Annotated in this window: 37 protein-coding genes and 2 pseudogenes; 21 read left to right on the top strand and 18 right to left on the bottom strand. The window is 62.2% G+C overall.

Annotated features, from left to right (window positions below; translation table 11 throughout):
• The 4 genes from OU26_RS07515 to rph form a co-directional block, all read right to left on the bottom strand.
• Nucleotides 1-1,272: aminoacyltransferase (locus OU26_RS07515; RefSeq protein WP_241435492.1), on the bottom strand; the 1,272-nt coding region annotated here is incomplete at its 3' end.
• A 131-nt stretch (nt 1,273-1,403) separates the two neighbouring features.
• The gene (locus OU26_RS07520) at nt 1,404-2,678 is read right to left on the bottom strand and encodes an aminoacyltransferase (RefSeq protein WP_033499031.1); all 1,275 of its coding nucleotides are present in this window, start codon (nt 2,676-2,678) and stop codon (nt 1,404-1,406) included.
• A 152-nt stretch (nt 2,679-2,830) separates the two neighbouring features.
• Nucleotides 2,831-3,505 carry a non-canonical purine NTP pyrophosphatase gene (locus OU26_RS07525; RefSeq protein ID WP_033499032.1) on the bottom strand — a complete coding sequence of 225 codons (675 nt, stop codon included), beginning with the start codon at nt 3,503-3,505 and terminating at the stop codon, nt 2,831-2,833.
• Between the two features lie 111 nt (nt 3,506-3,616).
• A complete protein-coding gene (rph, locus tag OU26_RS07530; protein ID WP_026647271.1) occupies nt 3,617-4,381 on the bottom strand; it encodes a ribonuclease PH in 765 nt (254 codons plus the stop codon).
• Nucleotides 4,382-4,578: 197 nt separating this feature from the next.
• On the opposite strand from rph, the gene OU26_RS07535 reads away from it, so the two are divergent.
• Entirely contained in the window at nt 4,579-5,907 is a 1,329-nt protein-coding gene (locus OU26_RS07535) for a nicotinate phosphoribosyltransferase (protein WP_272944586.1), read from the top strand.
• A gap of 127 nt (nt 5,908-6,034) precedes the next feature.
• Here OU26_RS07535 and OU26_RS07540 read toward each other — a convergent pair whose 3' ends face one another.
• Nucleotides 6,035-6,352, bottom strand: coding sequence for a DUF3039 domain-containing protein (locus OU26_RS07540; protein WP_026646974.1), 318 nt, complete (start codon nt 6,350-6,352; stop codon nt 6,035-6,037).
• 144 nt (nt 6,353-6,496) lie between these two features.
• Between OU26_RS07540 and coaD the strand changes: the two genes are divergently transcribed.
• The 7 genes from coaD to ilvN all read left to right on the top strand — a co-directional run bounded on the left by coaD (nt 6,497) and on the right by ilvN (nt 12,680).
• Entirely contained in the window at nt 6,497-6,991 is a 495-nt protein-coding gene (coaD, locus tag OU26_RS07545; protein ID WP_026646975.1) for a pantetheine-phosphate adenylyltransferase, read from the top strand.
• Nucleotides 6,992-7,828 carry a cell division protein gene (locus OU26_RS07550; protein ID WP_026646976.1) on the top strand — a complete coding sequence of 279 codons (837 nt, stop codon included), beginning with the start codon at nt 6,992-6,994 and terminating at the stop codon, nt 7,826-7,828. It begins immediately after the preceding gene.
• A 48-nt stretch (nt 7,829-7,876) separates the two neighbouring features.
• Entirely contained in the window at nt 7,877-8,491 is a 615-nt protein-coding gene (locus OU26_RS07555) for a YceD family protein (protein WP_026646977.1), read from the top strand.
• Nucleotides 8,492-8,618: 127 nt separating this feature from the next.
• On the top strand, nt 8,619-8,813 hold the full coding sequence (rpmF, locus tag OU26_RS07560; RefSeq protein WP_026646978.1) for a 50S ribosomal protein L32: 195 nt from the start codon (nt 8,619-8,621) through the stop codon (nt 8,811-8,813).
• Between the two features lie 395 nt (nt 8,814-9,208).
• The gene (gene rnc / locus OU26_RS07565; protein ID WP_051592990.1) at nt 9,209-9,994 is read left to right on the top strand and encodes a ribonuclease III; all 786 of its coding nucleotides are present in this window, start codon (nt 9,209-9,211) and stop codon (nt 9,992-9,994) included.
• 238 nt (nt 9,995-10,232) lie between these two features.
• Entirely contained in the window at nt 10,233-12,095 is a 1,863-nt protein-coding gene (locus tag OU26_RS07570) for an acetolactate synthase large subunit (protein ID WP_152571349.1), read from the top strand.
• Between the two features lie 30 nt (nt 12,096-12,125).
• A complete protein-coding gene (gene ilvN / locus OU26_RS07575) occupies nt 12,126-12,680 on the top strand; it encodes an acetolactate synthase small subunit (protein ID WP_026646980.1) in 555 nt (184 codons plus the stop codon).
• Nucleotides 12,681-12,801: 121 nt separating this feature from the next.
• Here the strand turns inward: ilvN and OU26_RS07580 are convergent, their stop codons facing one another.
• From OU26_RS07580 to OU26_RS07595, 4 genes and pseudogenes are all read right to left on the bottom strand, one after another.
• Nucleotides 12,802-14,967: an ABC-F family ATP-binding cassette domain-containing protein gene (locus tag OU26_RS07580; protein ID WP_026646981.1), complete on the bottom strand. Its 2,166-nt coding sequence runs from the start codon at nt 14,965-14,967 to the stop codon at nt 12,802-12,804.
• Nucleotides 14,968-15,360: 393 nt separating this feature from the next.
• The gene (locus OU26_RS07585; protein WP_202805790.1) at nt 15,361-16,692 is read right to left on the bottom strand and encodes an amidohydrolase family protein; all 1,332 of its coding nucleotides are present in this window, start codon (nt 16,690-16,692) and stop codon (nt 15,361-15,363) included.
• A 129-nt stretch (nt 16,693-16,821) separates the two neighbouring features.
• Nucleotides 16,822-17,753: pseudogene (gene add / locus OU26_RS10755) on the bottom strand (adenosine deaminase).
• A 198-nt stretch (nt 17,754-17,951) separates the two neighbouring features.
• Nucleotides 17,952-18,677 carry a type 1 glutamine amidotransferase gene (locus OU26_RS07595; protein WP_026646985.1) on the bottom strand — a complete coding sequence of 242 codons (726 nt, stop codon included), beginning with the start codon at nt 18,675-18,677 and terminating at the stop codon, nt 17,952-17,954.
• Between the two features lie 100 nt (nt 18,678-18,777).
• Here OU26_RS07595 and cysS point away from each other — a divergent pair, with 100 nt between their 5' ends.
• Together cysS and ffh are read left to right on the top strand one after the other, a co-directional pair.
• Entirely contained in the window at nt 18,778-20,424 is a 1,647-nt protein-coding gene (gene cysS, locus OU26_RS07600; RefSeq protein WP_026646986.1) for a cysteine--tRNA ligase, read from the top strand.
• 172 nt (nt 20,425-20,596) lie between these two features.
• Complete coding sequence (gene ffh, locus OU26_RS07605) at nt 20,597-22,243, top strand: signal recognition particle protein (protein ID WP_033499034.1); 1,647 nt, start codon at nt 20,597-20,599, stop codon at nt 22,241-22,243.
• A gap of 124 nt (nt 22,244-22,367) precedes the next feature.
• Here the strand turns inward: ffh and OU26_RS07610 are convergent, their stop codons facing one another.
• A complete protein-coding gene (locus tag OU26_RS07610; RefSeq protein WP_026646988.1) occupies nt 22,368-23,402 on the bottom strand; it encodes an endonuclease/exonuclease/phosphatase family protein in 1,035 nt (344 codons plus the stop codon).
• A gap of 326 nt (nt 23,403-23,728) precedes the next feature.
• Between OU26_RS07610 and rpsP the strand changes: the two genes are divergently transcribed.
• From rpsP to trmD, 4 genes are all read left to right on the top strand, one after another.
• The gene (gene rpsP, locus OU26_RS07615; protein ID WP_011742735.1) at nt 23,729-24,178 is read left to right on the top strand and encodes a 30S ribosomal protein S16; all 450 of its coding nucleotides are present in this window, start codon (nt 23,729-23,731) and stop codon (nt 24,176-24,178) included.
• 2 nt (nt 24,179-24,180) lie between these two features.
• Nucleotides 24,181-24,414 carry an RNA-binding protein gene (locus tag OU26_RS07620; RefSeq protein WP_011742734.1) on the top strand — a complete coding sequence of 78 codons (234 nt, stop codon included), beginning with the start codon at nt 24,181-24,183 and terminating at the stop codon, nt 24,412-24,414.
• 21 nt (nt 24,415-24,435) lie between these two features.
• Complete coding sequence (gene rimM / locus OU26_RS07625; protein WP_026646989.1) at nt 24,436-25,023, top strand: ribosome maturation factor RimM; 588 nt, start codon at nt 24,436-24,438, stop codon at nt 25,021-25,023.
• Nucleotides 25,024-25,123: 100 nt separating this feature from the next.
• On the top strand, nt 25,124-26,029 hold the full coding sequence (trmD, locus tag OU26_RS07630) for a tRNA (guanosine(37)-N1)-methyltransferase TrmD (protein ID WP_026646990.1): 906 nt from the start codon (nt 25,124-25,126) through the stop codon (nt 26,027-26,029).
• 59 nt (nt 26,030-26,088) lie between these two features.
• Here trmD and rsmD read toward each other — a convergent pair whose 3' ends face one another.
• The 4 genes from rsmD to OU26_RS07650 form a co-directional block, all read right to left on the bottom strand.
• Entirely contained in the window at nt 26,089-26,670 is a 582-nt protein-coding gene (gene rsmD, locus OU26_RS07635) for a 16S rRNA (guanine(966)-N(2))-methyltransferase RsmD (protein WP_026646991.1), read from the bottom strand.
• An 11-nt stretch (nt 26,671-26,681) separates the two neighbouring features.
• A complete protein-coding gene (locus OU26_RS07640; RefSeq protein WP_026646992.1) occupies nt 26,682-29,300 on the bottom strand; it encodes an ATP-dependent DNA helicase RecG in 2,619 nt (872 codons plus the stop codon).
• Nucleotides 29,301-29,464: 164 nt separating this feature from the next.
• Nucleotides 29,465-29,659, bottom strand: coding sequence for a 50S ribosomal protein L28 (gene rpmB, locus OU26_RS07645; RefSeq protein ID WP_003807649.1), 195 nt, complete (start codon nt 29,657-29,659; stop codon nt 29,465-29,467).
• Between the two features lie 167 nt (nt 29,660-29,826).
• A complete protein-coding gene (locus OU26_RS07650) occupies nt 29,827-31,788 on the bottom strand; it encodes a tetratricopeptide repeat protein (RefSeq protein ID WP_026646993.1) in 1,962 nt (653 codons plus the stop codon).
• 295 nt (nt 31,789-32,083) lie between these two features.
• Between OU26_RS07650 and OU26_RS07655 the strand changes: the two genes are divergently transcribed.
• The 6 genes from OU26_RS07655 (at nt 32,084) to OU26_RS07670 (ending at nt 36,638) form a co-directional block, all read left to right on the top strand.
• On the top strand, nt 32,084-33,427 hold the full coding sequence (locus OU26_RS07655; RefSeq protein ID WP_420312443.1) for an MFS transporter: 1,344 nt from the start codon (nt 32,084-32,086) through the stop codon (nt 33,425-33,427).
• A 298-nt stretch (nt 33,428-33,725) separates the two neighbouring features.
• Nucleotides 33,726-34,070 carry a hypothetical protein gene (locus OU26_RS07660; RefSeq protein WP_026646995.1) on the top strand — a complete coding sequence of 115 codons (345 nt, stop codon included), beginning with the start codon at nt 33,726-33,728 and terminating at the stop codon, nt 34,068-34,070.
• Between the two features lie 135 nt (nt 34,071-34,205).
• Nucleotides 34,206-34,508, top strand: a complete 303-nt coding sequence (locus OU26_RS07665; RefSeq protein ID WP_026646996.1) for a hypothetical protein — start codon at nt 34,206-34,208, stop codon at nt 34,506-34,508.
• Nucleotides 34,498-34,683, top strand: a complete 186-nt coding sequence (locus tag OU26_RS10105) for a hypothetical protein (RefSeq protein WP_026646997.1) — start codon at nt 34,498-34,500, stop codon at nt 34,681-34,683. The genes OU26_RS07665 and OU26_RS10105 overlap by 11 nt, the downstream gene beginning before the upstream one ends.
• A gap of 167 nt (nt 34,684-34,850) precedes the next feature.
• Nucleotides 34,851-35,033: a helix-turn-helix domain-containing protein gene (locus OU26_RS10760; RefSeq protein ID WP_160257607.1), complete on the top strand. Its 183-nt coding sequence runs from the start codon at nt 34,851-34,853 to the stop codon at nt 35,031-35,033.
• A gap of 531 nt (nt 35,034-35,564) precedes the next feature.
• The gene (locus OU26_RS07670) at nt 35,565-36,638 is read left to right on the top strand and encodes a P-loop NTPase family protein (RefSeq protein WP_026646998.1); all 1,074 of its coding nucleotides are present in this window, start codon (nt 35,565-35,567) and stop codon (nt 36,636-36,638) included.
• A 212-nt stretch (nt 36,639-36,850) separates the two neighbouring features.
• On the opposite strand, the gene OU26_RS10560 is transcribed toward OU26_RS07670, so the two are convergent.
• Both OU26_RS10560 and OU26_RS09925 read right to left on the bottom strand, forming a co-directional pair.
• Complete coding sequence (locus OU26_RS10560; RefSeq protein WP_237743818.1) at nt 36,851-38,434, bottom strand: hypothetical protein; 1,584 nt, start codon at nt 38,432-38,434, stop codon at nt 36,851-36,853.
• A 109-nt stretch (nt 38,435-38,543) separates the two neighbouring features.
• The gene (locus OU26_RS09925) at nt 38,544-40,265 is read right to left on the bottom strand and encodes a tyrosine-type recombinase/integrase (protein ID WP_160257608.1); all 1,722 of its coding nucleotides are present in this window, start codon (nt 40,263-40,265) and stop codon (nt 38,544-38,546) included.
• 87 nt (nt 40,266-40,352) lie between these two features.
• Between OU26_RS09925 and OU26_RS07690 the strand changes: the two are divergent.
• Nucleotides 40,353-40,514, top strand: a pseudogene (locus tag OU26_RS07690) (MFS transporter); the annotation flags it as partial.
• A 308-nt stretch (nt 40,515-40,822) separates the two neighbouring features.
• Here the strand turns inward: OU26_RS07690 and OU26_RS10285 are convergent.
• Complete coding sequence (locus OU26_RS10285) at nt 40,823-41,212, bottom strand: hypothetical protein (protein WP_026646999.1); 390 nt, start codon at nt 41,210-41,212, stop codon at nt 40,823-40,825.
• Nucleotides 41,202-41,525 carry a type II toxin-antitoxin system RelB/DinJ family antitoxin gene (locus OU26_RS07700; protein WP_013140191.1) on the bottom strand — a complete coding sequence of 108 codons (324 nt, stop codon included), beginning with the start codon at nt 41,523-41,525 and terminating at the stop codon, nt 41,202-41,204. Before OU26_RS07700 ends, OU26_RS10285 begins: the two co-directional genes overlap by 11 nt.
• Nucleotides 41,526-41,734 lie beyond the last annotated feature (209 nt).

The raw sequence follows: 41,734 nt of genomic DNA on the forward strand, positions 1-41,734 counted from the left end.
GAGCAGATGGCGCAGGGCCGTCTTGACGCGGTAGACCACCGGGCGCACGGGCAGCACGAACTCGCCCGGCAGCTCCTCCACATACCCATTGAAGCCCTGCTTGAACTCCAGCACGCCACGTCCCTCGTCATCGGGATCGTCGAAAACACCGTCGATGCCATAGAAGTTGTAGCGGTTCACGCCACGCTCCAAGCACAGGTGCAGCATCGCGTAATGCTGGATCAGTGCGGATGCGTAGAACGGCTTGTATTCCTCGACGCTGCCAGAGAACAGGTAGATGGTTTCACGGGGATGTTCCACGAACAACGAGGCTGCGGCGGGCAGGACGTCGCCCTTGCGGGCCAGAGCCCCAGCTTCGGCAAGACGCTTCTCGGCGGCGGCGAGGTTGCGGCTTTCCTCGCCCAGCTGCCTGGTCAGCCTGGTGGTCTCGCGTTCGGCAATCTTCGTCTTCAATGTGTCGACCTTCGCTTTCAGCGCGTCGACCTTCGCCTCCATGTCCGCCTTGTATTCGGCGATATGGATTTCCGCCACCATGAAATGGGCGCTGCTGCCATATGCCTTCTTGAAGCGGTGGAAGTATTCCTCGCCGCGATATTCGAAACTGCGCCGTTCGGCCGTGGCCTGTTCGATGTCGGCGAAGACCTTCAGCTCGCTGTCGTCCAGCTCGCGCACATGCACGCCCATGGACGCGGCGCGCTTCACGCTCCACTGCGTGCGCTTGTCATACGACTTGAGCAGCGCGCGCTCGTCGGCGATGCCGTCCAGATCCTTGACGTAGTTCCACCGATTCACAATCGACGCGTATCCGCGCGTAAATCCTGCATGGCGCCACCCCAGAGAAACGTACGCGTCAATCAAGGCATTATCCGGATTCTCCGTCGGCTCGCCATTGGAATCATGCAGACGATAGACCTGCGCGGGCCAGCATGTAACACTGATCGCACCGCGCTTATGCGCCGCGGCCCGCAAGGCGACCGTCAACGCGGTCAACTGTTCCTTGTTGGCCGAATCGCATAGCGGGCCAAGCCAGATCGAGCCTTCGAGGCCGAACCGGCCTTTCGTATATGCCACCATCGCGCCGGCCACCGGCGTCCCATGTTCATCGGTCAATCCCAGAAACTGCGTGTCCGCACCATCGGAAGCGGCCAAACGGGCCATCGCCGAAGTCTGCTGGAATCCGCCAAGCGCGCTGTTCGCGGACAATTCGTCAAACTGCTTCCCCGTCAATTCGCGGACGGACCATCCGGCGCTCATCTTTTCCTCGTGCTGCATGTCATACCTCTGCTTCGTCTACATGCGTAACTAAAGACGTGAGTATAAACATCCACCCAGGAAAAACACTGAACGAAAGCCATGTTTTAGCTATGTTCCAGATTTGTTTCACATAGTGGCGCAACCATCCGTCAGCGGCTGAGCAGATGGCGCAGGGCCGTCTTGACGCGGTAGACCACCGGGCGCACGGGCAGCACGAACTCGCCCGGCAGCTCCTCCACATACCCATTGAAGCCCTGCTTGAACTCCAGCACGCCACGTCCCTCGTCATCGGGATCGTCGAAAACACCGTCGATGCCATAGAAGTTGTAGCGGTTCACGCCACGCTCCAAGCACAGGTGCAGCATCGCGTAATGCTGGATCAGTGCGGATGCGTAGAACGGCTTGTATTCCTCGACGCTGCCAGAGAACAGGTAGATGGTTTCACGGGGATGTTCCACGAACAACGAGGCTGCGGCGGGCAGGACGTCGCCCTTGCGGGCCAGAGCCCCAGCTTCGGCAAGACGCTTCTCGGCGGCGGCGAGGTTGCGGCTTTCCTCGCCCAGCTGCCTGGTCAGCCTGGTGGTCTCGCGTTCGGCAATCTTCGTCTTCAATGTGTCGACCTTCGCTTTCAGCGCGTCGACCTTCGCCTCCATGTCCGCCTTGTATTCGGCGATATGGATTTCCGCCACCATGAAATGGGCGCTGCTGCCATATGCCTTCTTGAAGCGGTGGAAGTATTCCTCGCCGCGATATTCGAAACTGCGCCGTTCGGCCGTGGCCTGTTCGATGTCGGCGAAGACCTTCAGCTCGCTGTCGTCCAGCTCGCGCACATGCACGCCCATGGACGCGGCGCGCTTCACGCTCCACTGCGTGCGCTTGTCATACGACTTGAGCAGCGCGCGCTCGTCGGCGATGCCGTCCAGATCCTTGACGTAGCGCCAGCGCGGAACCGCGGTGTATCCGATGGTGAACCCGCCGTGCTCAAAACCGCACGCGGTGAGGTTCTTCACGATGGCGTCGTCGGGCACCCCTCCCTGTTCGTCGGGAATCGGCTTGCCTTCGCTGTCGCGCAGACGGTACGGCTTTTCCGGTGTGATCTCAAGCTGCGCCGCCTTGTTCCTCTTGGCACGTTGCTTCAGCTGTCCGATGAAAAACGCGGTCAGCTCGGCATCGTCGAAATCGCACAACGGCCCGTCATGAACCGTGCAGAACGTGGACACCTTGCTGCGATGTGTCTCCAGCAGCGCGGCGGCGACCAGCCCGCCGTTCTCGCGCACGCCAAGGTACTCGACCTGCACGCCCTGTTCGGCGCGCAACCGGCCGGCCGCCGAGGCCTGCTGGAAGTTGCCGTCCGGATGTTTGCCGGAGAAATCGTCGAATTCCTCTTCCGTGAGGGTTTCCAGAGTGAACGAACGCGTACCCATCAATTCTCCATCCATGTCATTGCCGATTTCTGCCGATCATTGCCGATTCCGCGGATTATACGAATCGCGCGAATCGTGTCCGCCGCGTACCGGAACAGCATGCGGAGTCCATGTCACGTCCTCCGCATCGCCATATGCCGTTGCAAGTAAGACTATTTGACCAGCGATTCGATCGCGCCTACCAGCGCGCGTAGCGCTTTGCCGCGGTGGGAGATCGCGTTCTTCTCGGCGGGCTCCATCTCGGCGGACGTGAGCTTCACGCCGGCATCGATCGCACGTTGCGGCTGGTTGTCCGGCACGAACAGCGGATCGTAGCCGAAGCCGTTGGCGCCACGCGGGGCGCGCAGCAGCACGCCCGGCATCTCGCCGACCTGCACGGTTTCGCTGGCAATACCGAACGGCTTGTCGCCGCCCTCCGCCTTGCGCTCGCCCGGCACGACCAGAGCGGCGGCGCAGCGGAACCGCGCGGTGCGCTTGGCGTCCGGAATGTCGGCCATCTGCTTGAGCAGCAGCGCGTTATTGGCTTGGTCGTTGCCATGCTCGCCGGCCCAACGCGCGGACAGGATGCCCGGCGCATTGCCCATCACATCCACGATCAGGCCGGAATCGTCCGCAATCGCGGGGCAGCCGGTGCGTTCGGCCACGTCACGCGCCTTGATCAGCGCGTTCTCCTGGAAGGTCACGCCGTCCTCCACCGGGTCGGGTAGGCCGAGCGAACCCGCGGAAACCAGCTGGACGTCGGCGGCATCCGCTCCGAGCCGCTCCTCGAGAATGCGGCGGATCTCCACCAGCTTGCCTTCGTTATGCGTAGCGACGATGATCTTCATGCCTTGCGATTCCTTCCGTCGTTTCCTTCGTACGATCCGTAGGTTCCGTACATTCTGCACGTTCCGTACGTTTTCTTTTCCGCTTTCGATTCCGCCGTTTCGGCAGCCGGCTCAGTCGAGCGCGAGCGCGGCGCGCTGGGCGGCCTGCAGCTCCCTGTTGCCCTTTTCGGCCAGGTCGAGCAGGGTGTTGAGCTCGGCGCGGTTGAACGGACGGTGTTCGGCGGTGCCTTGGATTTCGATGAAATCGCCGGAACCGGTCATGGCCACGTTCATGTCGGTCATGGCCTGGCTGTCTTCGATGTACGGCAGATCCAGCATCGGCTTGCCGTCGATCACGCCGACGGAGACGGCGGAGACCCAGTCCTTGAGCACGCGGTCGGCGGACTTGATGCGCTTGTTCCGCTCGGCCCAATGCATCGCGTCGACAAGCGCCACGTACGCGCCGGTAATCGACGCGGTGCGGGTGCCGCCGTCGGCCTGCAGCACATCGCAGTCGATCTGCACCTGGTTCTCGCCGAGCGCCTTCATATCGACGACGCCACGCAGGCAGCGGCCGATCAAACGGCTGATCTCATGCGTGCGGCCTCCGATCTTGCCACGCACCGACTCGCGGTCCGTGCGGTCGGCGGTGGCGCGCGGCAGCATCGCGTATTCCGCGGTAACCCAGCCCAGACCGGAATCCTTGCGCCAACGCGGCACGCCCGTGGTGAAGGTGGCCGTGCACATCACGCGCGTGTTGCCGCATTCGATGAGCACGGAGCCTTCCGGAACGTCCGTGAAATGCCGGGTGATGCGCACCGGACGCAACTCGTTCACCTTGCGTCCGTCCGCACGCACCACCGTCTGATCGCCCAACATATCCTTGATCGCTACCATTTTTCCTACCGTACTTCGCTTTCCGATCGCTTCCGATGTTTCTCAATCGATCACTCGTCTTACCAGCAATCGAGACTATCACCAGCCACGCACGCCGTGCCCCCGGCGCCGCCTGCACGTATGATGGAACGCGAACCGGCGCCCGGCACCGCTGGCCACACGCCTGCGGACGGCCTCGTCAAAAGTCAAGAAAGGCTTTGGAAATGCTGGATTACTCACCTGCACTCATGACCGATATGTACGAATACACCATGCTTGACGCATGCCTGAAGGACGGCACCGCCAATCGCAAGTGCGTATTCGAGATCTTCACCCGGCACCTGCCGCTGGGCCGCCACTACGGCGTGGCCGCCGGGCAGGGGCGCATCCTCGACGCGCTCGAGAAGTTCCATCTCGACGACAACGACCTGAAATTCCTCTCCGACCGCAAGGTGGTCAGTCCGGAAACCATCAAATGGCTTGAGAACTTCCACTTCTCCGGCTCCATCAAGGGCTATCGCGAAGGTGAGATGTTCTTCCCGAATTCGCCGATCCTGCAGGTCGAGGGAACGTTCGGCGAATGCACGCTGCTGGAGACGCTGCTGCTGAGCATCCTGAACTACGATTCCGCCGTCGCCTCCGCCGCATCCCGCATGGTCAGCGCCGCGAAGGACCGTCCGTGCATGGATATGGGCGGCCGACGCACCAACGAATGGGCCGCCGTGGCCGCAGCACGCGCCGCCGTGGTGGGCGGATTCAAAGGCACCGCCAATCTGCTGGCCGCGCAGATGTACGGTCTGAAGGCCATCGGCACCGCCGCGCACTGCTTCACGCTGGTGCACGATGATGAGAAAAGCGCGTTCGAATCGCAGATCGCGGCGCTCGGCAAGAACACCACACTGCTGGTCGACACCTACAACATCGAGGAAGCCGTGAAGACGGCCGTCGAAGTGGCCGGCCCCGAACTGGGCGGCGTGCGCATCGATTCCGGCGACCTCGCCTCCCTCGCGCAGCGCGTGCGCAACCAGCTGGACGCACTCGGTGCCACCAACACGAAGATCACCGTCACCAACGACCTCGACGAATACGCGCTGGCCGCCCTGCAGACCGCTCCGGTCGACTCCTACGGCGTGGGCACCATGCTCGTCACCGGCTCTGGCGCACCGACCTGCGCGATGGTGTACAAGCTCACCGAACGCGAGAACTCCGCCGGCGAAATGCAGCCGGTCGCCAAGAAGTCGAAGGACAAGGCCACCGTTCCGGGACGCAAGCTCGCCTTCCGATCCTACGAATATTCACTGGCCGACTGCGAACACGTCATCTCCGGTTCCGAGGACAAGATGGCCGCATACCAGCCGGAGGACGGTTGGAAGGACCTGCTGGTCGACTACGTGACCGACGGCGAGAACCACAGCGAATACCAAGGCCACGACGCGATCGTCAACGCGCACGATTACCGCGCGAAGGCGCTTGCCGAACTGCCGATCGGCGCGCAAAGCCTGATGAAGGGCGATCCGGTCATCCCGACCGAAGTCACCGTGCTGTGACGTCCGCGCCGAAATCGCCGGAAATCATATCGTCCTCATCGGCGCAAAACGGAATCAAGTAAACCGTTTCGTGCCGATGAGGACGATGGATATGAACGATAGCCGTCAATAGCCGTCTCTCATCGCCTCAGAAGGACGCGTTCATCATCTCGTCGTAGATGCGCTTGCAATCCGGGCACACCGGATACTGGGTGGGATCATGCTTCGGCACCCACACCTTGCCGCACAGCGCCACGACCGGACGGCCGGTGCGACGGGATTCCTCGATACGGTCGCGCGACACGTAATGGGCGAAACGGTCCGCGTCGCCGTTGCCGCCATCGTCAAGCTTCGTCTCCTCTTCGGGACGTTCCAGAACGGCGGTGCCGGTGCCCGCGTCCGGATTGGACAACGGCGAAACCGGATCGTCGGAGCCGAACAAGCCATCAAAAATCGCAAATGCCATAGCGTTACTCCTCATACATCCTCATATCTGCCGCCATCGCGGCCATAACCGCCTCCCATCATAGCCGAGCCGCATTGCAACGGGTCGGCAACATGCACGGCCGGCGTCTCCGACTTCTCAACCAATCGCGGTACGCTTGAGGCTATGACAATTGCAGTTTGCCCCGGGTCCTACGACCCAGTGACCGCCGGCCACCTGGACGTGATCGAACGTTGCGCGCGCTTTTTCGACGAAGTGCATGTGGTGGTGGCCGTGAACGCGGCGAAGACGCCGATGTTCTCCGAGGAAACCCGCGTCGACATCATTCGGCAGGCGCTCGAAAAGCGCGATTGCGTCAATGTGAGGGTGGCTTCAACCACAGGTTTGATCACCGATTACTGCACGAAGGTGGGCGCGACGGTCATCGTCAAGGGCCTTCGGCAGAACGGCGATTACGAGGCCGAGCTGGGCATGGCACTGGTCAATCGCAAGCTCGCCGGCGTGGAAACGCTGTTCCTGCCCGCGGCCCCGGATCTGGAGCATATCTCCAGTTCCATCGTCAAGGACGTGGCACGGCACGGGGGTGACGTGAAGGGCATGGTGCCCGATTGCGTGATCCCGCTGCTCGCCGAGGCGCTCAAGAACGAAAAGAAGGCATAGATGACTGAAGAGACCAACGATTCCAAGCCGATTGCAGACGCCGATGACGTCACGTCGCAGCAGCCGATCACCGCCGCGGCCGATTACTCCGCAACAGCGCACGACAGCGATGCCGCTTCCGTAGCCATGGCCGGCACAGCATCGACCCATATGGCTTCAGCAGGCGATTCCAATGATTCCAACGCTTCCGACAAGCCGACGAAACCATCGATCTCCATGTCGGATCTGCCCGACCTGCGCACCACGTTCGACCCGGACGCGCCGCTCAGCGACACCGACGACCGCAGCCGCGACGAATTCACCACCGTCTACGACATCATCGACAGCATGGAGAACGAGCTGGATGAAGCCAAGCCGATCCTTTTTTCGCCCAGCTCGGTGCGCGTGGACCGCGAATCGTTCATCGGCAAGCTCGACCAGCTCAAGAAGATGCTGCCGGTGCAGCTGGAACGCGCCTCCGCGCTGATGCGCGAATCGGAACGCCGTTTGGAGAGCGCGCAGACACAGGCGAACGCGATCGTGGCATCCGCGCAATCGCGCGCGGCCGACACCGTGCGCGAGGCCAACGAGCAGGCGCAGTTCCTCGCCGGACAGGAGAACGTGACGGAAATCGCCCGGCAGAAGGCGCGCGCCATCCTCGACCAGGCGCAGTCGAAGGCCGATAAGCTCACACAGAACGCCGACAAGTACTGCATCACCATGATGGAATCGCTGCAGCAGCAGGTCGACAAGATCGGCAACGGCGTGCAGGCCGGACTGAACGTGCTGTACGATCGCCAGCGCGAGGCCGGCACGCATCTGGAGCATCTCGGCGCGGACGATTATCCGAAGGACTGAACGAAACGCACCCAACCGTGCAACCAGGAAGGAACGAAAGACCGAACTATGGCACGTACTGAAGATTCCCCATGGGCCGTTTCCGTGGCGCAAGTGGCCTCGCGACCCGGGCAAAGCAAGGAGATCGACTCCGTATTCCCCGCTCCGAGCGGTATCGGCGACGAGATCATCGGCGTGGACGAGGGCGCGGACGTATCCGTGGTCGGCTCGTTCGATTCGATCGTCGACGGCCTGATCCTCAACGCGCGCATCAGCGCTCCCGTGCACGCCGAATGCACGCGCTGCCTGAAGCCGATTCAGCGCGATTGGACGGTAAACGTCACCTCCTTCTTCCCATACGAGGACAAGTCCGCGGCGAACAAGGGCGGCAAGGCCGGGAAGAACGGCAAGGATGAGGAAGTGGACATCATCGCCGGCGAAGACGAGGCGGAGGACACCTATCCGCTGCTCGACGGCGGCGCCTGGGCCGATCTCGAGGCGATGCTGCGCGACACGCTGGTCGAGGAGCTGCCGCTGCAGCCGCTGTGCAAGCCGGATTGCAAGGGTCTGTGCTCGCAGTGCGGCGAGGATCTCAACGAGCATCCCGACCACCATCACGACGTGACCGACATCCGTTTCGCCGCGCTGGAGGGGCTGAAAGCCAAGCTGGAAGGCAAGGAATAGACGGAAATCGGCGGAAGACGGCGGGCCGGACGCGACCTCCCATCGTCCGAGCGGAGGTTTGTACGGAGCCCACGTTAAGATACTGAACGCTTAAGCTCAATCGTTCGAACGAAATAGAGGAAACACAATGGCACTGCCTAAGTACAAGACTTCGCGCGCGAATACCCATTCCCGCCGCGCAAACTGGAAGGCCAAGGCCGCCCAGACCGTTACCTGCCCGAACTGCGGCGCTCCGACGCTGCCGCACATGGCATGCCCGAGCTGCGGTTCCTTCCGCGGCCGCGTGTACCGTGAGGCCATCCGCTCCATCCACACCAAGTGAGTGGTTGCCGGATAACGGTATAGAAGCATGGAAACCCTGCCATCGACGGGTGGCAGGGTTTCTTCTATTATTGCAAGTGATATGCGATTGGAACGTACGATCGCATACGCGACCGACGCGCGTTGCTTGCGTAGCAATACCGCCAGATTCCGCTGGCGTCTTGCCATGTGCGCAACGGCCACGGTCGAGGACGATGCGGCAGGACAGCCCGCCGCATGATGCATGGCATAACGCGTGGCATAACGCATAAGTGGTAAGGATTCTCCATGGCCAAGAACAACAATCAGGACAGCAGTCAGGCCCAACCGACCGGGCAGGACAGCTCAGCCGGACAGACCAGCCAGGCCGATGCGAACAAAGGCCGCATCGGCACCTCCATCACCCCTGAAGGCGAGATGACCGCCAATGTGCTGCTCGAGGCGCTCGGCACCACGCTCGAACCGGAGCTGCTCGTCGAGGCGCTCACCCACCGCTCCTTCTCGCACGAGCATGAGGGCGCCAAGAACTACGAACGTCTCGAATTCCTCGGCGACGCGGTGCTCGAACTGGTCTCCACGGAAACGCTGTACAAGGTGCATCCCGACATGAACGAAGGCCAGCTGGCCAAAATGCGCGCGAAGGCCGTTTCCGAGGAATCGCTGAGCAAAATCGCCCGCGAAAAGCTGCATGTCGGACCGTACATCTTGCTTGGGCACGGCGAGGCGGAGCAGGGCGGAGCCGACAAAAGCTCGATTCTGTGCGACATCGTCGAATCGCTGATCGGCGCCACGTTCATCCAGCACGGCATCGACGAAGCACGCCGCGTGGTGCACCATCTCGTCGACGATACGCTGGCGGAGGTCGCCACCGAAGGCCCGGCGCTCGATTGGAAGACGTCGCTGACCGTCAAGGCGCACGACATGGGACTGCCGGAACCGCACTACCGCACTTCGGTGGCGGGACCGGAATACGCGCTGGAATTCACGGCGCGCGCCATGCTCGGCGACGAGGTCATCGGCATCGGCACCGGCAGCAGCAAACGCAAGGCGCAGCTGGCGGCCGCGGAAGCGGGATGGAAGGCGCTCGACGGCCGCAAAGACGGCGCGGAGGGCGGAGCGCGCGGCAAATCGCATAAATCGCACCACAAATCGCATCGCAAGGCAAAGGAATCGGCGGCCGACCCATCGCAAAACAACCAGTGAAGACGATCGCCCTACAAGGGGTCTTGCGACCACCGTGCGGGATGCGCCAGAATGTGGGACTTTCCGGCAAGCCGTTCTGTCAGCCGCTAACATAAACTGATTACTAGCGGGGAACGCGATGCGCGATACGCCACAAGCGATTGTGCAGCGTTCCGTTCGGGGTTCTGGATGGCGTATGAACTATGCGCCGGCCAAACCCCTATTGAGGTATTTTCCACGAACGAGCATGAGAGGGAACATGGTGTTACCTACGCCTCTGCAGGCATTCAGCGGCATGCCAAAGGCATCCGCCACCACTGAAAAGCAGACCATCGTCGACGGCGAGAAGATGACTGGCGCCGAAGCGCTGGTCCGTTCGCTGGAGGATCTGGGCGTCAAGGACGTCTTCGGCGTTCCGGGCGGCGCGATTCTGCCCGTCTACGATTCCATCAAGGACGATACGAAGTTCCGTTTCGTGCTGATGCGTCACGAGCAGGCCGCGGGCCATGCGGCCGAAGGCTATGCGCTGTCCACCGGACAGGTCGGCGTGTGCATCGTCACCTCCGGTCCGGGCGCCACCAACATGATCACCCCGATCGCCGATGCGAACATGGATTCCATTCCGATGGTCGTCATCACCGGTCAGGTCGGCGTGAACGCCATCGGCACGGACGCCTTCCAGGAAGCCGATATCGTCGGCGCCACCTATCCGGTGGTCAAGCATTCGTACCTCGTCACCCGCGCGCAGGACATTCCGCGCGTGCTGACCGAGGCGCACTACATCGCACGCTCCGGCCGTCCGGGACCGGTGGTGGTGGACGTCACCAAGACCGCGCAGACCGGCGAGATGTACTATTCCTGGCCGCAGCGCATGATCCTGCCGGGATACAATCCGACTACCAAGGCGCACGGTCGTGTGCTGTCCGACGCGGCGAAGCTGTTCGAGCAGTCGTATCGTCCGGTGCTGTACGTCGGCGGCGGCGCGGTGCGCTCCGACGCGGGCGAGCTCGTCAAGGAGCTGGCCGATGTGACCGGCGCTCCGATCGTCACCACCCTGCCGGCGCGCGGCATCGTGCCGGATTCCGATCCGAAGGTGCTCGGCATGCTCGGCATGCATGGCACGATCGCGGCGACCGGCGCCGTGCAGCGCTGCGACCTGCTGGTCGCGATCGGCGCACGTTTCGACGACCGCGTCACTGGCAAGCTCGACGCGTTCGCGCCGGGTGCGCGTGTGATCCATATCGACATCGATCCGGCGGAAATCGGCAAGAACCGTCAGCCGGACGTGCCGATCGTCGGCGATGTGGCCACTGTGCTCAAGGACCTCATCCCGGAGATCAAGCGCGAGCAGGCCGTGCACGGCAAGCCCGACACCAGCCACTGGTGGGACGTCATCAACAAGTGGGTCGAGGATTATCCGATTACATGGGACGAACCGACCGACGGCAGCCTCGCCCCGCAGTGGGTCGTCAAGCAGCTGTCCGACATGGCCGATCCGGACACCATCTGGGTTTCCGGCGTGGGCCAGCATCAGATGTGGGCCACCCAGATCATCGAATTCAACAAGCCCCACTCCTGGCTGTCCTCCGGCGGCCTGGGCACGATGGGCTTCGGCCTGCCGGCGGCCATCGGCGCCCGCGTCGGCTCCGCCCGCGAATTCGACAACAAGAAGCCGGTGTGGCTCATCGACGGCGACGGCTCCTTCCAGATGACCTCCGAAGAGCTGGCGGCCGCGTTCCTCGACCACACTCCGGTGAAGATCGCACTGCTCAACAACTCCGTGTACGGCATGGTCCGTCAGTGGCAGACCCTGTTCTACGATCACCACTATTCCGCGACGAACCTGCTGGACGGCGAGAACACGCCGGACATCGTGGACGTGCCGGACTTCGTGAAGCTCGCCGAAGCGTACGGCTGCGTCGGCATGCGCGCGTTCACCAAGGACGAGGCCATCGAATGCATCAAGAAGGCCAACGAAATCAACGACCGTCCGGTGCTGATCGATTTCCGCGTGTGGAAGGACGCCATGGTGTGGCCGATGGTCGCAGCCGGCGATTCCAACGACAACGTCACGTACAAGCCGGGCGTGAAGCCTTTGCAGCGCGCCGGCGAGAACGACTGAACGAGTAGCGTAAGGAAGGAAATTTCGATCATGGCAAATTATCCTGCATCCCAGCCGGGTTCCAAGCGTCATACGCTATCCGTGCTCGTCGAGAACCGTCCGGGCGTGCTGGCGCGCATCTCCGGCCTGTTCGCCCGTCGTGCGTTCAACATCGATTCGCTGTCCGTCTCCCCCACCGAGCGTCCGGACATCTCCCGCGTCACCGTCACCGCCGAAGTGGAGGAGGTGCCGCTCGAGCAGATTATCAAGCAGCTCAACAAGCTGCTGCACGTGCTGAAGATCGTGGACCTCGATCCGGAGACCACTGTGGAGCGCGAGCTGGTGCTCATCAAGGTGTCCGCCGACGAGTCCGTCCGTTCCGACGTGCTCGAGATCGTGCGTCTGTTCCGCGTGCGCGTGGTGGACGTGAATCCGGAATCGCTGACCATCGAGGCCACCGGCGCCGAGGGCAAGATTGACGCGCTGCTCGGTCTGCTGGAGCATTACGGCATCATCGAGCTGGTCCGCTCCGGCGCGGTCGCCGTGACCCGCGGCCCGAAGGCTCTGAGCGAGAAGGTGCTCGGCTCCGAAATCACCGGCCGCTGAACCACCCACCCCCGTATTCCACAAAACCGACGCTGAGCGAATCGCCAGCGTCGGTTTGGCATACTCTGTTCCACGAAACCGACGGTGAGGGGCGGCTCAGCGTCGGTTTGTTCGAATGGAACTACTCAAGCTGTTCGGAGAGCTCCATCCACTCCATTTCAAGGGATTCGGACTCGTCCGTGACGGCCTGCAGCTGCTCATTGAGCTTGCCCAGACCCTCGTAATCGCTTGGGTCGTGCGCGGCCATCTGCGCTTCCAGATCGGCCTTCTGTTCCTCCAGCTTGGCCAGCTTGCGTTCAATCGCAGCGACGCGCTTGGATGCCTCGTGGAACGCCTTGCCGGTAAGCTTCGGCGCGGAAGTAGTCGAGTCGCCATCGGCAGACACGGATGAGGAATCACCGACAACGCTCGCGGACGCGGCGGCATTACCGCCCTTGCTAGCCTTGCCGGCCTTTCCGGTCTTCTCATCCGCGAACGGGTCCTTGCCGTTCTTGATGGCCTCGGTCATGTCGAGGTAATCTTGCACGCCGCCGGGCAGATGGCGGATCTTGCCGCCAATCAGCGCGAACTGCTGGTCGGTGACGCGTTCGAGCAGGTAGCGGTCGTGGGAGACGACGATCAGCGTGCCCGGCCAGGTGTCGAGCAGGTCCTCCATCACGGCAAGCATGTCGGTGTCAAGGTCGTTGCCCGGCTCGTCCATGATGAGCACGTTCGGTTCGTCAAGCAGGATGAGCAGCAGCTGCATGCGGCGCTTCTGCCCGCCCGAGAGGTCCTTGATCGGCGTCATGAGCTGCGCGGATTCGAAGCCGAGACGCTCCATCATCTGCCCCGGCGTGGTCTCCTTGCCGTCCACGATATAACTCGGCTTGTAGCGGCTCAGCACTTCCTTGATCTTGTACTTGCCCAGCTTCTCCAGCTCGTCGAGACGCTGCGAAAGCACCGCGAACTTCACGGTCTTGCCAATGTTCACATGACCTGCGGTCGGAGTGATCGTACCGTCGAGGATCTTCAGCAGCGTCGATTTGCCGGCACCGTTCGCGCCGACGATGCCGAAGCGGTCGCCCGGGCCGATCAGCCAGGTCACGTCGTCGAGGATCTTGCGACCGGTGACGGTGACCTTCTGCGCCGCGGACGTAACCTCCGGCGTGGATGCGTCGGCGTCGTCACCCGACTCGTGCGACTCCTCCTCGGCCTGCCGGGCGGCCTGCGCCGCCTGCCGCGCCTCGGGCACGCCGGCGTCCACCAGTCGCGGATCGGTCAGATCGTCGACGGCCACCTCGATGGAACCGTGCGCCTGCGGCTCGGCATACATGGCCGGCACCACGTCCACACGCGAGGCCGAAGCCTCCATCTCCGCCACATCCGGATCGATATCGGCCTCGCCCTGCGCGTGTTCGAAGATCTGCGTCACATCGATCAGATCGACCACCTGCTTGCCCAAGCGTGAGGTGGCCATTTGTTTCAGTTCCAAGGTGTTGCGCACCGGTGGCACGTCGGCGATGAGCTCACGCGCCGCCTTGACGTGGAACTTCTGCTTGGTGGAACGCGCGCGGGCGCCGCGGGTGAGCCATGCGAGCTCCTTGCGAGCCAGGTTGCGGCGCTTGGTTTCGCGCACATCGGCCTGACGGTCGCGTTCCACGCGCTGCAACATGTAGGCGGAGTAACCACCCTCGAACGGATCGATCACACCGTCGTGAACCTCCCACATCGACTCGCAGACCTCATCGAGGAACCAGCGGTCGTGGGTGACGAGCAGCAGCGCGCCCTGACCGGACGGCCAACGGTTCTTCAAATGTTCGGCGAGCCAGTGGATCGTCACCACGTCCAAGTGGTTGGTGGGCTCGTCGAGCGCGAGAATGTCCCAATCCTTGAGCAGCAGGCGTGCCAAGTCGGCGCGGCGGCGCTGTCCGCCGGACAGGGAACCGATCTTCGCGTCCAGACTGATGCCGCCGAGCAGCGCCTCCACGATTTCGCGCGATCTGGTCTCGGCCGCCCACTCGTAGTCCTCGCGCTCTTCGAGCGCGGCCTCGCGCACGGTGGCATTGTCATCAAGCGGGTCACGCTGGTCAAGCATGCCGAACGTCAGTCCGTTGCGCATGGTTACGCGCCCGGAATCCGGTTCCTGCGTACCTTTGAATAGGTGCAACAGCGTGGATTTGCCATCGCCGTTCTTGCCGACGATGCCGATGCGGTCGCCCTCGAAGACGCCCTGCGTCACATCGGTGAAGATGTTCTTGGTGGCGAAAGCGAGCGATACGTGTTCAAGTCCCAAATCATAAGTCGGCATAAAGCACCAATGTAGCGCGTCGGCGGAACACCGCCGCCGGTGCCGGCTCTTTGAGTCCGCCCGGTTACCACGCGCCCGGCCATACCCATGACTCCGGAACCGGATACGGTGCATGGCGTCCTGCTCGCCACACGCCCGAGCGTTTGCCCCCAAAATAAGATATACGAGATGCCAGAGTGAATTCCGTAGGCGGTTTTCCGCTTCCGTAGATGGTTGCGCTTAGATACCACGCTAGGAAAAGCCTGAAATCAGGCCTTTCCATAACCCGATTACTTGTCGCAACCACCTACGGAACCACTCAGACGCCGAAAACCCGAGCCCGGCCGCACCCGGACGCCGGCCACCCGCACCCCATGAGTGCCGCGGCCCACGCCCGGCCACGAAATCTCGCGCCTATTCGGCGAAGGGGCGGGGAATCTCACGCCCGGCCACGTACCGGTGGCTGATGTTTGCCGGCGCGCCCGTGTAGATGAACTGCTCCACCCGTTCCGCAATGCTCAGCCCCCATGGCGAGGTCATCGGTTCCACCACCAGCGCGTCGAACGCGTAGCCGGGTTCGAACGATCCTGCAGGCTCCTGCCCCGTGGCCGCGGCCAGGAACCTGCCCGGCTCCTTGGTTGCCATATGGAACGCTTCCGGCAGGCGCAGCGCAGTCTCGTCGGCGTATTGGGTCTGCCAAAGCTTCGACACCGCAACCGCGGCGGCGATATGGCGGTTCATGTCGGGCACATGCCCGGCGTCCACGTCACTGGCGATGGTGACGTGCAGCCCCTTCTCCAGATAGCGCCGCGCCGGCATGATGCCGCTGGTCAGATTGGCGTTGGACTGCGGGCAGTGCGCCACGGTCACGCCATGGCGGCGCAACGTGTCGATTTCCTCGTCGTCCAGGTAGATGCAATGCGCCATGATCGTTTTGCCGTCCCGCAGCAGCCCGTAATGTTCATACACGTCCGTGTACGACGCGCATTCGGGATGCAGTTCGCGCACCCATGCGACCTCGCCGCGGTTTTCCGACAGATGCGATTGCACCGGCAGATCGTAGCGTTGCGCGATGGCGGCGAGCCCGCGCATGAGCTCGGGCGTGGTGGAGGGCACGAAACGCGGCGTGACGATGTAGCCGATGTCGGGCGTCTCGCTGCGCATCGTTTCGATGACGGCAAAGGTATTATCCAGGGATTCCTCGGTGCTTTCGCTCAGTTCCTCGGATCCGTTGCGGTCCATGTTGACCTTGCCGATAACAGGCCGGAGCCCCGATTCCTGCGCGAGTCGGGCGAGCGTCAGCGTGGCTTCGCGGTGCAGGGTCGCGAACGCGCTGAAACGCAAGGTTCCCCCCTCCCACATGCGCTGGATGAAGCGCTGGTACCAGATTCGTGCGTAGTCGGGGCTGGCGAATCGCGCTTCGGCGGGGAACGTGTAGGTCTCCAGCCAGGGAAGCAGTTCCTTGTCGAGACCGAGCCCGGCGGTCGGGTATTGCGGGGCATGGATGTGCAGGTCGTTGAATCCCGGAATCACCAGCGCGTCGCCGAAGTCGGTTTTGGGCGCATCCAGCCAATCGGATGGCACGTCGTCCATGGATTCATAGCATCCCGAAACAATGCCGTTTTCCACCGCGACGACGCCACGCCTAATACCCACCAGGCGTTGCGGCGAGGGGGTAAAGGCGATATCGCCGATATACAGCATTCGATTGCCCGGGCGCTGCCCGGCCTGTGCGTTCACATGCATATGTTCTCCTTCCTCGCACATTGCCCGAGCAAGCGCCGCGCATACCGTGCGCTCATGCCGCGTATTTCGCCTGTTCCATCTGTTCCAGCATTCGCATTATGCCGGCAGTCCGGCATAAACCGGCGGAAACTACACCAGCAGATCGGCGTATTCCGCCTTCCACCGATCCAGCTCGGCGCGCATCGCCGCCTTGTCTTCCTCAGGTGCGAAACATGCCTCGATCGAATTGCCCGCGATGGTGGCGAGCGCCTCCATCGGCAGTCCGGCTTCGGCGAGCGCCGTGTAGTTGCGTGCGATGTATCCACCGAAATACGCGGGATCGTCGGAGTTGACGGTGACGCGCACGCCGGCGTCGAGCAGTTGTCGGATCGGCACGTTGGCCACGTCGTCGACCACTTGCAGCCGCAGGTTCGACAGCGGGCACACGGTGGGCCCGATACCTTCCGCCGCCACGCGTTCCACCAGCGCCGTGTGTCAACGATGCGCACGCCGTGGTCGATGCGTTCGACGTGCAGCACGTCCAGCGCCTGCCGGATGTATTCCGACGGACCCTCCTCACCGGCATGAGCGACGAGATGCAGGCCCATGCCCGCCGCGCGCTCATATACCTGTTCAAACAGTTCGGGCGGATAGCCGACTTCCGCGGAGTCCAAACCGATCGCCAACAGTTCGTTGGCGCGGGGTGCCGCGGCGTCGAGCAGGGTCCGTGCCGATTCGACCGGCAGGTCGCGTACAACGCTGAGAATCAGCGCGGCGTCGATGCCATATGCGTCGCGGCCTCGCGCGATGCCGTCCTGCAGACCGTCAAGCACAAGGTTGTAGTCGAGTCCGTTGTTCATATGCACCTGCAGATCGAAGAAGATCTCCGCGCGGCGCACCCCGTCCTTGTGCGCGTGCGTGAGGTAGGCGAACATCAGATCGGAGAAGTCCTCGCGGGTGCGCAGCACGCTCATGAGCTGGTAGTACAGGTCGAGGAAGGATTGCAGGTCGGCGAAATAGTAGCGGGAGCGCAGATCGTCAAGTCCGTTGAACGGCAGGGTGACGCCGTTGCGTTCCGTCATTCGCAGGGCGAGTTTCGGTTCCAGCGTGCCTTCGATATGCAGGTGAAGTTCGGTTTTGGGCAGGCTTTGAAGAGCTTGCGATATACGGGTACTGATGGCCACGGTGTTCCCCCTTGTACACGAACGGCGGCAAGGCAGTTACAGCCTGATGCCGCCGATTATATGGCGTTCTTTTGAAAATCCCGGGAACATCAACGGTTACCGCAGTGTGGCGGCGTGGGTGTTGCAACGGGCGGCGAAGCCTGAGAACACCTGGTCGGCGAGGGGCTGCAGGCGCGGGTTGCATTCGGCGAAATCCTCGCGCAGTTTGGATTTTGACCCGCCGGCGGCCTTCAGATCCTTGACCATGCTGGGCTCGTCCAGCCATTCCTCCAGCAGGGTGGGTGTGACTTCGAGATGGAACTGCAGTCCAAGCGCTGAACCGAAGCGGAACGCCTGGTTTTTGGTGGCGGCGGATCGTGCGAGCGGCTGCGCGCCTTCGGGCAGCGAGACCACGTCGTTATGCCAGTGCAGCACGTTGATGGTTTTGTCCCACATGGAGAAGTAGTCGTGCTTGTCGATGCGTTTGATGGGAGCGAATCCGATCTCCGGCTCCTTGCCGGATTTGAGCTTCGCTCCAAGTGCCGTGGCGATGATCTGATGGCCCAGACACACTCCCAGCACCGGCTTGTTTACTGCGATGGCGGCGCGCGCCAGCTTAGCTTCGGCCTTCAGTCCCGGGTATTCGTCGAAATCCAGCGCGCCCATCGGTCCGCCCATGATCACCACGCCGGCGACCTCGTTGAAATTCGGCAGTTCCGGTTTCTTCGTCTTGGCTACATTCACCACCTGGTATGGCAGCTCCATGTCATCCAGACTGTCGAGGATGCGCCCCGGCTTCTCCCACGGAACATGTTGCAAAATCAACACTTTCGGCTTAGTCATAATCCCTATTGTGGCACGACCTACGTAAACTGCATACGTTTGCCGCGCGGCCGCGGGGCGCACGCCCGCCTTGTCTGGTTTCATGCCTACTCTAGAGACCATGGCAAACACTCAGGAACCGCAGGATTTCAACGCTTCCGTCATGCCGAGCACGCTTGTCTCGGCGCAAGTGGCCAAGGCCGCCGCAGGACTGAAGCTGTACGATACGGCCTCGCACGCCGTAAGCACGTTCACCCCGATCAAACCAGGCGAAGTGGGCATGTACGTCTGCGGCGCGACGGTGCAGTCCTCGCCGCACATCGGCCATATCCGCGCCGCCGTGGCGTTCGACATCGTGCGCCGCTGGTTCCTCAAGCTCGGCTATCAGGTCACCTTCGTGCGCAATGTGACCGATATCGATGACAAGATTCTTGACAAGGCCGCCGCCACAGGCCAGCAGTGGTGGGCTCGCGCATACTACTACGAACGCGAGTTCAGCCAGGCCTACGCCGACTTGGGCGTGCTGCCGCCCACCGTCGAGCCGCGTGCCACCGGCCATATGAGCGACATGATCGACATGATCCAACGCATCATCGATAACGGCCACGCCTACGTGGTGCGCGACGAGAACGGCGAGCCGACCGGCAACGTGTACTTCGATGTGGCTTCCTGGCCGCATTACGGCGAGCTGACGCACCAGAAGCAGACCGCCGTCGAGGACGAGGCCTCCAAGGTGACCGACGCGATGGGCCCGTCCGTCGACAACACGGGCGACGACAAATACAATCCCGTCGATCCGGCCGACGCTTTCCCCGACAAGCATGATCCGCGCGATTTCGCGCTGTGGAAGGCACCGAAGGATTCCGATCCGCTCGACGCGCGTTGGAATACCCCGTTCGGCACCGGCCGTCCGGGCTGGCATATCGAATGCTCCGCGATGAGCCACCGTTATCTGAAGGACGGTTTCGACATCCACGGCGGCGGGCTCGATCTGCGATTCCCCCACCACGAGAACGAAATGGCCCAGACCCGTGCCGCCGGCTACGATTCCGCTGCGCGTTGGATGCATTCGGCATGGGTGACCGCCAAGGGCGAGAAGATGTCGAAGTCGCTGGGCAACGGCCTGTCCGTGCCGGCTGTGCTGGCGAACAATTCCGCTTGGGTGGTGCGCTACGCGCTGGGTGGTGTGCAGTACCGCTCGATGCTGGAATGGTCCGACCAGACGCTTGCCGAGGCGCAGTCCGCCTACGAGCGCGTCTCGAACTTCATCGAACGTGCGGGTATCGCCATCGGCGAACAGCCCAGCCGTGCCGAAGTTATTTCCATTTCCGCCGACGCACTGCCGACCGACTTCGTTTCCGCGATGAACGACGACATCAACGTGTCCGGCGCTACCGCCGCGATCTTCACCGCCATCCGTTCCGGCAACACGCTGCTGTCGAAGCTGGCTGATCGCGCCGATTCCGACGCGGCCAAGGCCGAGGTGCGCGAGGTGCTGCTCAGCGTGCGTGCAATGCTCGATACGCTGGGCCTGGACCCGCTGGCGGAACCATGGGTGAATGGCGGTGCGGCAGGCGGCGCTGCAGGCGAGGGGGAATCGGCCGAGCACGATGCGCTCGACGCGCTGATCTCCGAGCAACTTACGGCTCGCGCCGAAGCCCGCAAAGCCAAGGACTTCGCCAAGGCCGACGCGATCCGCGACGCGCTGAACGCGGCCGGCATCGCCATCGAGGACGGCCCCCAGGGCTCCACCTGGTCGCTGAAGTAAGCAGCCCCTCGCATTTGCACGGAATGGGTGCTGATTTGGACGAAATCCAGCTGGATTTCGTCCAAATCAGCACCCATTCCGTCGTTTTCGTCCGAATCGACCGCACAGTGCCAACGGATGGGGCGTGCCACGCCCCGATATTTCCCGCGCGACGGCTAGACTTGGGAACATTATGGCAGCATTTAGTTCTTTGACAGATAGGCTCTCGAATGCCTTCAAGCATCTGAAGAGCAAGGGCAAGCTTTCCGAGGCTGATATCGACGGCACCATCCGCGAAATCCGCCGCGCGCTGCTCGACGCCGATGTGGCGCTCGACGTGGTGCGTTCCTTCACCGGCCGCATTCGCGAGCGCGCGCTCGGCACCGAGGTTTCCGAAGCGCTCAATCCGGCCCAGCAAGTGGTGAAGATCGTCAACGAGGAGCTCACCGCGGTGCTCGGCGCGGGCGTGGACCGCCCGTTGAACTTCGCGAAGAATCCGCCGACGATCATCATGCTCGCGGGTCTTCAGGGCGCCGGCAAGACCACGTTGGCCGGCAAGTTGGGCTACTGGCTGAAGGATTCCGGCCACACCCCACTGTTGGTCGCGGCCGATTTGCAGCGTCCGAACGCGGTGACGCAGCTGCAAGTGGTCGGCGAGCGTGCCGGCGTTCCGGTGTATGCACCGGAGAAGGGCGTGCAGTCCGACGGCGGCGAAGCGGTCGTCTCCCCCGGCCAGACCACCGGCGATCCGGTGAAGGTCGCCCGTGACGCGGTCGAGCTTGCCAAGCAGAAGCTGTATGACACGGTGATCATCGATACCGCCGGTCGTCTCGGCGTCGACGAGGAGCTGATGAAGCAGGCCCGCGATATCCGCGACGCCGTGCAGCCGAACGAGATTCTGTTCGTCATCGACGCCATGATCGGTCAGGATGCCGTGCAGACCGCCAAGGCCTTCGATGAGGGTGTTGATTTCACCGGCGTTGTGCTGTCCAAGTTGGATGGTGACGCCCGCGGCGGCGCCGCGCTGTCCGTGGCCTCCGTCACCGGCAAGCCGATCCTGTTCGCCTCCACCGGCGAAGGATTGAAGGATTTCGAGATCTTCCATCCGGACCGTATGGCCTCCCGTATCCTCGACATGGGCGACATCCTCACCCTTATCGAGCAGGCGCAGAAGCAGTTCGACGAGGAGGAGGCCCGCAAGGCTGCCGTCAAGATTTCCGACGGCTCCTTCGGTCTTGACGATTTCCTCGACCAGCTCCAGCAGGTGCGCAAGCTTGGCCCGATGAAGAACCTGCTCGGCATGATTCCGGGCATGGCGGCCCACCGCAAGGAACTTGAGCAGTTCGATGAGAAGGAAATCGACCGCACGGAGGCCATCATCCGTTCGATGACTCCAGCCGAACGGCGTGATCCGAGCATCATCGATGGTTCCCGCCGCGCGCGTATCGCCTACGGTTCCGGCGTCACCGTCTCGCAGGTCAATGGATTGCTGCAGCGTTTCGAGCAGGCCGCGAAGATGATGCGGCGCATGAGCAACAAGGCCGGTGCCGGCATCCCCGGCTTCGGCGGTCCGGCCATGGGCGGCGGCAAAGGCAAGGGCAAAGGCAAGAAGAACAAGAAGAAGGGCGGCAAGTCCGGCAACCCGATGAAGCGCGAGGCCGAGGAGAAAGCATTGCGCGACAAGCTCGCCGGCAAGAATTCCGGTGGCTCTTCCAGCGGTTCCGCGTTCGCCAAGAAGCCGCAGAATCCGGCGCTTCCCGCCGGTCTGCAGGATATGATGGGCGATTCCGGCGAGCTGCCGCCGAACTTCGGTGGCGGACTGTCGGGTCTGCTGCACTGATGCACTGAGCCACACGTACAGGCGCATACGAGAAGAAGCCGTCGATGTCGGAACCAACTTCCGGCATCGGCGGCTTCTTTTGTTCGTACGACTATTGGTACGACGTTTCGACGCTGTACCAGCGTCATTTCAGCGTCAGCGTGGCGGCCAGCGCGAGATGGTCGGTGCCGTTGACCGTGAAGGAGCGCACATCGGACGCGTCCAGTCCCGCGGTGAACAGCACATGGTCGAGGATGAGGCGCGGCCACGGAATCCACGACGGGAATGTGGCGCGGCGGCCCTTCGCCTCGTCGAGCGCGGCGTCCTTGAATCCGGCGGCCAGCAGTCCGCGGAAGCTCGGATGGTCGGTGCCGGAGTTGAGGTCGCCCAATATCACGGTGATATCGCCCTTCTTCTGCGATGTGGCCAGCTCGCCCAGGCCGATGATGCCGGCCGACCAATCGCGGCAGCCGCGCATCGGCGACTTCGGATGCGCGGAGACGAACGTGATGCCGCGCATCGAATCGATCGGGAAGCATACGCCCGGCACGTCGGCGGCGGGGATCTCCACGGTGACCGGCGAGGTGTCGCTCGGTTCCACGCGAATCCAGACACCGTTGAATCCGCCATTGTCCGTGTCCTTGTTCTCGCCCAGCTGGCGGTACGGCAGCAGGTCGGACAGGCCGGCCTCGTCCAGAGCCGCGACCAGATCGTCCGTCAATTCCTGCAATGCAAGCACGGCGATGTCGCGTTCCTTGACGGCGCTGACGATCGCGGCCGCGTTGGCGCGGCCGAATCGGCAGTTGAGCGTCATCACGCGGAAACGGCCGTGTTTCGCGGCTTCCGCGGCGGTCGACACGTGTGTTTCACGGGATGTTCCACGCTTTTCGGCGAGTTTGTCGGCCACCATCTGCGCCGTATTGATGGACGTGAGATTGTTGTTCCAATACGCGATTTTGCGCAGCAGGGAAGCGATGCATGCGATGGACGCGACGACGGCAAGCGCGGTGTCATGCGTCGCGATACCGGCGACGGCGATCGCCAGCGTGGGAATCCACAGCAGCGGCGCCAACGCGATCAGATACGGCAACGGCAGATGGCCGTCCCAGCCGACCGGCATTTCGCTCAACGCAATCCACACAACGCATACCAGCAACACGATCCACAGCGCAATAGCCATGCAAACCCCCTTGGCGCGGCCGTAAGCAGCCACGCGGAAACATCGCCAACAATCGCCCTAGCATAGTGGCTTCGTCCGATGCCGACACATCGAGCGCCCAAACCCGCCCAAACACCTCACGAATGCCCAACGACTCCAAAAACCTTGGAACCATGCCAAGCGCGACCGCAGCCGCGACGCGTCCATACCCCACGGTTATAATTAGCCAGTTATTCGCGCGCGCGAGGCCCTCTACCAATCGCGTGACGCGAGGAACACGTGGGTTTCGGATTCCGTGCCCCACACAGAACACGAAACACACACCCCTAGTTACAAGGAGAGCCATTTTGGCAACCAAGATTCGTCTGAAGCGCATGGGTAAGAAGTTCTACGCGTTCTACCGCGTGGTGATCATGGATTCCCGTACCAAGCGCGATGGCCGCGCCATCGAGGAGATCGGTACCTACAACCCGAACACCCAGCCTTCGACCATCAACATCAACTCTGAGCGCGCTCAGTACTGGCTCGGCGTTGGCGCTCAGCCGACCGAGCAGGTGCTGAACCTGCTGAAGATCACCGGCGACTGGCAGAAGTTCAAGGGTCTCGACGGTGCCGAAGGCACCCTGAAGACCGTTGAAGCTGGCCCGGATGCCGCCGCTCGCGTCGAGGCCGTCGAAGCCCAGGCCCAGAAGCTGAAGGCCGCCAAGTCCGAAGCTGACGCCAAGGCCAAGGCCGAGGCCGAAGCCGCCGCCACCGAGGAAGCTCCGGCTGAAGAGCCGGCTGCGGAAGCCGAGTGACCATGCTCGCCCAGGCTGTGGAACATCTGATCAAGAACATCGTCGATTTTCCCGATGATGTCTCGGTGAAGTCCCATGAGAATCCGCGCGGCGAGCTTATTCGCGTGCGTGTGAATCCCGAGGACATCGGCCGCGTCATCGGACGCAGCGGACGCACGGCAAATGCGATTCGCACCGTGGTGCAGGCACTGTCCGACCACAAGGTGCGCGTCGACATCATGGACGTGCGCAGGTGAGATCCTAGCGTGGTGCGTGATATGCATTCCGACGACCCTCAACAGCTTGAGCTGCTGAGGGTCTGTCGTATCGGGCGTGCGCAGGGGCTCAAGGGCGAGGTCACCGTGCAGATCTTTACGGACGAACCGGAATACCGGTTCGCTCCCGGTGCTGTGTTGTATACGAAGGACGGCGAGGAAGAGTACGTGGTGGAAAGCTCCCGTACCTTCAAGAACCGTTGGATCATCAAATTCGAGGGCATCGACGACCGCGATGCGTCCGAAGCCGCCAATGGCGTGGTGCTGTATGGCGAGGCGGACGATCCGGAGGAGATGCTTGAAGCGGACGAGTGGTATCCGAAGGACCTGATTGGTCTTGAGGCGCGCCTTGCCGAAGGCAATACGCTGGGACTTGAGCCCGGCACCGTGGTCGGCAAGGTGGTGGATGTGATCGAAGTGGCCCAGTGGCTGCTCAAGATCCGTCTGGCCAATCCCGTCAAGGACGCCGATGGCGTGGTGGTCGAGAACAGCGCGCTCGTGCCGTTCGTGGACGAGCTTGTGCCGGACATCGACCTCGAGGGCGGATATCTGACCCTCGATCCGCCGGGCGGGCTCATTCCGGGGCTCTGACCCCGCTGATTCCCAAAGGCGCTGGCTTCATGCCGGCGCCTTTTCACATATGGGCGCCCACAAAACCCTCTTGGCAGGCATGCCGGTATTGTGGAACATTATGAAGATCGATATCGTGTCCGTGTTCCCGGAATATTTCGAAGTGCTGAACCTGAGTCTGCTCGGCAAGGCGCAGGAGAAAGGCCTCGTCGAAGTCACCGCGCACAATCTGCGCGACTGGACGCACGATGTGCACCATTCCGTCGACGACACCCCCGTCGGCGGCGGAGCGGGCATGGTGATGAAACCCGAGGTGTGGGGCGAGTGCCTTGACGAGCTGTTGCATCTCGAACCGACCACGATCGCATCCGATGCCAATGAGGACGATGACGCAGCTCTGTCTTCCGAAACCCAGGCTCCTGCGGAATCCGCGGATGGCACGGCGGGCGAAGCCGACGATCCGAAAACCACCGTCCCCGGCCCGGTGCTGATCTTCCCGAACCCGTCCGCTCCCCTGTTCACACAGCAGGACGCGACGGAGCTGAGCCACGCCGACCATCTGCTGTTCGGCTGCGGACGATACGAGGGCTACGATGCCCGCATTCCGCGGTATTACCGCGCGCAGGGCGTCGACGTACGCGAATATTCGATCGGCGATTACGTGCTTAACGGCGGCGAAGTAGCCGTGTCCGTCATGCTGGAGGCCATCACCCGTCTGCTGCCGGGATTCATGGGCAATGCCGCGTCGATCGTGGAGGAATCCTACACGGGCGAGAACGCGCTGCTGGAGCACCGTCAGTATACGAAGCCGGCCGATTGGCGCGGCATCAAGGTTCCGGACGTGCTGCTGTCCGGCAACCATGCGAAGGTCGACCGTTTCCGCCGCGACGAGGCGCTGGCCAAAACCGACGAGCTGCGTCCGGATCTTATCGAGACGCTCGATTGCACGAAGCTCGACAAGGCCGATCGCAAGACGCTTATGGCCTTGGGATGGGAGGTGTCCGGCGAGCATCCGCGTCGGCGCTGACCGCAAGACGCGGGGCCGTTAGCGCCCGTCTTGGCATATTCCGAGACTCTTTAGCCTTATCAGGTATGAGCGGGCTCGATGTAGTAGACGGCGGTTTCGCCGTAATCGCGGCGATTGGAGATGGCCCAGCCTTCCGGGGCGGTCGGCTCGGCGGAACGCGTGGAACGTTCTAGCATGATCACCGTGTCATCGCCGGTCAGCTCGCGGGCCGCCAGATCGGCCAGCAGCTGGTTGCACGCCTCGGTTTCGAACGCGTACGGCGGATCGATGAAGATCACGTCGAACGGCGCCACGGCGGAGGCGGAGGCCGCGTATTTCTCCGCGCGAGCCTTGATCACTCGGGCGCTCATGCCCGGTTCCCATGCACGGTTGCGCTTCAACGCCGTCAACGTCTGTGCGATCAGCGCCGCGGCCGGAGCGGCCGATTCCACCGCAACCAGTTCGCGCGCGCCACGGCTCAACGCCTCGACGCCCAACGCGCCGGTTCCGGCGAACAGGTCGAGCACGCGCGCGTCGTCCAGCACTCCCCACGAATCGAGGTGCGAGAAGATCGCCTCCTTGGTGCGGTCGGTGGTGGGCCTGGTGCCCGGCTTCGGCGTGGTCAACGCCATGCCTTTGAATCGTCCTGAAATCACGCGCATATCGTCACAGCCTAGTTGCTGGTCAGGAACGTCTCGTTGCCGCGCGTGAAGTCCAGCACCGCGCCCGCAAGCTGCACATAATCCTGCAGGGCGGAATCCTCCGCCACCAGTTTCAGGGCCTCGGCTCTGGCGTCCTCAATGATCTTCACATCCTTGACCACGCGCAGCAGCTTCAATCCCGACTTTCCGCCGGATTGCGCGTCGCCGAGCACGTCGCCCGCGCCGCGGAACTCAAGATCAGCCTGCGCGATTTCGGCGCCATCCAGCGTGCCGGAAATCACTTCGAGTCTCTTCGCCGCGTCGCTGCCTTCCGGCGCGCGAGAAATCAGGAACGCGCCCGATTCGGTGCCGCCACGCCCCACACGTCCGCGCAGCTGGTGCAGCTGCGATAACCCGTACCTGTCGGCGTCGAAGATCACCATGCAGCTGGCCTGTGCCACATCCACACCGACTTCGATGACGGTGGTGGCCACCAGCACCGGCGTTTTTCCGGATTCGAAATCGGCCATGACCTGCGCCTTCGTCGCGTCGTCGTCACGTCCGGTCAGCGTGGCTATGCGGATGCCGGCGAACTGCGGCAGCGATCGCAATCGTTCCGCGATTTCCGCGACGGCGTGCAATGGCGGCTTTTGCTCGCGCTGCGCGTCATCCTCGCCCAGATCGTACATGTCGTCGAACGCGGAGCCCACTTCCGCGTCATCCGCGCCGTCCGCAGTATCGGCGTCCTCAGAAGACGCGTCGATACGCGGGCAAACCACGTACGCGCGCTCCCCCGCGTCGATACGATGGCGAATCAGGCCGAACATCTCCGCCATGAGCGAGCCGTTCTCCTCCGGCACGATGAAGGTGCGGATCGGCTTGCGACCGCCCGGCAGCTCGGTGAGCCAGGAGATGTCGAGGTCGCCGAACCAGGTCATGGCGGCGGTGCGCGGAATCGGCGTGGCCGTCATAACCAGCAGATGCGGGGCCGTGGAACCTTTGCCGTTCAACGATTCGCGCTGCTCCACGCCAAAGCGGTGCTGTTCATCGATCACCGCCAGCGCGAGGTTCGGCGCCTGAAAGGTCTTGGAGAACGCGGCGTGCGTGGCCACCACGATGCACGGCTTGCCGGAGGCGGCCGCGGCGAGCACTCGTCGGCGGACGGCGAGCCTCATGCCGCCGGTGAGCAGCAGCACCGGAATATCTGCCGGTTGTCCACCGTCCTGCGATGCCGTTCCATCGCCTGCGTCGACTTGTCCACCTTTGTCCACGGTGCCATTGTGAGTTGTTTTTTCGTTGGATTCCCCGGATTGTGCGGCGTCGCGCATACGATCCACCATGCCACAGATGCTTTCGTAATGCTGTTCGGCCAACACCTGCGTCGGCGCCACCAGCACCGCCTGTTTGCCGGAGCCGACGGCCTGCATCATCGCGGCGACCGCCACCACGGTCTTGCCGGAGCCGACCTCGCCCTGCAACAGCCGCTGCATGGGGTAATCGCGCGCCATGTCCGAGGAAATGTCGTCGATGACCCGCTGCTGCCCGTCCGTCAGCGTGAACGGCAGCGACGCCACGAAATCGTCCTTCAAGCGAGTGCCGGCGCAGGCCGTCGCCTTGGCCTTGCGCGACGAGTCGCGCGACTGCACCAACGCCGTCTGGCAGACGAGCGCCTCCTCGTAACGCAGCGTCCGCAACGCCTCATCGAATCGCCGGCGGTCCTGCGGATCGTGAATCGCCATAAACGCCTCGGCACGATGCATCAGCCCATGTTCCGCGCGGAACCGTTCCGGCATGATGTCCGGAACCGCGACAGCCAGCGCTTCAGTCCGGGCTTCGCGATCGGCTTGCGGAAGGTCGGATTCCCCGTTTTGCGCGTCGGGTGCGCCGTCCTGCTGCATGGCACTGGCCGCCCGAGCCGCCGCGTATTCGTCGCCGCACAGCGCGTCCATGCATTTTTCGATCGATTCGTGGATGTGTTCGCTGGAAATCCGCGAATTCGCATGATATACGGGCCGGGGGCGGCACACGTGGCGCAACGCCTCCGGAATCGATTCCGCATCGTATTTCAGATTGCCCGCATAGGTATTCGCTCCGGCGGAATTCCCCGCGAAATCCGCCGTGCCATTGCTTCCGTCGATTCCCCCGCTTTCACCGAAGCCGTCGTCCCATTCCGCACGCTCGTCCTCCGTACGTTCGGCGGCCGGATCCACGGTCAGCAGGTCGGGATGTGTGAATTGCAAGCGATCGTTGTATACGCTCGGCTCCCCCGCGACCACCAGCAGCGCGCCCGGCCGCAGCCTGCGCTGGATCCAATCGACATACGATTTCCGGTAGGAGAAGAACACCAGCGACGCCATGGAAGCGCTCTGACGCCGGTTTTGCGCGAAATCGCCGTCGTCCACGTCTGTAATCAGACGGAATCCGCGCCTGGCCATCGGAAACACGCGCACGTCCCGCACATGCGCGGCGAACGCCATCTTTTCCCCGATTTTCGCTTCGCGCAACGCCTTCGCCGGCACGGGATCGGTGACGCGGAACGGATAGTAGGTCAGCGCGTCGCCGACCGACACCACACCCAGTGATTTCAGCGCGTTAGACCTCCGACGGTTGCTTTCGACGGAAGAAATCGGGGTTTCCAATGTGGTGCTCATAACACTCCATTGTGTCACGACGGGATGATTGTGCGGCGGGCGGAATTCCCCACCATTGTGAGGCGCGCGGGCAACAGAGCAGCAGACACCAACACTGCCGCGAATAAAGCAAAACCCCGGCGGCCGAATCGGCTTACCGGGGTTTCAAGCTGTTATTTCGCGATTCACGCTTCAACGCGCTGGACCTTGCCAGCCTTGATGCACTTCACGCAGACGCGAACGCGAACGTTCTCGCCGTCGATGGTGGTGCGAACCGGCTGCAGGTTCGGGCGGAAGGTGCGCTTATTGCGAATATGTGAGTGCGAAACGGTGAAACCGGTCTGCGGTCCCTTGCCGCACACTGCGCAACGAGCTGCCATAATGGACTCCCTATAATTACTATTGACTTGCAAGTCTGCGCGTTCGATGTCACACAGCGAAGTGCATGGCAGAACACACAACTTCTCAACTATACAACCAGCCCCGGCCAATCGCAAAACCTGTGGATGGAAATCGTGTGCGATTCCCCACATTCCGCCGTTTTGCGTCAGTCAGCATCCTTCCGCTCCACGCCGTAGCGCAGGCTGGCGGACATCGAGGCAACCACGTCGCCACCGCCACGCATGCCCAGCACCCAGGCCGCGTCATATGCGAGCAGCGGGAAACCGGCGTCGGCCAGCCCCACGGCGGCCCGCGCCAGCACATTCAGCACGGTATCCGACGGCGCCACGGGCACATTGCCAGCACGCAACGCGGCATGCGCCTCAGCGGGCGTCATGTCCGGTGAAGTCAGTCCCATCTGCTGGCTCAACTCGTAGGCCTCATCCTTCGCAGAGTGGCGGAACGGCGTGCCTCCATCCACCATCATCGCGTAGCAGGCGAGCGCTTCGGGCAGCCGTCCGATCCTCCACAGCGCGTATCCGAGCCGGTAGTACAGCACTTCGCAATCGACCGGCGTCACGGCGAGCTTCAACGCCTCGACGAGCGTGTCCGCGGTTTTGCCGAAATCCCCGTTCCTCCCGTATACCTGCGAAAGCCCTTCGCGGTGCTGCATACAGGTCGGCCCGAGGTCGACGCAGGTTCGGCTTTCCCGTTCGGCCCGTTCGAAATCGCCATTGTCCAGAGCAAGTTCGCCGAGGTTCCGGTGCACGTCGACGACCGCGTCCGGCACTTTCCAGTATCGCGTCCGCTCGTTGCCGTCGAGCAGCGAGACCATCATGCGGCTGGCCGGACGGTTGCAATACAGCGGTTTCTCGCCGTTGGGACCGGGTTTCGCCTCACCTGCCTCGCCGAGCTGTGTCAAGGCCGTCTCGAGCTGCAGTTCGGCCACCATCGGCGAATTCTTGTTTTCTTCGACGATGGCGTCGACGTCGGCGGCGGAGATGGGAGCATCCTCCTCGTGCATAACGTCGAGCTCGCATGCACGGTCCGCGCGCAGCAGCCCGCGCAGCGATTCCGGCAATTCACGCCGGTCCTGCCATACGGGAGTGCGGTTCTCCAGGAACACCGCAGGCATGACCAACGGCTCTATCGGCGTCAGCGCACGGTTGGCGTCGAAGTGCCCCGAATAGCGCACCGGTTTCAGAATATTGAGCAGGGAAAGCGGATCCACGTCCAACGGCACGGCGTCGCAATCACCTTTCTTCATGGCGGGCAGCGCGCCCATCATGAACGGCACGCGGTCGAATCCCATGGAAATCACGGGAACGCCGTCCGCGTCACCCGCACAGCCGGTCAAATCGACCTGCGTGAGCCGCACGCTGGACGAGAACGCGCCCCATGCCAGCAGCCCGGCCAATCGCACGGCATATGCGGAGACGAAACCGTCGCGATACTGTGGAGCGACCGGCATAACCGACGGCTTCGGAATGCCGTAGCGCACCACCATCACACCCGTCCGCGCGTCCACGTCGAACCGGTAGGCCAGGCGGAACGGCAATTCGAGGCCTTCGCAGACGTTGGCGAAGCGGGTGCCTATATCCCAGTTTCCGCCGCGCGCGGCCTCCACACCGCATATGGTGCGGAATTCGTTCTCGCCTTCCTGCAATTCGTCGATATCTCGAATCTCCCCGGATACGTTGCGCAGAAATTGTTGCGATTTCGCCAGATAGTAGCGTTCGTCGATCTGCGAAACCGGCATGCCTTCCGCCAGCGCCTCGTGCGCTTCGTCATCGGCGTAGTCGATGCGGTTGAGCGCCGATTCGACCATTTGCAGCACGTCGCGCTGCTCTTCAGTGAGCTCGCCGCCGTTGCAGCGGATCCAGAAACGTGTCGAAGTGCTCAGCCTGATCACTTCGAGATCGTTTTCTGCCGCGATGTCGCGGATACGTTGCGCTCCGGCCTCGACCAGTAGTTGGGCTGCGAACCGTTCGAATGGCGTGGCTTGCTCGGCGTTGTTCGTGGTGCCGCGGTAGATGATCATGTCGATCACGTCCGGCAGCGGCTGCTTCAATACCGCCCGTAGCATCTGCACGTTCACGTCAAGAGAGTTCGGGACCTGCACACCCATGGGTAGGGCTCCTTGTCGTACGGCGACCGCAGGGCGGACTTTGCCGCGCGATCGCGATTCGAAAACATCATCTCAGGTTCCCGACGGCCAGCATTGGCGCCGAAGCAACCGGATATGGGCTTCATCATACCTGTCGGCGACCAGGCAGGACGGCGCCGTCTCACATCCGCAGCCGCGTCCACATTACGGACGGAAGCGCACGCCATACACACGCCATGCGCGGTTGTTCATGCGCTGTTCATGTCGTGGAACGCACGTGGCCGTCGCGCGCCCCTACGATGGCATATGGAATAAAATGAGCCATAAATTGACATTGAGCCGAAAAGAGTCAACATTGACCGACACAGCTGATACAGCCGCCGAATCGCGCACAACAGCACAAGCCGCCGCTGCTTCCAGGAAAATGACGTCCCGCGAGAAAAAGTGGATCGTCTACGATGTCGGCAATTCCGCGTTCGTGCTGCTGTCCACTGCCGTGGTGCCGATCTACACGAATTCGCTGCTCAAGGCCGCGGGCGAGACGAACATCGTGTCCACCTGGGGCTACGCGCAGACCATCGCGTCGCTCGTCATCGCCGTGCTCATGCCGCTGCTCGGCTCCATCGCGGACGTGCAGGGTATGAAGGTCAAGTTCTTCACCGGCTTCTTCCTGACCGGCGTGGTCATGTGCTGCGCGATGGCGCTGCCGCTCGGCTGGCTCGCGTTCCTCATCGTGTGCGTTCTGGCCACCATCGGCCTCAACGGCTCGCTCACCTTCTATGACTCCATGCTGGTGGACACCACCAGCAACGAACGCATGGACCGCATCTCCTCGCACGGCTACGCGTGGGGCTACATCGGCTCCACCGTGCCGTTCATCGTGTGCATCGCGCTGATCTTCGGCGGTCCGGCGCTGTTCGGCTGGTCGACCGTGGCCTGCACGCGCGCCTCGTTCGTCATCACCGCCGTATGGTGGGCGGCCTTCACCATCCCGCTGCTCACCAGCTACAAGCAGGTGCATTACCGCGCCACCGCGGCCCAGACCGGCGAGGCCATCCGCGGCACGTTCGCAGAACTTGGCTCCACGTTCCGCGCGATCCGCAGGAACAAGCCGCTGTGGATGTTCATGATCGCGTTCTTCTTCTATATCGACGCCGTGAACACCGTCATCTCCATGAGCACGTCGTATGGCACGCAGCTGGGCATCGACTCCACGCAGCTGGTCGTGGCGCTGCTCGTCACGCAGTTCGTGGCGTTCCCGAGCGCCATCATCTACGGCAAGCTGGCCGGCCGATTCGGCGCGAAAACCATGATCACCGTCGCGGTGGTGGCGTACATGTGCATCGTCTTCTTCGCCGCGTTCTTCCTGCGTTCCGCACTCGAATTCTGGATTCTGGCGATTCTGGTCGGCATGTTCCAGGGTGGCATCCAGGCGCTGTCCCGCTCGTATTACGGCAAGATCATTCCGAAGGACCATGCCAACGAATACTACGGTTTCTACGATATCTTCGGCAAAAGTGCATCTATCTTCGGTTCGTTCATGGTCGCGACCGTGACGAGCATCACCGGCAACCCCTCGCTAGGCGTTCTCTCTATTGGTGTCCTGTTGGTTTTGGCATTGGTCTTCCTTGTTCTCCAGAAGGACCCGATGAAGGCTTGAATCTTACACAAAACGAGTGTGTAACGACGGTTTGTGTAAGGTTTTGTGTAACGATCGGCGTTTTTGTGTAAGTCTGTGTAACCTTGCCATATGCGGTGTTGTAGAAGCCTCACAAACGGCGGAATCTCAATGTTTCCCGCATCTTCCGCCATTCCGGGACCATAAAAGTGTGACTTTCGTCACATTTTCTTGTTCTTTGCCGGTTTTGCTGTGCCCTGCGCCGATATCCAACCCGTGAGTTGCGTGGATTGCAGGCCACCGAAGGCGGCCGCCACGCGGCGAAGGCAGGTAAGAAAAGATGAAGATCAGGATGAGTGCCGAACAGGCTGCAGGTCTGTTCGAGTTCGCCATGCTGCAGGATCTCGACCCGACATCGATGGAGCCGATGAAGGTCTCCCGTGATTCCGCCGAGCTGAAGCTCGTGGACGGCAGACCGGTCTTTAGGGTGAGGGTGACGGCCCTCGACCGTGAATCGGGCCGTGAGATGGACGCCGTGGGCCTGAAAATCAAGAGCAAGCCGCAGGCCAAGATCGGGCGCACTTTCGATCTGAAGCTGGCAGGTCAGGTGACGGTCACGCCTTACGTGACCAGCGCTAATCGTCTGGGCTGGAGCATTGTGGCTGATGGCCTCGCGGAGAAGTAATAATGTCGGGTCGGCTGTTTTTGCTGCTGTTCTTTGTCTTGCAGATGGTTGGAACGGCGGTGGCGTTGTGGCTGCTGGCGGCCTTAGACGGCTGCTGGTGGCCCTTCGGGCCTCGTTACACGGTGGTGAAACTGGATGGAAAAGCAGATAGGAAGGCTGAACGCACGGATTCCGAGGGAGGAGCTGACGGCGCTCAGGACGTGGTGCGCGGCGCACGACAAGACGGTCTCGAGGGTTCTGACCGGACTCATCCACGCCTTCAATGTGACGCAGCGGAAAGCGGATGCGGCGGAGACGGCGCGGATTTGCAAGAACCTCGAGAAAGCGGCTCACCTGAAAGTGCAAGCCTACAAGGAGCAGGGGCGGCAGATGCTGCGGGATTCCGGGCCGAGCTTGAGCGACGGGCTGCCGCTGCCGGATTTAGACGATGAGCGATAACGAGATGGATCGATGGCGGAAGGCCTTCGGCGCGTGGGATCTCCCGCCCGTTTTGCTGGAGGCGATGACGAGTGATAAAGACGATGACGCTCGCTGCGGCGGCCCGTTGGGCGGGCGTGAGCCCGAGGATGCCGGGCATTATGTTGACCGGTCGATTGATCGATTCGCTGAGTGAGCTCGAAATGGATTGCACTGGGTTGGCTCCCGAGCTTGTGAGTTCAATGCCAGGCCGAGCTACCGGGTGTGATGGGGATGACGAATCCGCCGGACGGCGGCAGCGGAGGGGGTCTGGGGGCGCCTGCTGCATAGCGCCCCCAGTGGGTCGATGAGGAGGTGAGTCGAGTGGAACCGGAGAAAGGCGGGTGGTGGTCTGTCGAGCAGGCTGCCGAGGTGAGCGGGCTTTCTAAGTGGGTGGTTCGCAAGCTTTGCCGAGGCGGTGGCCACTTTGTGGCGAGAAGGCCGGGCCGTAGGTGGCAGATCGGTTCTTCGAGTTTCGTGGCGTGGCTGCTGGAGAGCTATCGATGAAGAAGCGTGGAAGTGCCGTAGCGGCCGGTGGCCCGGCGCGGGAGCAGGCGCGGGAGGCTGTGCCTGTCGAGGCTAGGCGCGCTGGGCGCGCTAGATGCCGCGAGGTCCGTGACGCTTCAGCGGCACGGCAGCCGAGCCGGCGGCTGTGCGCCTGTGTGCTTGCCGAAGCCGAGGCGCGAGCCGAGGCGGTGCCTGCGAGGCGGTGCCGAAGGCCTAGCTGGCGAGCGGGGCGCTGCCATGCGGCACGGTAGGTGGGTGCGGACCGCGAAGCGGGCCGGTGGGCCGTCAGGCCCACTTACTTACACCCACCTACCGTACAGAGCGGGAAAAGCACGTCAGAACGTTGGAATCCCGCGATTTAGGCCGCACGCAAAGTCACATGGAAATGCGTGCCGGGATTGTTATGAGAAGTGCGGAAAACGTTGGAATCACGCGATTATTGCAGCACGTGAGGTGAATGGCCACTTTGCGTGCTAGCGTGCTGGGAAGGACAACTTCGCGTGCTGGGAGGACAGGATGGCGTATGGGGAGATGACGGCCGCCGATCGGAAGCGGCTGGACGAAGGCGATCAGGCCAAGACGGTGAGAAGCTGGAACGGGAACAACAACCCGTCCGCGACGGACTGGATGCTCACGGTCTCGGCGGAGCAGAACGGCAGGGAGATCACGGAGGCCGATCTGGTCGATGCGTTCGAAGACTGGAGCTGGATGGGACAACGGGAGGAAGGCGGCCATACCGGCTACCGGCACTACCAGCTGTTCATGCAGGCGACGAGCCGGATCAGGCTCTCGACGGTTCGGGCGCGTCTTGAGAAAAGGCACGGCATCCATGTGAATTACATCGAGCCGAGACGCTATTCGGTGGCCTCCTGCGTGGCCTACGTCTCGAAGAAGGAGACACGTCAGGCGGGGCCGTTCATCCACGGCGATTTCGATATGCACGAGGATCAGGGCAAGCGAACCGATCTGGAGGAATTGCGTGACGCCGTGGTGAAGGGCGCTTCGGTGAACGAGATACTGAACGACCCGGAATTGAGTCTGAAGGCCGCTCGCTTCATGCCGTGGCTTGAGAAGATGGTGGGGGCACGGCAGGCGGCCCGTTTCTCGCAGGAGGACCGGGAAGTGACTGTGCATTATCTGTGGGGCAAACCGGGGCTGGGCAAGACGAGAAGCGTTCTTGATGGCGACCGGTCGCAGATTTTTCGTGTGACGAATTATGAGCATCCATTCGATGATTACTCAGGCCAGTCCACGCTGGTTCTGGACGAGTTCGCCGGGCAGTTGCCGTTCCAGCTGCTGTTGAACGTGCTTGACCGGTACCCTTGCAAGTTGCCGTGCCGATTTCATGACACTTGGGCTGGTTGGACCACCGTGTGGATCATCAGCAACAAGCCGCTCGAACGGCAGTACCAAGACGTGGAGCCACAGGTCAGGGCCGCCCTTGATCGGCGAATCACGACCAACGAGGAGTTCAAGTCGGACGAGGAGTTTGCCGCCATCGTGGCACGGGCCGAAGCCGAGGTGAACGAGGATCTGGCCTTCTTGGAAACGCTTTCCGCCCAGCCGGATTGGGACGAAGAGCCAGACGGCGAGGATTGCCTGTAGCCGATTCTTAGCCCGATCCGCGCTTGAGATGGGGCGTATCAAGATCGGCTTCTACCGGCATCGACCGGCTAAGGTATCGCAGGTTCCCGTGAACCTGCACGCGGTTTCGAGGCATCGGGACCATAGGCAGAACTCGACCGCATACGACAGGGGTGGGCACGCCGCAAGGCATGCCCACCCTTGTCAGTTCTCGGAAACCGAGCCACCCCACCTTAGCGGCGGGCCTTGCCCGCCACGAGGAAACCGGCGGCCAGCACGACCAGCAGAGCCAGCATGCCGGCGACACCGATCACGGACGCGCCGGTCTTGGACAGATCGGACTGCTCGTCGTTCTTGGACTCGGACTTCTTGTCATCCGCAGCCGGCTTGTCATTGGCAGGCTTGTTGTTGTTGGACGGTTTGTTGTTGCCGCCATTGTCCGGCTTGCTCGGTTCGACCGGCTTCGAGGGAACGGTCTCGGCCTTCTTCAACCCGGCCTGGGCGTCCGCCAGCGCCTTCACGGCGGCGTCCACATCGGCCTGCGAGGCGTCCTGCTTGGCTGCGACGGCCTTCGCGTCGGCCAGCGCCTTGGCGAACGGAGTCCACGAGTCGGCGGTGTAGTCCTTCTCGGCCAGCTTGCCCGCGGCATCGACCGCGGCGGTCAGCTTGGACTTGTCAACCGGGGCCGGGGCGTCGCCAACGGTCACCGGGGTCCACGCCTGCACCGTACCGTTCTCGTCCTGCACGCTGATCTTGTGCTCGCCGGCGGGCAGGCCGGACGGAATCACCGCGTCGAAGTAGTACTTGCCGGTGGACGCTTCCTTCTGCACCCTCACGAACGGGGCACCGTCGGGGCTGGTCAACGCCTGCGGCTCGGAATAGATGTACGCGTACCAGAACAGGCTGTTCGCGTCCGCCTTGCCCTTCGCCTCGGCCTTCAGATTGTCGACGTACACGCGGGCGGTCTGTCCGGGCTCCGTGTGGCCGTTTGCGACATCCAGCTTCGTGTCGGTCTTTGAGGGCAGCGCCTCCTCCGGCTTCGCCACCGGCTCAGCCTTCGTCGTGAAATCGGAAATCGGCTTCGCCGTCCGTCCAAAGTTGATGGCGGAGCCGTCCTTCAGGACGATCCTCATGCCCGCATACAGGGAGCGGACATCCACGGGCTGGTCGTACGCGTTCGAGCAAGCAAGGCTTGCCCCCGTGGGATCGGCAAGCTTGCACACATTGCCAGTCTTAGCCATGAGTTTCCACCACGTGTCGGTGTAATCGCCAAAGCCGGGAAGACCGTCAGTATTGCCGTACGTCGTGTTTGACTGCAGGCCAATCACCGGCATCTGCACGGTGCCCGAGGCGGCATGGTTCCACATGCCAGTGTCATATGATGAGAACATCTGTCCAGTCGCGTAGGACTGGACGTCTTCGCCCAGTTTAACCGGCCACGTTTTCGTGCCGAATATGCTCTGATACGAACCGGAGGTCAGATCGCCATCGGAGGTGCCTCCCGAGCAACTTATTAACGAGCTGAACCCTGGAAATCCTCCGAATTGCGGATCTTTAATGGGTTTGATGCTCGTGACCCGCATGACCTCGACCGCGAAGCACACGCTCTGCACCTTCGGCAGAATGCTCGGATCGATCTGGTAGTCGAACGACACGTTCGCCGTATGTGCTCCGACGTCGGATACGGCCGGCGTGCCGACCTTGGTACTCCCAAGATCGCCGTAGTAGTTCTCATCCGCGTTCGCGGTGGCCACACCGCCGAACAGTGTGCACGCGGCCACGGCCAACGCGGCCATGGCTTTACCGAAACGTCTCATGGCATTCCCTTCTCTTAGAGATTCTTCACCGCAAGAGACGAAGCGGGTCTCTTGCTCCTCAAAAACGCTACCCCCCCCCCGCGGACTTAGCGCCCCGATTCTCGTCTTATCAGTAGTCGAAGCCCGTTTCGGGGATGGCGTCGGCCATCATGTGGCCGTAGCGCTGGAGCGTGAAGGCGGCGTCCTTGTGGCCGAGTTCCCGCGCGACGATGGGCAACGGCACCCCTGCTTGGATTCTGCTCGAGGCCGCGTAGTGTCTGAGCGAGTGATGGGTCCAGCCCTTACGGGTCTTGCTGTTGACGCGGTTGATGGGCCATTCGCCGTGGATCTGCGCCACGTAGTCGTAGATCAGGGCGGACTGCTTCATGTAGTTGGATGGATGCTGGTAGCCGCCTGTGCCCTCGGGAATCGATGCGTCATACGGCCAGTTGGGGTCTATGGCGAACTCGCTCTTGGAGGGGATGCCCCTGCTGACCGAGGGGAACAGCAATAGGTTCATGAACGCGTCGATCTCCTCCTGCATGGAAGGCTTGCCGGTACGGGGCATGGTGGTCCAGAGTTCGTCTAGGTGACGCCAGTAGAGCCAGCCGAGTGGTGTGAAACCCGCTTGCCAGAGGGTGCGGGCCTCCTCGTCCGTGGCGGTCCAGAGACTGACTTGGGGGTCCGCGAAGCGGGGTATGACCCCGGCGATCTGGGTGCGGTGCGTCCCGAGTCCGAAACCGTTCCAGTTGGGTAGGAAGGCGGGTATGTGGACGATTCTATCGTGGTCGTACTTCGGGGTGGTCAGGCGCATCTGTCCCGCCCCGCCTCGTGTGATCTGCTCGCACACGTGGGTTTCCCCACGCCAGGCGGATTCCTCGCGTGGCTGGCCGAGCTGGTAGCGCAGGGCGACCTGCTCTCTGGTGAGAATGTGTCTGACTCGTAGGGCGAGGACCTCGCCGATGCGCAGTCCGCCGCCGGCACCCAATGCGGTGATGAGTCCCACGCGGCGGCAGATCATGGCCTTGCGGTTCATGAAGGCCAGTCGGGTGGCGTGGCGATTGGCGTCATCCTTGATTTCCTCCGGTTTTTGATAATCCGGGTAGATGGTCTCGAACGGGACTCCGTTCCTGAAGCAGGTGTCGTCCGGCTGGGTGAGGCCAAGGCCCGGGGCGAAGGACATGCGGCGCGCGGACCGTTTGTGGGTGGCGGATTCGGGATTCCAGACGGTCACGGCCGGGTCGTCCAGCGGATTCTGCTGGAGCGTGCCGTAGGCGGTGATGATGAACGAGGCGACGAGTTTGGAGGACGGGATGTCGCCTCTGGCGACGTAGTCCCTGCGTTTTTCGTTGCGGCTGGATCTGATGACGATGCAGTCGGCGTAATGGTCGGCCGGACGATGGGTCCAGTTTTCGGCCTGTTCGAAGACGCCCTTGATGATGCGCTTGACGAGTATTGGGAACTCGACGCCGCTGACTTGGATGGCGCGGATGGATCTTTGCCCGATGGCGGTGATGGACTGTTCGCCGATTTCCGGCTTGATGAAGCGCTGGTAGACGTAGACGTAGTTGGCGGCCGTCTGCTCGGCGATCTGGGGCTTCTTGGCGTCCATCCACGAATGGAAGCACTCATCGAAAGTCGGAGGGCGCACGCCGGACTCCGAATCCGGAACGTAGTCGCCCAGTATCTCGGCGGCCTTGGCCTTGGCGCTGTCGAGGCTGTCTCCGCCACTGGTCTGCCGACGCTTGCCGGTAACCGGGTCGGTCCATATCACGCGCCATCTCGGGAATCTCTCGGTGGGCGGCAACGCGTTCGCTCTGCCGTTCAGGATCTTGATGCTTTTCCGTGCCATACCAACCGCCATCTGTGTAACATGAATGTGTAACACAGCCAGAATAACACAGCAGAAGCCTTGTATTTCAACGATTCTAGCTATTCTTATGATAGTTTAATCAAGACCGCTTCGATCATCGGCACCTTCCTGGTCGCCACGACCACGTCGATCACCGGCAACGCTTCGGTAGGCGTGCTTTCAATCGCCATCCTGCTGGCCGTCGCCCTCGTCTTCCTGCTCCTGCAGAAGGACCCGACGCAAGCGTAATGTCACCCATCAATCAGCAACAGGAATGCCGAAGCAGCAATAAAACAGCAGACCCTACCGCCCGAGCCGCGACCTGAAACAATTTAGCCCTGCACAACGCACATATTTTGACAGGGTGGTAGTTGTTGCAGATTCTGCGACAACTACCGTTGGCAAATCGAACGCTACAATCAGAAACTTTCAGAATATGACGCAACGTCGACCACAAAACCTTCACATATAAGCGGACTGTAGAAAGACATCCGGCCATCGCAATTGTGCACTGGTTCACAGTGAATACCCCGAACCAGTTAGACGGCAGAACAGAATTACAGCCACACCTGCTCTTCAGGCTTTACCTCGCCGACCGCATTGGCCACACGTATGGCATCATTCCGACTCAATCTACCGGTGAATCCCTGTAGATCCAACCGGCGGAACCGCACCAGCTGCGCGCAGCGAGCGGTCGTCAGATGGGTAAGCCCGGCATGCTCATACTCAGGCAGTTGTACATCGCCCGCCCCACGCCAGGTTGGATTGCTGGTCAGTTTCACAGCCACTCCGCCGTCATCGTCGGCTTGTATGACGATGGCGGCCACGTAATGGTTGCGTGATTTCGTCGTATCATCCTCGAACCGCACCCGCATGCGATACACGTCGAAGACATGCAATTGCTCCGGAACCGGCATCAATTCCGGAATATCATGATTATTCGCCATCGCGCCACGCCTTGGGCAGTACGGCAACGCCATCGGCGCCCCGGCTTGGATTCAACACCATGGCGTTCGGCACTTCGACCACCGGATACCCCTGTTCGTCGACCCCACGGTACGTAACCCCATTGGCGGCAACATGTCCCGCGCGAGGCAGCACGGGTTCAGGCGCCTTCACCTCGAACGGAATGCGACGCTGCGACACCAACTGCACGCTGGCCATATTCACGAACGTATTGAAATTCAATCCCATGGAATCAAGAATGGCGTTCACTTCGGCTTTGAGATCATCATCCATGCGAACAGTGGTAGTGCTCATAATAAATCCTTTCCAAAGCCAATTGTATTACTAATGACTTCTTTTCTCAATATAATCCGTAGGATGCTTAACGCTTTTGCATCATGACCTTGACATCGGGACAATCCCGCGTGAAACCAATCTCTGACTTTGCGCTCATCAGCTAAGGGTTCCCCGGTTTCACTATTGTTTCTTTCCTAAGACCGCTTCGATCATCGGCACCTTCCTGG

The sequence above is a fragment of the Bifidobacterium ruminantium DSM 6489 genome, assembly GCF_000770925.1.
In the GTDB taxonomy this organism is placed as follows: domain Bacteria; phylum Actinomycetota; class Actinomycetes; order Actinomycetales; family Bifidobacteriaceae; genus Bifidobacterium; species Bifidobacterium ruminantium.

What these genes read in the sequence shown, in the direction of transcription:
- OU26_RS07520 (WP_033499031.1), bottom strand. Translation starts at nt 2,678, where the DNA reads ATGGGTACGCGTTCGTTCACTCTGGAAACCCTCACGGAAGAGGAATTC.
- OU26_RS07525 (WP_033499032.1), bottom strand. Translation starts at nt 3,505, where the DNA reads ATGAAGATCATCGTCGCTACGCATAACGAAGGCAAGCTGGTGGAGATC.
- rph (WP_026647271.1), bottom strand. Translation starts at nt 4,381, where the DNA reads ATGGTAGCGATCAAGGATATGTTGGGCGATCAGACGGTGGTGCGTGCG.
- OU26_RS07540 (WP_026646974.1), bottom strand. Translation starts at nt 6,352, where the DNA reads ATGGCATTTGCGATTTTTGATGGCTTGTTCGGCTCCGACGATCCGGTT.
- coaD (WP_026646975.1), top strand. Translation starts at nt 6,497, where the DNA reads ATGACAATTGCAGTTTGCCCCGGGTCCTACGACCCAGTGACCGCCGGC.
- OU26_RS07550 (WP_026646976.1), top strand. Translation starts at nt 6,992, where the DNA reads ATGACTGAAGAGACCAACGATTCCAAGCCGATTGCAGACGCCGATGAC.
- OU26_RS07555 (WP_026646977.1), top strand. Translation starts at nt 7,877, where the DNA reads ATGGCACGTACTGAAGATTCCCCATGGGCCGTTTCCGTGGCGCAAGTG.
- rpmF (WP_026646978.1), top strand. Translation starts at nt 8,619, where the DNA reads ATGGCACTGCCTAAGTACAAGACTTCGCGCGCGAATACCCATTCCCGC.
- rnc (WP_051592990.1), top strand. Translation starts at nt 9,209, where the DNA reads ATGACCGCCAATGTGCTGCTCGAGGCGCTCGGCACCACGCTCGAACCG.
- OU26_RS07570 (WP_152571349.1), top strand. Translation starts at nt 10,233, where the DNA reads ATGGTGTTACCTACGCCTCTGCAGGCATTCAGCGGCATGCCAAAGGCA.
- ilvN (WP_026646980.1), top strand. Translation starts at nt 12,126, where the DNA reads ATGGCAAATTATCCTGCATCCCAGCCGGGTTCCAAGCGTCATACGCTA.
- OU26_RS07580 (WP_026646981.1), bottom strand. Translation starts at nt 14,967, where the DNA reads ATGCCGACTTATGATTTGGGACTTGAACACGTATCGCTCGCTTTCGCC.
- OU26_RS07585 (WP_202805790.1), bottom strand. Translation starts at nt 16,692, where the DNA reads ATGCATGTGAACGCACAGGCCGGGCAGCGCCCGGGCAATCGAATGCTG.
- OU26_RS07595 (WP_026646985.1), bottom strand. Translation starts at nt 18,677, where the DNA reads ATGACTAAGCCGAAAGTGTTGATTTTGCAACATGTTCCGTGGGAGAAG.
- cysS (WP_026646986.1), top strand. Translation starts at nt 18,778, where the DNA reads ATGGCAAACACTCAGGAACCGCAGGATTTCAACGCTTCCGTCATGCCG.
- ffh (WP_033499034.1), top strand. Translation starts at nt 20,597, where the DNA reads ATGGCAGCATTTAGTTCTTTGACAGATAGGCTCTCGAATGCCTTCAAG.
- OU26_RS07610 (WP_026646988.1), bottom strand. Translation starts at nt 23,402, where the DNA reads ATGGCTATTGCGCTGTGGATCGTGTTGCTGGTATGCGTTGTGTGGATT.
- OU26_RS07620 (WP_011742734.1), top strand. Translation starts at nt 24,181, where the DNA reads ATGCTCGCCCAGGCTGTGGAACATCTGATCAAGAACATCGTCGATTTT.
- rimM (WP_026646989.1), top strand. Translation starts at nt 24,436, where the DNA reads ATGCATTCCGACGACCCTCAACAGCTTGAGCTGCTGAGGGTCTGTCGT.
- trmD (WP_026646990.1), top strand. Translation starts at nt 25,124, where the DNA reads ATGAAGATCGATATCGTGTCCGTGTTCCCGGAATATTTCGAAGTGCTG.
- rsmD (WP_026646991.1), bottom strand. Translation starts at nt 26,670, where the DNA reads ATGCGCGTGATTTCAGGACGATTCAAAGGCATGGCGTTGACCACGCCG.
- OU26_RS07640 (WP_026646992.1), bottom strand. Translation starts at nt 29,300, where the DNA reads ATGAGCACCACATTGGAAACCCCGATTTCTTCCGTCGAAAGCAACCGT.
- rpmB (WP_003807649.1), bottom strand. Translation starts at nt 29,659, where the DNA reads ATGGCAGCTCGTTGCGCAGTGTGCGGCAAGGGACCGCAGACCGGTTTC.
- OU26_RS07650 (WP_026646993.1), bottom strand. Translation starts at nt 31,788, where the DNA reads ATGGGTGTGCAGGTCCCGAACTCTCTTGACGTGAACGTGCAGATGCTA.
- OU26_RS07655 (WP_420312443.1), top strand. Translation starts at nt 32,084, where the DNA reads ATGAGCCATAAATTGACATTGAGCCGAAAAGAGTCAACATTGACCGAC.
- OU26_RS07660 (WP_026646995.1), top strand. Translation starts at nt 33,726, where the DNA reads ATGAAGATCAGGATGAGTGCCGAACAGGCTGCAGGTCTGTTCGAGTTC.
- OU26_RS07665 (WP_026646996.1), top strand. Translation starts at nt 34,206, where the DNA reads ATGGAAAAGCAGATAGGAAGGCTGAACGCACGGATTCCGAGGGAGGAG.
- OU26_RS10105 (WP_026646997.1), top strand. Translation starts at nt 34,498, where the DNA reads ATGAGCGATAACGAGATGGATCGATGGCGGAAGGCCTTCGGCGCGTGG.
- OU26_RS07670 (WP_026646998.1), top strand. Translation starts at nt 35,565, where the DNA reads ATGACGGCCGCCGATCGGAAGCGGCTGGACGAAGGCGATCAGGCCAAG.
- OU26_RS10560 (WP_237743818.1), bottom strand. Translation starts at nt 38,434, where the DNA reads ATGAGACGTTTCGGTAAAGCCATGGCCGCGTTGGCCGTGGCCGCGTGC.
- OU26_RS09925 (WP_160257608.1), bottom strand. Translation starts at nt 40,265, where the DNA reads ATGGCACGGAAAAGCATCAAGATCCTGAACGGCAGAGCGAACGCGTTG.
- OU26_RS10285 (WP_026646999.1), bottom strand. Translation starts at nt 41,212, where the DNA reads ATGGCGAATAATCATGATATTCCGGAATTGATGCCGGTTCCGGAGCAA.
- OU26_RS07700 (WP_013140191.1), bottom strand. Translation starts at nt 41,525, where the DNA reads ATGAGCACTACCACTGTTCGCATGGATGATGATCTCAAAGCCGAAGTG.